The organism is Sporomusa sphaeroides DSM 2875 (assembly GCF_001941975.2).
In the GTDB taxonomy this organism is placed as follows: Bacteria; Bacillota; Negativicutes; order Sporomusales; family Sporomusaceae; genus Sporomusa; species Sporomusa sphaeroides.
In genome coordinates this window covers 2,572,501-2,630,171 of record NZ_CP146991.1, presented here as the reverse complement: position 1 = coordinate 2,630,171, position 57,671 = coordinate 2,572,501, and the positions used below count along the sequence as shown (strand labels likewise).

General features: G+C 47.1%; 44 protein-coding genes (1 of these 44 running past the window's edge). 29 read left to right on the top strand and 15 right to left on the bottom strand.

Annotated features, from left to right (window positions below):
* Positions 1–1,274: the 5' portion of a helix-turn-helix domain-containing protein gene (locus tag SPSPH_RS12420; RefSeq protein WP_075756860.1), read on the bottom strand. The gene continues 706 nt to the left of window position 1, outside the view; only the first 1,274 of its 1,980 coding nucleotides appear in the window; its start codon is at positions 1,272–1,274; the stop codon falls past the left edge of the window.
* Between the two features lie 220 nt (positions 1,275–1,494).
* On the opposite strand from SPSPH_RS12420, the gene SPSPH_RS12415 reads away from it, so the two are divergent.
* From SPSPH_RS12415 to SPSPH_RS12400, 4 genes are all read left to right on the top strand, one after another.
* Positions 1,495–2,055 carry an NADPH-dependent FMN reductase gene (locus SPSPH_RS12415; RefSeq protein WP_075756861.1) on the top strand — a complete coding sequence of 187 codons (561 nt, stop codon included), beginning with the start codon at positions 1,495–1,497 and terminating at the stop codon, positions 2,053–2,055.
* A 104-nt stretch (positions 2,056–2,159) separates the two neighbouring features.
* On the top strand, positions 2,160–2,696 hold the full coding sequence (locus SPSPH_RS12410) for a hydrolase (RefSeq protein WP_075756862.1): 537 nt from the start codon (positions 2,160–2,162) through the stop codon (positions 2,694–2,696).
* Positions 2,697–2,709: 13 nt separating this feature from the next.
* Positions 2,710–2,988, top strand: coding sequence for a hypothetical protein (locus SPSPH_RS12405; protein ID WP_075756863.1), 279 nt, complete (start codon positions 2,710–2,712; stop codon positions 2,986–2,988).
* Between the two features lie 95 nt (positions 2,989–3,083).
* Positions 3,084–3,770, top strand: coding sequence for a phosphoribosylaminoimidazolesuccinocarboxamide synthase (locus SPSPH_RS12400; protein ID WP_075756864.1), 687 nt, complete (start codon positions 3,084–3,086; stop codon positions 3,768–3,770).
* Between the two features lie 14 nt (positions 3,771–3,784).
* Here the strand turns inward: SPSPH_RS12400 and SPSPH_RS12395 are convergent, their stop codons facing one another.
* From SPSPH_RS12395 to SPSPH_RS12385, 3 genes are all read right to left on the bottom strand, one after another.
* Entirely contained in the window at positions 3,785–4,633 is an 849-nt protein-coding gene (locus SPSPH_RS12395) for a MurR/RpiR family transcriptional regulator (RefSeq protein WP_075756931.1), read from the bottom strand.
* Positions 4,634–4,696: 63 nt separating this feature from the next.
* The gene (locus SPSPH_RS12390; RefSeq protein ID WP_075756865.1) at positions 4,697–5,071 is read right to left on the bottom strand and encodes a RidA family protein; all 375 of its coding nucleotides are present in this window, start codon (positions 5,069–5,071) and stop codon (positions 4,697–4,699) included.
* Positions 5,072–5,213: 142 nt separating this feature from the next.
* Positions 5,214–6,155: a threonine ammonia-lyase gene (locus SPSPH_RS12385; protein ID WP_075756866.1), complete on the bottom strand. Its 942-nt coding sequence runs from the start codon at positions 6,153–6,155 to the stop codon at positions 5,214–5,216.
* A 277-nt stretch (positions 6,156–6,432) separates the two neighbouring features.
* Here SPSPH_RS12385 and SPSPH_RS12380 point away from each other — a divergent pair, with 277 nt between their 5' ends.
* The 7 genes from SPSPH_RS12380 to SPSPH_RS12350 all read left to right on the top strand — a co-directional run bounded on the left by SPSPH_RS12380 (position 6,433) and on the right by SPSPH_RS12350 (position 23,668).
* Entirely contained in the window at positions 6,433–7,293 is an 861-nt protein-coding gene (locus SPSPH_RS12380) for an EamA family transporter (RefSeq protein ID WP_075756867.1), read from the top strand.
* A gap of 128 nt (positions 7,294–7,421) precedes the next feature.
* Complete coding sequence (locus SPSPH_RS12375; protein ID WP_075756868.1) at positions 7,422–7,997, top strand: TetR/AcrR family transcriptional regulator; 576 nt, start codon at positions 7,422–7,424, stop codon at positions 7,995–7,997.
* 25 nt (positions 7,998–8,022) lie between these two features.
* Complete coding sequence (locus tag SPSPH_RS12370; protein ID WP_075756869.1) at positions 8,023–9,090, top strand: efflux RND transporter periplasmic adaptor subunit; 1,068 nt, start codon at positions 8,023–8,025, stop codon at positions 9,088–9,090.
* Complete coding sequence (locus SPSPH_RS12365; protein WP_075756870.1) at positions 9,087–12,152, top strand: efflux RND transporter permease subunit; 3,066 nt, start codon at positions 9,087–9,089, stop codon at positions 12,150–12,152. The genes SPSPH_RS12370 and SPSPH_RS12365 overlap by 4 nt, the downstream gene beginning before the upstream one ends.
* Positions 12,153–12,364: 212 nt before the next feature.
* Positions 12,365–13,996: a ShlB/FhaC/HecB family hemolysin secretion/activation protein gene (locus SPSPH_RS12360; RefSeq protein ID WP_075756871.1), complete on the top strand. Its 1,632-nt coding sequence runs from the start codon at positions 12,365–12,367 to the stop codon at positions 13,994–13,996.
* Positions 13,997–14,035: 39 nt separating this feature from the next.
* Entirely contained in the window at positions 14,036–23,377 is a 9,342-nt protein-coding gene (locus SPSPH_RS12355) for a filamentous hemagglutinin N-terminal domain-containing protein (RefSeq protein ID WP_181382924.1), read from the top strand.
* Positions 23,378–23,392: 15 nt separating this feature from the next.
* On the top strand, positions 23,393–23,668 hold the full coding sequence (locus tag SPSPH_RS12350) for a hypothetical protein (RefSeq protein WP_075756874.1): 276 nt from the start codon (positions 23,393–23,395) through the stop codon (positions 23,666–23,668).
* Positions 23,669–23,927: 259 nt separating this feature from the next.
* On the opposite strand, the gene SPSPH_RS12345 is transcribed toward SPSPH_RS12350, so the two are convergent.
* Positions 23,928–25,037: an efflux RND transporter periplasmic adaptor subunit gene (locus SPSPH_RS12345; protein ID WP_075756875.1), complete on the bottom strand. Its 1,110-nt coding sequence runs from the start codon at positions 25,035–25,037 to the stop codon at positions 23,928–23,930.
* Between the two features lie 222 nt (positions 25,038–25,259).
* Here SPSPH_RS12345 and SPSPH_RS23535 point away from each other — a divergent pair, with 222 nt between their 5' ends.
* The 5 genes from SPSPH_RS23535 (at position 25,260) to hydG (ending at position 28,782) form a co-directional block, all read left to right on the top strand.
* The gene (locus SPSPH_RS23535) at positions 25,260–25,901 is read left to right on the top strand and encodes a M23 family metallopeptidase (RefSeq protein ID WP_075756876.1); all 642 of its coding nucleotides are present in this window, start codon (positions 25,260–25,262) and stop codon (positions 25,899–25,901) included.
* Between the two features lie 32 nt (positions 25,902–25,933).
* Positions 25,934–26,284 carry an arsenate reductase family protein gene (locus tag SPSPH_RS12335; RefSeq protein ID WP_075756877.1) on the top strand — a complete coding sequence of 117 codons (351 nt, stop codon included), beginning with the start codon at positions 25,934–25,936 and terminating at the stop codon, positions 26,282–26,284.
* 67 nt (positions 26,285–26,351) lie between these two features.
* Entirely contained in the window at positions 26,352–26,615 is a 264-nt protein-coding gene (locus SPSPH_RS12330; RefSeq protein WP_075756878.1) for a hypothetical protein, read from the top strand.
* Between the two features lie 367 nt (positions 26,616–26,982).
* Complete coding sequence (locus SPSPH_RS12325; protein ID WP_075756879.1) at positions 26,983–27,246, top strand: TM1266 family iron-only hydrogenase system putative regulator; 264 nt, start codon at positions 26,983–26,985, stop codon at positions 27,244–27,246.
* Between the two features lie 117 nt (positions 27,247–27,363).
* Positions 27,364–28,782 (top strand): [FeFe] hydrogenase H-cluster radical SAM maturase HydG, encoded by a 1,419-nt coding sequence (gene hydG / locus SPSPH_RS12320; RefSeq protein ID WP_075756880.1) that lies wholly within the window; start codon positions 27,364–27,366, stop codon positions 28,780–28,782.
* A 46-nt stretch (positions 28,783–28,828) separates the two neighbouring features.
* On the opposite strand, the gene SPSPH_RS12315 is transcribed toward hydG, so the two are convergent.
* A complete protein-coding gene (locus tag SPSPH_RS12315) occupies positions 28,829–29,428 on the bottom strand; it encodes a TetR/AcrR family transcriptional regulator (protein WP_075756881.1) in 600 nt (199 codons plus the stop codon).
* Between the two features lie 31 nt (positions 29,429–29,459).
* Between SPSPH_RS12315 and SPSPH_RS12310 the strand changes: the two genes are divergently transcribed.
* A complete protein-coding gene (locus tag SPSPH_RS12310) occupies positions 29,460–29,888 on the top strand; it encodes a putative ABC transporter permease (RefSeq protein ID WP_233139127.1) in 429 nt (142 codons plus the stop codon).
* 16 nt (positions 29,889–29,904) lie between these two features.
* Here SPSPH_RS12310 and SPSPH_RS12305 read toward each other — a convergent pair whose 3' ends face one another.
* Positions 29,905–34,122, bottom strand: a complete 4,218-nt coding sequence (locus SPSPH_RS12305) for a 2-hydroxyacyl-CoA dehydratase (RefSeq protein ID WP_075756882.1) — start codon at positions 34,120–34,122, stop codon at positions 29,905–29,907.
* 282 nt (positions 34,123–34,404) lie between these two features.
* Between SPSPH_RS12305 and SPSPH_RS12300 the strand changes: the two genes are divergently transcribed.
* The 4 genes from SPSPH_RS12300 to SPSPH_RS12285 all read left to right on the top strand — a co-directional run bounded on the left by SPSPH_RS12300 (position 34,405) and on the right by SPSPH_RS12285 (position 38,589).
* Positions 34,405–35,883: a methyl-accepting chemotaxis protein gene (locus SPSPH_RS12300; RefSeq protein ID WP_075756883.1), complete on the top strand. Its 1,479-nt coding sequence runs from the start codon at positions 34,405–34,407 to the stop codon at positions 35,881–35,883.
* 30 nt (positions 35,884–35,913) lie between these two features.
* Positions 35,914–36,351, top strand: coding sequence for a large-conductance mechanosensitive channel protein MscL (gene mscL / locus SPSPH_RS12295; protein ID WP_075756884.1), 438 nt, complete (start codon positions 35,914–35,916; stop codon positions 36,349–36,351).
* 311 nt (positions 36,352–36,662) lie between these two features.
* Positions 36,663–38,210 carry a hypothetical protein gene (locus SPSPH_RS12290; RefSeq protein WP_075756885.1) on the top strand — a complete coding sequence of 516 codons (1,548 nt, stop codon included), beginning with the start codon at positions 36,663–36,665 and terminating at the stop codon, positions 38,208–38,210.
* Between the two features lie 19 nt (positions 38,211–38,229).
* Entirely contained in the window at positions 38,230–38,589 is a 360-nt protein-coding gene (locus tag SPSPH_RS12285) for a zinc ribbon domain-containing protein (RefSeq protein ID WP_075756886.1), read from the top strand.
* Positions 38,590–38,679: 90 nt separating this feature from the next.
* Here the strand turns inward: SPSPH_RS12285 and nadE are convergent, their stop codons facing one another.
* On the bottom strand, positions 38,680–40,566 hold the full coding sequence (gene nadE, locus SPSPH_RS12280) for an NAD(+) synthase (RefSeq protein WP_075756887.1): 1,887 nt from the start codon (positions 40,564–40,566) through the stop codon (positions 38,680–38,682).
* A 221-nt stretch (positions 40,567–40,787) separates the two neighbouring features.
* Positions 40,788–41,864, bottom strand: coding sequence for an HD-GYP domain-containing protein (locus SPSPH_RS12275; protein WP_075756888.1), 1,077 nt, complete (start codon positions 41,862–41,864; stop codon positions 40,788–40,790).
* Positions 41,865–42,030: 166 nt separating this feature from the next.
* Here SPSPH_RS12275 and SPSPH_RS12270 point away from each other — a divergent pair, with 166 nt between their 5' ends.
* The 6 genes from SPSPH_RS12270 (at position 42,031) to pckA (ending at position 48,076) form a co-directional block, all read left to right on the top strand.
* Positions 42,031–42,288 (top strand): hypothetical protein, encoded by a 258-nt coding sequence (locus tag SPSPH_RS12270; protein WP_075756889.1) that lies wholly within the window; start codon positions 42,031–42,033, stop codon positions 42,286–42,288.
* 136 nt (positions 42,289–42,424) lie between these two features.
* Positions 42,425–43,495: a DUF362 domain-containing protein gene (locus tag SPSPH_RS12265; RefSeq protein ID WP_075756890.1), complete on the top strand. Its 1,071-nt coding sequence runs from the start codon at positions 42,425–42,427 to the stop codon at positions 43,493–43,495.
* Between the two features lie 59 nt (positions 43,496–43,554).
* Positions 43,555–44,028 (top strand): Cys-tRNA(Pro) deacylase, encoded by a 474-nt coding sequence (ybaK, locus tag SPSPH_RS12260; RefSeq protein ID WP_075756891.1) that lies wholly within the window; start codon positions 43,555–43,557, stop codon positions 44,026–44,028.
* A 34-nt stretch (positions 44,029–44,062) separates the two neighbouring features.
* Positions 44,063–44,725, top strand: coding sequence for a B3/B4 domain-containing protein (locus SPSPH_RS12255; RefSeq protein ID WP_075756892.1), 663 nt, complete (start codon positions 44,063–44,065; stop codon positions 44,723–44,725).
* Between the two features lie 53 nt (positions 44,726–44,778).
* A complete protein-coding gene (thrC, locus tag SPSPH_RS12250) occupies positions 44,779–46,281 on the top strand; it encodes a threonine synthase (RefSeq protein WP_075756893.1) in 1,503 nt (500 codons plus the stop codon).
* A 259-nt stretch (positions 46,282–46,540) separates the two neighbouring features.
* A complete protein-coding gene (pckA, locus tag SPSPH_RS12245; RefSeq protein WP_075756894.1) occupies positions 46,541–48,076 on the top strand; it encodes a phosphoenolpyruvate carboxykinase (ATP) in 1,536 nt (511 codons plus the stop codon).
* A 51-nt stretch (positions 48,077–48,127) separates the two neighbouring features.
* Here pckA and ligD (SPSPH_RS12240) read toward each other — a convergent pair whose 3' ends face one another.
* From ligD (SPSPH_RS12240) to SPSPH_RS12215, 6 genes are all read right to left on the bottom strand, one after another.
* Positions 48,128–49,051, bottom strand: a complete 924-nt coding sequence (gene ligD, locus SPSPH_RS12240; RefSeq protein ID WP_075756895.1) for a non-homologous end-joining DNA ligase — start codon at positions 49,049–49,051, stop codon at positions 48,128–48,130.
* Entirely contained in the window at positions 49,041–49,904 is an 864-nt protein-coding gene (locus SPSPH_RS12235) for a Ku protein (protein WP_075756896.1), read from the bottom strand. The genes ligD (SPSPH_RS12240) and SPSPH_RS12235 overlap by 11 nt, the downstream gene beginning before the upstream one ends.
* A gap of 17 nt (positions 49,905–49,921) precedes the next feature.
* Positions 49,922–50,908 (bottom strand): non-homologous end-joining DNA ligase, encoded by a 987-nt coding sequence (ligD, locus tag SPSPH_RS12230; protein WP_075756897.1) that lies wholly within the window; start codon positions 50,906–50,908, stop codon positions 49,922–49,924.
* A gap of 217 nt (positions 50,909–51,125) precedes the next feature.
* Positions 51,126–51,422 carry a zinc-ribbon domain containing protein gene (locus tag SPSPH_RS12225; RefSeq protein WP_075756899.1) on the bottom strand — a complete coding sequence of 99 codons (297 nt, stop codon included), beginning with the start codon at positions 51,420–51,422 and terminating at the stop codon, positions 51,126–51,128.
* A gap of 131 nt (positions 51,423–51,553) precedes the next feature.
* On the bottom strand, positions 51,554–53,365 hold the full coding sequence (pepF, locus tag SPSPH_RS12220) for an oligoendopeptidase F (RefSeq protein WP_075756900.1): 1,812 nt from the start codon (positions 53,363–53,365) through the stop codon (positions 51,554–51,556).
* 175 nt (positions 53,366–53,540) lie between these two features.
* Positions 53,541–54,323: an N-acetylmuramoyl-L-alanine amidase family protein gene (locus SPSPH_RS12215; RefSeq protein WP_075756901.1), complete on the bottom strand. Its 783-nt coding sequence runs from the start codon at positions 54,321–54,323 to the stop codon at positions 53,541–53,543.
* 207 nt (positions 54,324–54,530) lie between these two features.
* On the opposite strand from SPSPH_RS12215, the gene SPSPH_RS12210 reads away from it, so the two are divergent.
* A complete protein-coding gene (locus tag SPSPH_RS12210; protein ID WP_233139129.1) occupies positions 54,531–56,312 on the top strand; it encodes a B12-binding domain-containing radical SAM protein in 1,782 nt (593 codons plus the stop codon).
* Entirely contained in the window at positions 56,293–57,252 is a 960-nt protein-coding gene (locus SPSPH_RS12205; RefSeq protein WP_075756902.1) for a TIGR01212 family radical SAM protein, read from the top strand. Before SPSPH_RS12210 ends, SPSPH_RS12205 begins: the two co-directional genes overlap by 20 nt.
* Positions 57,253–57,671 lie beyond the last annotated feature (419 nt).

The following is a 57,671-nucleotide window of genomic DNA, read 5'->3' as shown; positions in this document are numbered from 1 at the left end:
TAATGGATAAAGTCATCAATGATATATTGTTCAACTTCTTCTGTATTGATTATCGGGATGAGGTCTAATGTTTTCAAGAAATCCAAGATGGTTTCCACCCGGGTCCAGTTGATAAATTTATGGTTTGTATCTCTGAAAATATCCATATCTTCAGAGAAAAGGCCATTCACCAGACCGTGGCTAAACTTGATTTCTCTTTGAATTTCTTCGAGAATCCGTCTATTTTCTTCTTCTAAAAGCAAATAACTGTCTCCAAGGTCGATTAAATCCGGTTGTTTATATTCATCAATGCATTCCCTGTCAAGATCGATATCAATTTTAATGATCCGATTATCATAATTATATCTATCATAGTCTTCCAGATAATGAGTAAGATAGGGGATTGCCGCATTGCTGTCAAAGTAGGTAAGCTGAGCCATATTTTCCAGCTCTTTGTCGCTAACCTTATACTTTTTGCGATATTGCATAGGTGTGCAGTTATAATGAATTTTAAAATGCTTGTTATAATATCTGACATGAGAAAAGCCTACATCTTCGGATATTTCAGAGATATTTTTATCAGTACTCAACAATAGTTTTGTCGATTCCTCTACTCTAATTTGATTTAAGTACTCATTAAAGCCATAGCCTAATGTATTTTTTATTTTATAGGATAAATACTGTGAGCTAAGATATTCTTTATGTGCAAGCTCCTGTAAGCTGACTTTGTTCATATAGTTATTGCTCAGGTATTTAACGATCCGGTGATAGCGCTCCAACTGCTCATCATCATCTTCCAAACCTTCTCCCTCATAGAAAAGATAATGAAAATGATTTAGCAGATGGTACATCATTTTCAGGAGATATTCTTCTATCTTATCTTCATAGTCGTCGATTTTAGCTACGGCTTCATACAACAATATGGAAATGTATTTTCTTAGTTCATAGTATTTTTCCTCTTCCTGAGCATTTTCTTCGGCGGCGGAATTCGTATAAAAGAATACTTCTCTGGCATCTGTATAATATTTTTCGAAGAAACCGGGATCGATACTGAGGATCAAAACTATATTAGCCGGGTCCTGCGAGCGAATACTGTAGACTTCATTTGCGTTTATTATCTCCAGTTCTTTTTCCTCTAAGGGGAAGGTTTCATTGTCGATGCTTACCTCAATGGTGCCTTTTAAGACAAATACGATTTGAATGCAATCTTTCCAGTGTATTGGGTATTCTATAATAGTAGCCAGGGCAATGTTTATTGGTAGATCTTTGATATATTCAACATGTTCTTTTCTCATATCTTTCCTCCGGGCAGAGACAATGCGAGATTGTCCCGGAAATACTGTTTGTACCTTCGCGAGCTACTATCTCTATTATAGTCAGCATTTCTGGAAATATAAAGATAATATTGTTCATTGGCTTTAGCAGGATTTTTTGTATTTATATGGTATGTATATCTAGTAAGAACATTTCGCAAATATCCAGATATCACGAATATAATTAAAGGAGGCCAATACTATGTCGAAGAAAAAAATCGGAGTTTTGGTAGGGAGTCTTCGTAAAGAATCGTTTAGCCGGAAGCTTGCCAGGGCGTTGATGGCGCTGGCTCCTGCAGCCTGGGAGCCGGAGGAGATTGAAATAGGTCAGCTTCCCCTGTATAACCAGGATTTTGATGATGAAGGAACTCCGCCTGCTGCCTGGACAGCTTTTCGCCAGCACATGCAGAATTTTGATGCCGTGCTTTTCGTAACGCCGGAGTACAACCGTTCAGTTCCCGCAGTCCTGAAGAATGCTCTGGATGTCGGGTCGCGCCCGTATGGTCAGAGCATATGGGATGGAAAACCCGGCGCGGTAATAAGCGTATCACCGGGAGCATTAAGTGGTTTTGGCGCAAACCATCATCTAAGGCAGTCGCTGGTTTTTTTGAATGTCCCGACCATGCAGCAGCCTGAGGCTTATATTGGCAATGCAGCCGAGCTCTTTGATGACAGCGGTGCTCTTACGAATGAGAATACTCGCCAGTTTTTGAAAAAAATTATGGAAACTTTTGCAAACTGGGTTGAGAAGAATTCTATTTAATTTACGTTCGCCTGGACTTTGTTTAAAGTTTAGGCGAATTTTGTTTAGCACGTGTTTGTATATGGGAATAAACAAATATTTATTGAAACAGGAGGAAGCCGGTTATGCGTATTACAAAAGAAGATTCCCTGGTGCTGCTGATTGATGTCCAGGAGAAGCTATATCCTCATATGAACAACAAAGAAAAGTTAAGTCAAAAAACAATTACTTTGCTTAAAGGAATAACCGCCCTGGGAATACCACTGACAGCAGCAAGGCAATATCCGCAGGGCTTGGGAGATATTATTGAAGAGCTTCGGCCTTACGGCAGCGAATGCTATGATAAAGTTACTTTTAGCTGCTGCGGTAACGATAACCTTATTGCCAGGCTGCGCGAGTCCGGCTGCAAATATGTTATTATAGCAGGGATTGAAGCACATATTTGTGTCCTGCAGACAGTCATTGATCTAAAAGCGTTAGGTTATCTACCGGTAGTGGTAACCGATGCAATTAGTTCCCGTGAACAGCAGGACTATGAAATTGCCTTGCGGCGGATGGAATATAAAGGTGCGATTCTTACAACAGTAGAGTCAATCTTGTTTGAGCTTTGTCGTGAAGCGGGAAATGAAGTATTTAAAACGATTTCACGGCTGGTAAAATAGGGGGCAATATTGCATGAGTAGAGAAAAAATGTTGAACAGAGAGTTAATTGTTCCTAAGATTAAGGAATTTTGTGCGGAATTTTACCGCGAATTTACGGTTTCCGATTTGATCCATAAAGGCGGACACCGTCATCGAGTAGAAATAGAAGCCGATGGTTCGAAGTTTTTCGTCGATTTCCATTTCCGGGCAAACGGGAGCACTTCCATTGATATATCCAGCGGGCACCACCTTGATAAAAAACAGCAAATTAAGACTGCCATACTCAGTGATTCCACTTGTCTGATAGTGTAGAAAAAATTGTTAGTAAAAGGACTTTTGTACATAAATATGCTATAATAACTAACAGATTAATTGCAAAAATATAAAAGTGGAAGAGGATGTTGTTGATGAAGCTTGTTTATTCAGGAAAAACAAAAGATGTATTTGCCTTAGAAGATGGCAACTATTTGCTTAAATTTAAGGATGATGTCACCGGCACTGACGGTGTATTTGACCCTGGTGCCAATACCGTGGGCTTAACCCTGGAGGGAGCCGGCAGGGCAGGGCTTAGACTAACCAAGTTCTTTTTTGAAGCGTTAGGCCAAAAAGGAATACCAACACACTATATTGATGCCAACCCTGAAGCGGCGACAATGACAGTGAAGCCGGCGACTGTTTTTGGCAAAGGCCTGGAAGTTATCTGCCGTTATCGGGCGGTGGGAAGTTTTCTGCGCCGCTATGGCATGTATGCCGCCGAAGGTCAGTCGCTGGATGCTTTTGTTGAAGTCACATTAAAAGATGATGACCGGGAAGACCCGCCGATTACTAAAGATGCCCTGGCGATGCTGGGCCTGCTTTCGGCGGAGGAATACGAAGTGCTCAAGGCGTTAACCCAGCAAATCGGTAATATCGTTAAAGAAGAACTGGCAAAAAAGAATATCGAGTTATATGATATTAAGTTTGAATTTGGCCGGATCGGCGCAGATAAGCAGATTGCGTTGATTGATGAGATATCGGGCGGCAATATGCGCGCCTTTAAGGACGGCAAATATATTGAGCCCCTGGTTTTGGAAAAATTGATGCTGGAAGGCTAACCCCGGCGAAGATGCTAATACAGGCCGGTTTTGGCCATATATTTGTCCAGAGTTTTTAGCCGTTCCCGTCCTTGCTGCCCGGAGATTTTACTGATCAGACTGATCAGTATTTCCATAGACAGAACCATGCCGGCAATGGAATTGGCAAAACTTACTGATTCAATATCATTGACAATCACCTTTACCGCCCCGGCTGTTATCGGGGCGGTAATTTTGTCAGTCAATACCACGATATGGCAATGGGCTTCCTGTGCTATTTCCAGAACGATGGCTGCATTTTGGGAATACCGTGGCAGGCTGAACAGAATTAAAATATCCTTTTCCCCCATATCAATGGCTTCATCTTCAAAACCGTCTTTATGATTGACTCGCCTGACATTGGGCAGTACATGGGAAAGTATTGTTGCAAAATAATCGGCCAGTCCTGCTGTGTTCCGGAAACCTGCAATATATTTTTTTTCTGCGTTTACAATCATTTCGGCTGTTTCCTGGTATTTCCCATCAGTGTTATTGGCAAAATCCAATTCGGCTTTTCGTATAAAGTTCTGACGGACAAGTGACGGAATCTCTGTTAATGCAATAGCATCGGCTTTTTGTTTTTTTTCATAAGGCACATGCGATAGGCTGGCGAGGTTTCCATTGGACAGAGCCTCTGCCTGAATGGCTTTCCGGAATTCCGTGAAACTGGAAAAACCCAGAGTCCGGGATAGCCTGATGACCGAAGTGTCGCCTACACCAAGCTCTCTGGCCAGGGCAGTTGATGTCATAAAGCAGGCTTTGTCTTTGTTGCGAAGTACGAATTCATAAATGATTTTCTCATTTTTGGTTAGCTTGACAGCATAGCCTCTTTCTTCAAGCGTCATAAGCAGCTCCTTTTTCAAAAAAGCAGGCATACCATTGTATACCTGCTTTTATTCTGTGCGGCGTTATTTATTAATTTCCGCAATGGCTTCTATTTCAATAAGACAGCCGTGGTTCAGTTCTTTTATGGGAACAGTAACTCTGGCAGGCTTATGGTCGCCGAAAAATTCCTTATAGGCATCATTGACTTCACCCCATTGGCTGGCAGCGGTTATATAAACCCGGCACATAACGACAGCTTCTTTGGTAACGCCGGCAGCTTTCAATACGGCTTCCATTTTCTTTAACGCCATAATGGTTTCGGCTCTGATGCCGCCTGCGGCTGGTTTTCCTGTTGCCGGGTCTGCGGAAGTCTGGCCTGATACATACAGGGTGCCATTGCTAATGATACCGGGAGTATAATGCCCGGCCGGTATAGTATCGGTAAATATCTGTTTCATAAGTCATATCCTCCTTTGTCCGATGACTAACCCGCTCTAAGACTCCTGCTTCTGCAAGCGGGAGTTAAGAGCGGCTAAGTCCCTGGATAATTCCGACTAAGATTCAGATGGGGTTAAAACCTCATCTGAATCAAGTCTCCATTTATAATTTAGCCAGTTGACTGAGGCTGACATTACCACCGGAAACCAGGAAGCATACCTTATCCTCTTTGGCTATCCGGAGGCTTCCCTGCAGGGCGGCGGCAATTCCGATGGCGGAAGAAGGTTCGGCCAGTATTTTTCCTTCCAGGAGCAGTGTTTTTACGCCACAGGCCAGATATTCTTCCTTCACGCCGACAACGTCGTCTACATATTTTTGAAAAATGGGGAAGTTTTTTTCGCCAGGCTGCAAGGTTAGCAGCGCATCGGCCAGCGATGCTTTTTCTTCTACCAGTACTCTTTCGCCGGCCTTGCGGCTTTTTTCATAGCGGGAGAGAACGGCCGGTTCCGCCCCAATGACTCTCACGTGGGGATTAATGGCTTTTACAGCAGTTGCAATACCGCCGATGAGTCCGCCGCCGCCAATGGGAACCACAACACAGTCCACATCCGGCAGTTGTGCCATGATTTCCAGTCCGGCAGTGCCTTGCCCGGTGATGATGTCATAATCATCGTAAGGGTGAATGATGGTATACCCATACTGATCGCTTAATTTTTTCGCAATGATATGCCTTTCAGCCAGTTTGCACTGTACAATTTCCGCATCCAGGGCGCGGATTCCGTCAACTTTGATTTGGGGAGCAGTATCCGGCAAAACAATGGTGGCTTTAATCCCCAACAGCTTGGCGGCAAAAGCGACTCCTTTACCGTGATTGCCGGAAGAAGCGGCAACAACTCCATTTTGCAGCTGTTCTGCCGGTAAGGAAAGCATTTTATTTAACGCGCCACGAATTTTAAAGGAGTTGGTTTTTTGCATGCATTCCGCTTTTACATACACCTGGCAGCCTAACAGTTCATCCAGTTCTGCCAGGCGAATGAGCGGTGTTTCGAAAATATAAGGTGCAAGCTTTTGTTTGGCCTGTTGGACGGCTGCTAATGTAACCATAATTGGACACCTCCGCTTAAATATAAATATTCATATTTAAAATTATAATAAATATTTATATTTATTATAATTTGTTCCCGGAGTGGTGTCAATCAAGGAGGGAGATTCTATTATGGCAGCATTTGGCTGAACAGATGGGCGTACTCTGAACTTGTGCAGGGAAAGGATTGCTCAGCCGATGTAAGACTTTTTTCTGTTTCTCTAAATTTAGGTAAGAAGGCAATATTCTCAGATACGGCGAAGTACAGAATAAAGTTGGTCGGGAGGGGAGAACAAGGTGAGTAGTTTTGCATTGCTCTTGGTTATAATAGCCGCATTTTGCCATGCGGGGTGGAATCTCCTGGCCAAAAAAGCGTGCGGCGGTACTGCCTTTATCTGGATTTTTGCCACTCTGTCAACCGTATTATATTTTCCGTTGGCGTTATGGGTGATGGTAGTGGAAAAACCGCTTATTGGTACCTATCAAATTGCATTGATTCTGGGCAGCGCCGTGCTGCACTCGGTATATTTCATTTTACTGGACAAAGGTTACCGCTTTGGTGATCTTTCAGTTATCTATCCTCTTGCCAGAGGGACCGGGCCATTGCTTTCGGTAATAACAGCAATCTTCCTTTTGGGGGAACAGCCTACGGTGATAGCTTTAACCGGCGCTGTATTCATCGGCATCGGAATTCTCATTATTACAGGCAACCCTTTTGGCAAGAAAGAAAAAAGCGCCCGCCAATCCATTCTCTATGCCTTGTTTTGTGGTGCCGCAATTGCCGGCTACACCGTCGTAGACAAAGTTGCCGTCAGTGCTTATTTGATTCCGCCGCTGCTGATGGATTGGTCCACCAATGTCGGGCGGGTCATTTTGCTGACACCCTATTCTCTGAAAAACTGGGATAAGGTTAAAGAACAATGGTCAGCGCATAAAAAAGAAGCCATCGGGGTAGCTATACTATCGCCGTTGGCCTATATTCTTGTGTTAACGGCCATGGTATTCAGTCCTGTCAGTTATATTGCGCCGGCCAGGGAAGTCAGTATCTTGATTGGCGCTATTCTTGGGGCAAAACTTCTGTCAGAAAGCGATTTCAAAATCAGATTGGCCGGGGCGGGCGTTATGCTGCTCGGGCTTGTTGCCTTAGCTGTTGGATAACGCTTGTTCCACCGGCTGAACGAAGCTGCCAAACTGGCTATTGATTTTTGGAAACTAAAACACTATAATAGTTTATAGGTGGAAAAGATAATAACATGCGGTTAGTAATATATACGAGGAGGAATACAGTGAATGACATAAAGAACCTTATCCTTGATAAGGCCAGGGAACGAATGGAACGCTTTGGTTTTAAGAAGACGACTATGGATGAAATCAGTAAAGACTGCCGAATTTCCAAGAAAACAATTTATGAACATTTTACAGACAAAGAGGACATGTTCCAATGTTTGCTCTCACGTGAATGGCATAAAACGATAGAGCTGCTATTTGCGCAAATAGACGGGGTGCCTGACCCGCTTGAACGGCTGGTGCTGTTAATCCGCCAGTCAATAGCGTACTTTAACCAAGAGAACTTTATCACCAAAATATTAAAAGATGACGAGCTGTATTGGGCTTTTGTCAACAGAAAATATCATGAAATGATTGATGAAGAGATTATTTCACTGATTGCCCGGATTATTCGCGAAGGCAAGCAGCAGGGGAAGTTTCGTGATGTTGATGAAACGATTGTGGCTTATGCCGGATTTAAGTTATTCCAAGCTTTCAGCTATGCCCGTACAGGGCCGCTTCGCCAGGAGCAGAATGAGCAGAAGTATACTGAGGAGCTTATTGATTTTATTGTCAATGGGCTTGTAAAGAAGTGAATCCAGGGTAGGGGGAGGATTTTCCATGAAAAAGTCCATGGTTAACTGTGGCGTGATTTTGCTTTTGCTTGTATCGGTCAGTCTTACGGGATGCTCTAAAACGGAGCCTGTCAAGGAAGAAATGCCGCGTGTTCGCTCACAGGTAGTGAACTTGGCTGCTTCCGGGCAAGAAGCCGCTTATTCCGGCGAAGTGCGGGGAAGATATGAGACACAGCTTGCATTCCAGGTCAGCGGGAAAATTTTAAAACGCAGTGTAGAACTTGGCAGTGTAGTTAATTCAGGGGATGTTCTAATGGAAATCGACGCCAAAGACATCACTCAAACGGTAACTATTACTTCAGCCCAGGTCGCTTCGGCCCAATCCCAGCTGAGTTTAGCCGAGGCCAACCTCGCGCGTTATCGGAAGTTATATGAAGAAGGGGCGGTCAGCCATATGCAGCTGGATCAATTCCAGAATGCATATGAGGTGGCCTTAGCTAATGCCCGCCAGGCAACCGCCCAGTATACTCAGGGAGCTAATCAACTGGGCTACAGCACTTTGCTGGCCGAAAGCGCCGGTGTCATTTCCGGCATACATGCCGAAGCCGGGCAAGTAGTGAGTGCCGGTCAGCCGGTTATTACCCTAGTGACAGATGGTGAACGGGAAATTGAAATCCATGTACCGGAAAATCGTATTGATGAAATGCGTAATGCCCGGCAAGTCCGGGTCAGCTTTTGGGCACTGCCGGGTGTTACTGTAGAGGGAACTGTCAGAGAGGTTTCCCCGGTGGCAGACAAGGTGGCCAGAACCTATAAAGTCAGAATCAGCTTAATCAATCCGCCGCCGGATATTCAGTTAGGGATGACTGCCAGTGTAGCGGTGGCAGATTCCAGCGGTCAGCAGGCGGTGTATATTCCGCTGACGGCCATCTATCAGACTGGTGATACACCAAATGTATGGGTGATTAACGACGGGATCGTAAGTTTGCGTCCGGTGAAAGCCGGTGTTTTTGGTGATGGCAGGATTCAGATTCTCGAAGGCCTGCAGCAAGGAGATGTGATTGTTACTGCCGGAGTCCAAAAACTGCGGGAAGGACAAAAGGTGCGGCAATGAGCAATTTTAATCTGACAGAGTGGTCGCTTAAACATAAACAACTCGTGTATTTTTTCGTTTTCCTGGTTTTTGTGGCAGGCATATTTTCCTATCAGAACTTAGGCAGAATGGAAGACCCTGATTTTGTCATCCGGCAGATGGTGGTGTCGGTCGCCTGGCCGGGAGCCAGTGCCAGAGAGGTAGAAGAACAGGTAACCGATAAAATCGAGAAAAAGATCCAGGATACTCCTGGTTTAGATTATATTAAAAGCTATTCAAAACCAGGGCAAGCCGTTATTTATATAAATCTAAACGAAGCGATGCCGGCAAAAGACATCCGGCCAACCTGGCTTGAAGTACGCAATATGGTTAATGATATCAAAGGCACATTGCCGCAAGGCGTAATCGGTCCTGCATTCAATGACCGGTTTGATGATGTATTTGGCAATATTTATGCTCTCACAGGAGCTGAATACAGTTACGAGGAACTGCGGGAAGAAGCCGAGCAAATTCGCAGGACTTTGCTGGCTGTAAATGATGTAAAGAAGGTTGAACTTGTCGGCGTACAAGCAGAAAAGATTTATGTTGAAATGGAAAGCAGCAAGCTTGCGGGGCTCGGGATCGACCCCGGTATTATCATTGCTGCGGTAAAAGAGCAGAGTGCGATGACGGCTTCCGGCATGCTGGAAACATCCTCAGACAATGTATATGTGCGGGTATCGGGGCTGTTTGAGAACATTGAAGCTCTCCGGAATATGCCGATCAGGGTAAATGAACGGACATTCCGGTTAGGTGATATCGCCAGGGTTGAACGCAGCTATGCTGACCCCATGGAACCGAAAATGTATTTTAACGGGCAGCCGGCAATCGGTATTGCGCTTTCTATGGCCGATGGGGGAAATATCCTTGAGCTGGGAGAGGAATTGACGAAAACTGCTGCGGTGATTAGAGCAGAATTGCCTCTTGGCATGGAATTAAGCCAGGTATCTAATCAGCCCCAGGTGGTTAAAGACTCTATCAATGAATTTGTGAAAACCCTGTGCGAAGCTATCATCATTGTGTTGGCAGTCAGCTTCTTCAGTCTTGGTGTTCAATCAGGCATTGTAGTGGCTCTGTGTATTCCCCTGGTTATTGCCGGAATCTTTGTTTTCATGGAGAGTATGGGCATCGCTCTGCACAAAGTATCGCTGGGCGCGCTGATTATGGCCTTGGGATTATTGGTTGATGATGCGATTATTGCCATTGAGATGATGACGGTGAAACTGGAGGAAGGCTGGGGACGCTTTGAGGCGGCCTGCTATGCGTATACGGCCACTGCCTTTCCGATGCTTACAGGCACGCTGATTACTTGTGCAGGCTTTATCCCGATCGGTTTTTCCAAAGGCATGGCAGCCGAGTTTACCAGCAGTCTTTTTCCGGTTATCACCATCGCTCTTTTGCTTTCCTGGATTGTATCGGTTATGGTTGCACCCTTGCTGGGTTATCGGTTAATTAAACCCAAACATGCGGCAACGCCAGGCCACAATATCCATGACACCAAGTTTTACCGGATGTTCCGGCAAATACTTGTATGGTGCCTCAGTCATAAAAAAGCAGTGCTCAGCACAACGGCAGCCTGCTTTATCGGTTCTATCTTTTTATTAGGGTTTGTCAGACAGGAGTTTTTTCCACCCTCGATCCGGCCTGAACTGCTGGTGGAAATGACATTACCGGAAGGTTCATCCTTAGCCGCAACTGAACAGGAGGCCCAAAAGTTTGCCGACAGTCTGACCGGTGATCCTGATATCGAGAGCTACAGCTATTATGTCGGCAAGGGATCGCCGCGATTTATTCTTACCATCGAACCCCGGCTGCCGGCCAATAACTTTGCCCAGTTTATCATTGTAGCCAAAGATGTGGAAGCCCGTAAAACCTTGAATCATAAACTGGAGCAGCTATTTGACGAGCAATTCGAAAATGTACGGGGGAATATCAAGCTAATTCAGACTGGTCCGCCTTCGGCGTATCCTGTCATGCTGCGGGTTACCGGCTATGACCATGAAGAGGTGCGGGAGCTCGCCAATCAGGTAAGGGATACTATGGCGGCAGATCCCAGCCTGAAAAATATCAATTTTGACTGGAATGAAAAAAGTAAGGTCATGCGTTTGACTGTTGACCAGGATAAGGCCAGAATGCTGGGAATTAACAGTCACGGACTGGCGCAGGATTTACAGACCCAATTATCTGGCGCCACCATTGCCGAGTTTTATGAGCAAGATCGAACAGTTGGCATTGTATTTCGCATTGACGCCCAGAACCGCAAAACTTTGGCCAGTATTAAAGATTTGCCGATACACATTGGCAACGGCAAATTTGTACCATTAGAGCAAATTGCCAATATCAGCTATGATGCGGAAGACGGGTTAATCTGGCGCTATGACCTTAAGCCGACAATTACCGTACAAGCCGATGTAGTTGCCGGTATAACCGGCAATGACGCTACCAAAGAAATCTATGAAAGCCTAAAGCCGGTACGTGAGAGCCTTCCGCCCGGATATAGCATTGACATTGGGGGAGCGTCTGAAAATAGTAAAACCTCTGTCGGATTTTTGCTTAAAACCGTTCCGGTAATGATCCTGGTTATTATGGTATTGCTTATGCTTCAACTGCAAAAAGTATCTTTGATGGTGCTTACTCTGCTTACCGCACCTCTCGGCATCATCGGGGTCAGTGTGGCCATGCTGCTGACCATGCGGCCGATGGGGTTTGTGGCTGAGCTTGGAATCTTAGCGCTTAGCGGGATGATCATCCGCAACTCGGTTATTTTGATCGATCAGATTGAACAGCACCGCAAAGCAGGCGAGACACCGTGGGACGCCATCATTAATTCAACCATCGTGAGATTTCGTCCTATCCTGCTTACGGCAGCGGCAGCGATACTCGGAATGCTTCCCTTGGTTCCAAGTACTTTTTGGGGACCAATGGCAGTGGCGATTAGCGGTGGCTTGCTTGGCGCAACTATTATGACGCTGCTTGTTTTGCCGACAATGTATGCGGTATGGTTTAAAGTGAAACCGGAGACGGAAGAGACCTACACTGATTGATATATTACCATTTCATTTACGATTTACATGGGGAAAAGGGACCTGGCTTAAAGCCAGGTTCTTTTTCTATTTCCGTTGCTTATCTCTGAGGGATATTTGAGTGATGGAAATTCCATCCATAGAGATAATGTAAAAGCAGTATTATTTTTGTATAATTCTATCATTACCATGACATAGTTTGTCATATTTCGAGGGAGGGATGGAGATTAATCATGAGTCGAAGCCATAGATATGGGAAAAAAACAAGAAAAATAGCGATTATTGCGGTTGCCCTGCTGATGGGGACAGGCTTATTTATGCCTGCCGGTCATGCTGCCGGGCAAGGGGGAGATAGCCCGACAGTTGTCGTCAGCCAGTACCGCTTCAGCGGCGGGCAGGAGCTGGCAACTGACAGTGATTTGGCAGCCTTATTGGACGATAGCATTGGCAAACCGGCTACTATCAAGGATTTGGAACAGCAAGCCGATAGCATTACTCGTTATTTGCGTTCCAAGGGCTACTTTGTGGCCTTTGCCTACATTCCGGCCCAGGATTTTGCCAACGGCCAGATCAATATCGCGATTGAACCTGGCCGGTATGATCAGGTTATTATCAATAATGCAACAAAGATCCATGACAATGCCATCAAGCGGGAACTGGGCAAAGTAGCCAGCGGCGCCATTGTGGAAAAAAAGAGCCTTGAACGGGCGGTATGGCTGATCGGTGATCTGGCAGGTGCGGAAGCCAAGACTTCCTTGCAGGCCGGGTCTCAGCCGGGGACCACCACCCTGACCATCAACGTAAAGCCGGAAGGCAAGGAAACCTGGGGTTATGTGGGGGTGGACAATGGCGGCTACCGCTATACCGGTCGAACTCAGTATACGGCGCTGGTCAACCGGGCCAATCCCTTCAAAGAAGGCGACCTGTTGACTGTCAGCGGCCTGTATACCGGCAACGGCCAGAAAAACGGCAGCATCTCCTATACCACTCCGGCGCTTGATCAGGGCAGCCGGTTTGGCATCAGTTATGCCAGATCAAATTATCTCTTAGGCGGGCCCTTTACCGTCTTGGGGATCACCGGCACAGCCGACACACTCAGCCTGTCGTATCAGAAAAACCTTCAACGTTCCCGCAATGCCAACTGGTATGGCCAAATTCGCTTTGACTCCAAGGACCTGAAAGATGAAGTGGAACTGCTTAACTACAAAAGCCGCAAGCACGCCAACAACTGGGTCATTGGTATCAACGGCGATACGTTGGACACCTGGCAGGGCGGCGGCAGCAATACTTATTCCTTTACCTACACCAAAGGCGATCTTGACCTGCGCGATGCAGACAGCCGGCTTGCTGACGCCGACGCGGTTACCGGCCTGCACACTAACGGTTCATTCGGCAAGTACAACCTCAATCTTACACGTTTGCAGCATATTCGCGAACGCCTGGCTCTCTACCTGACCTATAGCTATCAATGGGCGGACGAGAACCTGGATCCGTCAGAAAAAATGTATCTGGGCGGTCCCTACGGAGTCCGCGCTTACCCTGTTGGCGAAGCATCCGGGGATGAGGGCTGGATGGGAATGGCCGAATTGCGTTGGAACCTGCCGGCCAAAGAAGGGGCAAAAGACACCTGGCAGCTCATCACTTTCGTAGATGCCGGTTCAGTTTCGCAGAATAAATATCCTCTGGCTATCAGTACCGAATCCAACCGCCGGTCACTTTCCGGTATGGGTGTGGGGGTTAACTGGAGCCGGGAAAACAATTGGGCGGCCCGCCTGCATTATTCGTGGAAGCTTGGTTCCGAAGAAGCGCAATCTGATGACGATAAGTCGGGGCGCTTTTGGTTTCAGTTATATAAATTCTTCTAATCGAAACTGCCGGATACTATGAAAAGGAGGTCAACAACTATGCGTATTTCACGAAAACAACGCCGCGCCCGGCTGCGCCGAATGCAAGCGCAAAACAGTCTGAAAAATATTTTGAAAAAATGTACCCAACTAGCGGCTGCGGCAGTTTTCCTATGGAATGGATTGGCTCCTATGCCGGTGCGAGCAATGCCGGCAGACGGTCAGGTAACAGCCGGTTCGGCCATTATCAATCAGGCTGGTTCGGTCATGACCATTCAACAGCAGACTGCCCTGGCAGCCATCAACTGGCAGTCCTTCGGCATTGCCCCCCATGAAGCCGTACGGTTCTTCCAACCGGGAGCCAATTCGATAGCCCTCAACCGCGTTATCGGCAACAATCCATCCGCCATATTCGGCAAACTGTCGGCCAACGGCAAAGTATTTCTGGTTAACCAGAACGGCGTCTATTTCGCCCCCGGCGCGCAAGTCAACGTCGGCGGTCTGGTGGCCACAACGCTTAGCATCACCGATGCCGATTTCATGGCCGGCCGTTATGCTTTCGCCAATCAAGGCAGTTCAGGCAGTGTCATTAATCAGGGGCAGATTGTTGCCGAAAATCAGGGCTTGGTTGCTCTTCTGGCGCCGGAAGTGAAAAATGAAGGCATCATTGTGGCCAAAAAAGGCAGTGTCATCTTAGGCGCCGGGAATCAAGCCACCCTCGACTTTAACGGTGACGGCAAGGTGCAACTTGCCCTTGGCGAAGGCGCGCTCAAGGCCGTAGCTGACAACAAAGGACTTATCGAAGCCGACGGCGGCCTTGTCCTGATGACGGCCAAAGCCGGACAGGACCTGACTTCCGCCGTTGTTAACCAGAATGGTATCATCCGTGCCAGGAGCCTGGACGGTGCAGCCGGCAGCGTAACCCTACACGCCGTTGACGGCACGGTGCATAATTCCGGCATCATTGACGCCTCTGCCGTGACCGGCAAGGGCGGCAATATTGATATCTTTGGCAAGGATATTACGCTGGCTGAAGGCACGCAGCTTGACGTCACCGGCAGTACCGGCGGCGGTTACATCCGCGTCGGCGGCGACTGGCAGGGGACGGGCGACGCGCCTCATGCCCGGACTGTCACAGTACATAACGGAGCAGCCATTGCGGCTGACGCCATTGATAACGGCAAGGGCGGCACGGTAGCTGTCTGGTCGGACGGTACTACCCGCTTTAACGGCGCGGTCAGCGCCAGAGGCGGTGCAAACGGCGGCGACGGCGGCAAGGTTGAGACCTCCGGCCATGTGCTGGCGGTGGGAAATACCGCCAGTGTGAACGCTTCAGCGTCCAATGGCCAGGGCGGCGAATGGCTGCTTGATCCGATTAATGTGATCATCAGCGACAGCGGCAGCGGCCTGAGCGGTCCGGCTGTCAGCGCAGCTGCGGTCAGCGGCGCGTTAAATACAGGCACCGGTGTGACAATCACTACCACAACAACCGGCGGCGAAACCGAAGACGGCAATATTACGGTGAGCAGTAATATTATCAAGACTGTCGGCGGTGACGCAACGCTGACTTTAAAAGCACATAATAATATCACTGTTGATGCCGGCATCACTTCTAGCAGCGGCAAGCTAAACCTGGATCTGCATGCCGATTTCGACAACACAGCCGGCGGCGCGATCAAGCTAAACAGCGGCAAGCAGATTATGACCAACGGCGGCACGGTACTGCTCCATGGCGGCACCGGCATAACCGGCTATGCTAAAAACACGACAAATAATGCTATACCCGGCGTGGATATTCAGGGCAGCATCACCACTGGTGGCGGCAGTATTACCCTGTATGGCTTAACTAACTCCAATACCACCGATGCGGTGGGTGTGTCGCTGACTGGTGAGTTAAACAGCGGCGGCGGCGCTATCAGCATTTACGGCAAGAAAGACAACGTAGCGAGCGGCGGCGTTGGTGTCAAGCTGAGCGGTACCATTGATGCCGGAGCGGGGCTGCTGACAGTTAGCGGTGAAAATACACAAACCAACGGCAACGGCACGGCGATTGCACTGCAGAGTGGCGCTGCTATAGTGGCAGCAAATGCCACGCTGATTGGCAATGCTATGACATTTGACAGCGCAGCGCGGGTAACAGGCAGTGCAGGCGGTACGCTGACGCTGCAAACCAAAGATGCTAGCCGTAATATCTTTGTCGGTACGTCTGGCAGTAGTGGCCTGGATTTAACAGGAAATCTGTTCTCCGGCAATGCCAGTTCAGTATTTAAAAGCTATGACAAAACCGTAATTGGTCATAATTCCGGTACTGGCACTATCACTGTCAACAACGCCACCTTCGGCAATGACGTGACACTGCAAGCAACTGGCACAAACGGCAAGATAAACATTGCCGGTGTGCTCAACGCCGGAACCAATACGGTAACGCTGAAAACTGGCGCTGACAGCGGTGGCACGGGCGTCATCACGGCAGGCGAACTGAACCTGCTGGGCAATAATGCTGTGTTTAGCTTAAGCGGCGCCAATGCGGTCGGTATTTTGGCAGGCACTGTGAAAAGCGTAGCCTTTACCAATGCCGGTAGCTTTATCGTAGGTGAGGCAGGAGGCGCCAACGGTCTGTCGATTGCCGGCGACAGCACACTGAAATCGACTGCCGGCGGTGTTACCATCAGCAAGAATATTACCAGCCGCAGCGGAACGAATACACTGACTGTTGATGCCGCTAACACCGGCAGCGGCAATATCGCAGTTGATTCCGGTGCAACCATCGGTGCGGCCGCCGGCAAGCTGAATGTAACTTTTAACGCCGGGAAGGATATTGTCCTGGATAACGGCATTGTTGACAGTAAGGGAGGCAAGGTCGCGCTGACGGCACAGACCGGCAAGCTTGAACTGGCTAATACTACCGCTAAGGTTATGGCCGGTGCCGGGGATATTCACTTCCGGTCAAACACTTGGGGAGCGATGAACGGTGCGGTATCCGGTATAGGGAAATTAATTATTGATACCTCAACGGCAAACGGCACGATTGGTGTGGGCACCGGCACCGGCGATTTACAGATAACACAAGCAAGTTTTAATCGGTTTACTCCCGGCTTCAGTGAAATCATCATCGGCCGGACGGACGGCTCAGGTACAGTTAATGTCGGCCAGCTTGCCGTACAGGACAAACTGACCGTTCAAGCCGGCGGTGCAACCGGCCGGATTACCTTTGCCACAGGCGCTGACTTGCGGACAAATAACAAGGAATTGAAGCTGGATGCCGGCACGATTGACTTTACCAATACGGCCATTGTCGAAGCAGGCAGCGGCGACCTGATTTTGAGTGCGGATGCCATTACCAACTGGACCAATGCCAAGTTTGACGCTGTAACCGGCGGACAATTGTTCATTGCTCCGAAAACACTCGGACGGGGACTGCAAATCGGCGGTACGGCTGATGCCGGCAAGCTGTCGGTAGATAATGATGGGATGACAAAAATTGCCGCCGGCCAGTTCACCAATGTCACCATTGGCCATGAGAATGGCACCGGTGCGGTATCGGTTGACAGCTTTACGGTACCGGCCACTAACCTGACGGTGCGCAGTCCCGGCGGCGTGGCAACCATTAATAATGGGGCCACTATCACCGGGACGACCGGTAAGACCCTGACCTTCAAGGTTAAATCGCTGACTCAGGATGATTTATCAGCATTGTCTGTAGACAACCTGCTGCTGGATGGCAATGGCAGCGGCGCGTTTAACCTATCCTCCGCCACCAATGCCATCGGCACCGTTGCGGCTAAGGTGGGCAGCCTGAAGCTGTATAATGGGACAGACTTGAGCATCGGCACAGTGGGCGGTGTTGACGGTATTACCGCCACCGGCAAGGTAGAATTGGCAACAGACCGCATGACGGTGAACAAGAACGTACGGACTGGCGGTGAGTTTCACCTCTACAGCCTGACTCCCACCAAGACCATTCAGGTGGGCGGCGTGGATAACAACTCTGACCTCTACCTGCAATCGGACTATTTCAATCCTGGCGGTGTACTGGGCGGCGATTATAGTAAAATCATCCTGGGACGCCTGACAGAAAAACTTGATACAGTCGATCATAGCAGCAATATCAATATTCATAATACTACTTTCTCATCCAATCTGGACATCAGGACGACGGCCAATGCCAACCTGTCCGGCACGGTTAAGATAGGCTCGGCTTCCCCCTATAAAGACCTGTCCATCACCGCCGATCAGGCCACCTTGCCCAACGGTTCCAACATATACGTTCGTAACCTTCATCTTGACCTGAAGAGTGGTCTGGGCGGTCTGGCAGGAAAAGTGAACGGTACCGGCGATCTGACCATCAAGGTGCCTGACACTAAAGACATCTATATCAGCGATACCTATGACACTGCCGGCGGCGGCTATAAGATCACCTATACGGCAATTAATAATGTGCTCACCGGCTTCAGGGAATTTGCGGTTACCGGCAAGCAGGATGTGTATTTTGACGAGGGCAGCATCAATAAATCGGTAAAAGTGGCTTCCGGGGCAGGCAGTTACGGTGTGACGGTACAAGGCAATGTAGGTATTAGCGGCGACGGTACAGAGGTGGATATCAGCGGCGGCAACTTTACCATGAACAGCGGCAAGAGTCTGACAGTGAGCGGCAGTGGCGCAATAGTCAATATTACGGCCGGTAATACAGTCACTTTGAATGACAGTGCGAGCATCGCGATCAATGGCAGCAATGCAAACGTCACAGTCAGCGGCAATGAATTGGCGCTGGGAGCAAATGCTAAAATTGATCTCGGCAGCGATGTGGAAAGCAAGTTTACTCTTGCGGCAAATAAGCTGACCGAAACGTCAGACAGCATAGCCAACATCACTGGCAAGGGCACTCTGAATCTGGGGCCGCGCGATGCGGCGGTAACTCTTGACGTGAATAATAACGGCAGCGGCACTGGCCTGGTCATTACTCAGGCACAGCTTAACGGCGGCTTATTCGGCAATGAGTTTAAAGACTTGACTTTAGGCAATGCAAGCGGCACTGGCCTTGTTACCATTGACGGCGTCAGCGTCGATAACAGTGTCACCGTTCAAAACGGCGCTACCGGTGAGATCAAAATCGGCAGTGGTGGTCTGAACGTAAACGGCTCGAATAAAGTCACACTGAAAGCTAATAAAATCAACAATTCCTCTGGCACAGGTGTCATTGACGCCGGCAGCGGTACAATTAATCTGTATACCAATGACCTGAGCAGTCTGACAGGTTCCAAGACCGTCAAAGGCTCCGGTACACTGGGTATCGCCACCTATAATGGTGGTAAGGTTATTTCCCTGGGCAATGTACAGCATGGGACAGGAAGCTTGTGGCTGACAAATAATTTATTAACCAATACCTTTGATACCACCTTCGATCATTACCGTATCGGCAATACCAATCAAGGTAGTATCTATGTAAATAATTTTGATCTTGGTTCTTTCAGACAAAATACTACCCTGATTGCCCAAAATATTATCTTTGAAGGCAATGCCAATTTGGATGGCAAAACACTGGCGTTGAATGCCAGCAACTCAGCCAGTCAGACAGACGGAATCATTACTGCCGGCAGCCTGGCCTTGCAAGGCGGAACTTATAACCTGACCGCCTCTGCTAACAAAATCGGCACACTGGCTGCCAACGCGCAGCAGGTCAAGGTAAGAGCCGAATCGCTGACAATTGGTGAAATAGCGACTCCCGCCAACGGTACGGTAAGCGGCATTACTGCCAGCGGCAGCGGCGATGCGGTGGTGCTGGAGACTACTGAGGCGGCTGGGCTGACAGTAAACAAGGACATTAAAGCGACGCACGCGACAAATGGCAATATCACGCTGACAGCAGACAAGATGACTTTGGGCGGCGGCATCGTACAAGGTAAGGGTACCCTGAATGTGCAGCAGTATAATTCCGCCGCCACGCTGGGTATTGGCACCGGCGCAGGCACGCTGCAGCTAGGCGCAGGCTTGTTTAACGACCAGATTTTCAAGGACGGCTTTGAGCACGTTTACCTGGGACGTGAGGACGGTACCGGCGCGGTAGAAATCGGCGGCAGTCTGACCTTTGTTGACCCGACCACCATCCGCTCACCGGGAACTGGCGGCAGCATTACCGTAAAGGAAAACGCTTCCATTACGGCCGGCAATAACAACCTGGAATTCCGGACAGTCACGCTGACGACCGAAACCAACAGTACCATTGATACCGGCAGCGGTACACTGACGCTGACGGTGGATAATCTTGAGCTGGCAGGTAATGACAATCAAGCACAGGCTCCGATTTCCGGTACCGGTGATCTGATCCTGCAGACTCTGACTAAGGAACGGGACTTGTATCTTGGTGAAACAAAAGAAGGAGATGGACTGTTCCTGAAGTCGGGATATTTTGACGGCACTACAGCCAAGCGGGTATTTAGGGATCGCGGCGACGGAAAAATCATTATTGGCCGGCCTGACGGCACAGGCACATTGTATCAAATTGGCACAACCGGTTTTACCGATACGGTTATCATCCGTCAGGCAAGTGAAACGACCAGTACAGGCAAAGTAAATGTCCGGGGGAAGATTAATACCAACGACAATGACTTTACCGTTGAGAGCAAATGGGTTGACATTGATGCCAAAATCAATGCCGGTACAGGTGATGTGTCCCTGACGGCTGACAAGCTGACGATTGCCAAGGGCAGCAAGATCAAGAGCAGCGGCGATCTCACCATTAAAACCTATTCGGAAGAGACGAATATCAACTTGGGCAGCGGTGGCGGTACAGCGGATTTGAACCTGGACAGCGGGTGGTTTGATGGCAAAGACCGCGTTTTTGAGGACGGTTTTAAGAACATTAATATTGGCCGGGACGATGGCACCGGTACGATCACCGTAAATGACAATTTTAAAGTAACTGATAATCTTACTATCAAAAACGGTAGCGGCACGGTGACTGTGACCACAGGTAAAAACCTCGACCTGTCCGGCAATAATCTGACTGTGACCACCAAAGAGGGCGCGATTACTGTTCCCGGCACAGTAACAAATGTCGAGACCCTGACAGCCACTTCCACAACCAATACCATCAGCTTTAGCAGCAAAGGCAACACCATCGACAAGCTGGGCAATATCACTGCCGGCAAGGGCATTGACATTAAAGACAGCGGCGGACTGACAATTAGCGGTACGGTAGACGGCAATACCACCGGCGCTTCCGGACAGAATATCACAGTTTGGACAAAAGACGGTAATCTGGTGCTGGGTGAAAACGGCAAGGTGGTTTCCTATGGTGATACGCCGGTCTATCTGACGGCTGAAGGCGGTCATTTTACCAACAATAATACCAGGACAAACTCCAAGGATATGATTGATCCTGGTAGCAGCCGCTGGGTTATTTCCACCGAAGATTCCCTCGGCGATAACTATGGCAAGCTGACCGGTGATTTCCGCCGCTATGGCACAGATTATGATCAAGTTACTACCCTCCCTGGCACGTATGTCGGCAACGGCACTACGCACAAGTACCAGCCTGTAGCCAAAATTTATGGCGAAAAGATGTATGGCAGCGGCAATGCGGAGTTCTTTAACGGCGGTCAGTTCAAGGTGGAAATCGCCGGCTGGGTCGATCGTAAAGCCTTGGATGATGCTTTCCTCGGTGACTGGAACACAGACCAAAAGGAATCCACCAAGTACAACTGGGGCTCTGGTGTCGGCAGTGGCACAAAACCCGGTGTCAACTACCGGGACGGCGTTAAGGGTACAGCTTATGGCACCGGCAATGGCGACGCGGCGCTGCAAGTGGTTTATAACGGTCTCAATCCGCTGAACTATAAGGTTGAAACGGAATTCTATGTCATGCCGAAGGAAGTGACTGTTACCGCCAAGGATTACAGCAAAATTTATGATGGGCAGCACTATACAGGCAGCAACGGTTTTACCGGCGGCAATGGCTGGGATTACAGCGGCTTTATCAGTGGTGAGAATGTAAGCAATGTCGGTCTCAGCGGCACCGTCAAATTCGGCGGCGGCAGTGCGGACAACGCGAAAAATGCCGGTGAGTATATCATCGGCATTGACGAGGCCAACAGCAATCTCGCGGCCAACAACTACAGCTTTAAGTATGTGGACGGCATACTGGAGATCACCAAAAAGGAAGTGACCGTCAAGGCCGGTGACCAAACCAAGGTATATGACGGTAAGACCTATAGCGGCGGCGCAGGCGACATGAGCTATGACGGTTTTGTCGCCGGCGAGGACAAAGGTGTGATTAAAAAAGGCAGCGTATGGGATACAGGCGGCGCCAACAAGGCTGTTGGCAACTACACCTTGAATATTGACGGTGATTTTGAGGCTGACAACTATACCTTCACGTATGAGAACGGCATGCTGACCATTACCCCCAAGGAAGTGACGGTCACCGCCAACGACCATAAGAAGACATATGACGGGAGTGCCTATGTAAGTGGTACGCACGAGGCGCGCTACAGCGGCTTTGTCGCCGGCGAGGGTGATGCAAGCGGCGCGGCCAGCGGCATCATTACCTCAGGCAGCGTGAAGTACGGTGGTACTGCCGACGGTGCTATCAATGTCGGCGACTATATAATCGATATCGACGGCGATTTTAAGGCCGACAACTACACCTTCAAGTATGTGGACGGCACGCTGACCATTACGCGGGCAGGCTTAAGTCCGGAGGAAATAGCACAGCGAGAAGCGCAAACCACCACTCAGCCCAAGCCAGGCAATCCGTCGGGGATCACTCCCGGTCTGCCCGGTAGCGGCACCCCGTTCCCAGCGCTGCCGGAATGGCCGGATATGACGCCGCCTGTTAATACCGGCAGTATTCCCGGATTGCCGTCGGGTGTTACCGGTGATGTGACCATTCAGACCGGCGGGTCGTCCAGCAATCATATTTTTGCAACCGAAAATGGCGGTTTTGCTCTCAGGCTGGATAGGCCAGCCGGTGAAGAAAGAGATATTGCCGGTGAACGGCGGACATCGGGCGCTGTACCGGTGCTGTACGCTAACAGCGGTGAGCAGAAACTGGACGGCATCTACACCATTAACTACAATCCTGATAAACTCTCCATTCTGCCTTCAGCCCAGAGTGTGACTATTCCCAGGCTGGATGAAGTGGCACCAGATGTGAACAAAGGATTTAGTATGGTTTATAAGACGGAAGCAACAGGCTCCTTTGAAGTGGCTTTCGGCAACGGTATAGTCACTGTGCATCCCCTTGATCAGCAGGCATTGACAACCATAAACGGGGACAACAGGGAACCGGGCAAAGCCGTACTTGCTACAGGAATTCTGACAGCAGTAGAGGATCTGGGTGTTATGCCTGATCAAATTAGAGCAATTTACATCTTTATGGAAATCAATTCCCAGAATAAATAGGCGGAGGTAATAATTATGAAAAGTGATTTATTTGCAGATGGTATTGGTGCGGTTCACATTACCGGCAATCTGGTGCGGTTTGACTTGATGTCGCTGCAGCCGGGAGACGGGCAGGAAAGGCAGGAATTTACGCAGCGCCTGGTAATGCCGCTTGAAGGCTTTGTAAACGCTTTTAATTTGCAAGAGCAAGTAATCCGGCAACTGACCAAGAATGGTCTTTTAGTGGACGGCAGGGTTTTTCCCAACACATCGGTTCCGGTTATGAAGGAAGAAGCGCAGGGTGATATATAAATTTTTTCCCGGAAAGTAGCTTTCGTCTGGGGCAGGGCAATACTACAGGATAAGCCGCGCGAAAAGGCAAGACAGACTTGAAGTAAGCTGCGAAAGGCAGATAAGACCTCCTATGGTAGGATAAAACCTAGCATAGGAGGTCTTTATGTTTTGGAATTCATATTCGCCAGGTACACCGAGGCGATAGGCATATTGGTAATGATATTGAAGAAAAACGCTAATTGTTAATGGCTGTGAAGAACCGTTACACCTGGTATCACTATTGGTGCTGGATTACTGTAATGGTATCGCCATCTCTTAAGCTGTCCAGGCTGCTTGTTATGATCAGGCTTTCTGCAGGCAGACCGGAGGTAATTTCCGTGAAATCGTCCATGGTTTTGCCTACACTTATTTGTTGAAGCACAGCCTTACCATTGACCGCCAGGTATATATAGGTTTGCCCCTGGCTGTCCTGAAGGATTGACGCTGTGGGAACTGCGGGGACGACGGCTGTTTCACCGGTGTTTATATGAATAGTGGCGGGCATACCGGCCTTCAGCGATTCGGCAGGTTTACTTGCGAGTTTGATATGAGCAAGGAAAACAGGATTTTGCTTAGCCTCCACTTGGGGGTAAATGCTGGCAACCTGACCAACGATAGTTTGCTGCACTGCTTCTACGATAACCGGTGTGCCTAACTGGACAAGATACAGGTCTTTTTGTTCCAGCTGAACGACAGCGCCTAATTCCTGACCGCTGCCTAAGGAAAGCAGCAGTTGACCGGCCTGCACCTCCTTAGCGGGAGCGGCGGCCAAGCCGGTTACTATGCCGTCGATGGGCGCGGTAATTGTAGCCGGGCCGGTTATGCTGCCAGCAGACTGGGTTCCGGCGGCGGCAAGGCGTTCTTTGGCTTCTTGTAGCTTGGCGGTGATACTCTCCATTTGCCGCCGGGGAATAGCCCCAATTTCGTACAGTTTTTGGTAGCGGTCATATTCTTTTAAGGCATTATCATAATTGGTTTGCAGCTGTTGTGACGGTACTGCGACCTGTTGTGTGACTGCCGAAGGAGAGGGTTGGAGCTTAAGCAGTGGCTGACCGGCTTTGATTGCCTGGCCTTCTGTTACATATATTTCACTGGGGTGGCCGGAGAATGCGGCATGAATCGGGACAGAGGCTGCGCTTTCCAGGGATCCTGTCCGGGTGACTTGTATTGGCTTATTTATAGTGCCTAACGGTATGGCCGTGAGGTTAACCGGCGCTTGCGGGCTTATCTGCCGGGGCCAAAGTCCGGTTGGCAGTTGTTTGGAACTGACGGCCAGCAGCAGTGCTGCTGCACAGACAAGTAACATTAATGCAAGGAGCAGGCGAGAATTCCTGGTGAGCTTTTTCATAGCAGTCACCTCCCATAATAATACGGTAACTGCTACTATGTTCGCACTTTTCATTTTTGCCGTCAAGTAGTAACGCAAAAAATGAAAAAATCAACATTAAAAGAAAGCCAAAAAGACGAATTTCCGTTATAATGTATAGTATAGGATTTTTTCGTGATAGCAGTTAGCGGTTTTGTCCAACTATTATGGCTGCTATATTTACTTTAAGGAAGGAACATTGTAATGCATACTCCGCAGGAAACTCATACTAAGAATAACACAGAGCGCAGGCCAATACCTGTTTCTGTTAGATGGATTATTTCATTATTAGGGGTACTTATTCTCCTGGGAATGGGGGCAGTTTTTGCCCACAATCACCAGCCACTTAGTGTAGGCAGTAGTGCAGCAGCAGAGTTAGTCCCTTTTCAGCCCGGCGGGTCGGGACAGGTGCTCATTCCGGGCAGTTTGGAACACGGCGGTGATAAGGTTGCGGCTAAGCCGTCCATCTGGCCGGTTAGTGGCGAAGTTACTTCCGGTTTTGGCTGGCGTAATTCACCTTTGGACAGTGGCAGTGAATTGCATGCGGGAATTGATATTGCCAACAGTATGGATACCCCGGTTGTAGCTACTGCCGATGGCACGGTTGTGCGAAGTGAATGGGCCGGAGGCTACGGCAATCTGGTGCAAATTGATCATGGCAATGGCATTACCACTATTTATGGGCACAATTCCCGCATTATAGCAAGCTCCAGTCAACATGTGAGAAAAGGCCAGGTCATTGCCTATGTAGGCAGCACCGGGAAAAGTACCGGACCGCATGTTCATTATGAAATCAGAGTCAATGGCATGGCTGTTGACCCTATTGGCTTTATGGTTCAATACTAATAGATAGCACTTAATTAGCAAGGAGAATTGACATGACTATTTTTGTATGTTACCCGAAATGCACTACCTGCCAGAAGGCAAAACAGTGGCTGGATGATAATGGCGTCAGCTATGAGCAGCGGCATATTAAGGAAGAAAATCCGACGGCAGCTGAGTTGCAGGAATGGCAGGCGAAAAGCAAGCTGCCGCTGAAAAAATTCTTTAATACCAGCGGCTTATTGTATAAATCCCTGAGTTTGAAGGACAAGCTGCCAACCATGTCTGAGGCAGAGCAGTTTGCGCTCCTGGCCACTGACGGGATGCTGGTTAAACGCCCCATATTGATTACTGCCGATAAGGTCTTGGTTGGGTTTAAGGAAAGCGAGTGGGAGACGCTTAGATAGGTATTGTGGCTGTGCGCTCAATTTAACATGACAAGAGCATTGTTGTACCGGGCAAGGAGGTCTAGTGTTGACTCAACTACAAAAATCAGCGGCTTTTTTGCTTATGATTGGTTTAGAAAAGAGTAGAAAGGTATTGAATTTGATGGATAGTGATGAGATCAAAACTATTTCTGCTGAATTCGCTAAACTAACAGAGCTTTCACCCCATATACAAGAGCGGGTTCGGTATGACTTTGTGCAATTAGGCTATGAACCTGAGATGGGTCCGGCGGAAACGCTGTATGTCCTCCGGCAATTATTTAATGGCAGCAAAATTAGAAAAGTAATTTAAGCCAAGTACCGCAACTCTGATGCTGAATAATAATCCAGAGACACTTGTGTGGCATCTGGTGAGGTTTGGGATTGTTTAAAATTCAGCATTGTATTTTGTCAGAAAATATGCTACAATTTATTTAATATTTGGGTAAGTTGTCTGAGATTGAGTAATTTTCACCTTTCTTGCGGCAAACCCTAGGTGTCTGGAGTAGAACAAAGTTATCGTGCTGAATCCATGAGGGTACGTCCCGAATGAGAAGGCGAGAGAATAGCGGCGATAGATTGAGGAGCATATTTTTGTGATGCTCTCCTTAATTATTGACTTTCTATCCTTGTGCCTTCGGGTACAAGGATTTTTGCATTAAGAAGAAAGGAGCTATTTTATGGAAACGAGAATTGCGTTAGTTGGCATAGTGGTTGAAAACAAGGATTCTGCCAAAAGAATAAACGATATTCTTCACGAATATGGCGCCTATATTGTAGGCCGAATGGGAATTCCCTATCCCAAGCGTAATGTTTCCGTGATCAGCATTGTAATGGATGCTCCCAGTGATACCATCAGTGCACTTTCCGGCAAATTAGGAATGATTCCCCATGTCAATATTAAAACGGTGTATTCGAAACTAGCTTCTAACACAGATAAATAGCAAGCACTAATTTTGTTAAGAGTGTTACTTCTACCGGACGACTTTGCAGCGGTTTTCATCGGGGTAGGCAGGGGATTTTTTCAGATAGAAAAAAATGCGTAAAAAGGAGTCTTGACTATGTATAATTGCAAATCAAAAATTGCCACCGAATTTATTGACGATCAGGAGATTTTGGATACGCTTGATTATGCGCAGAAAAACAAAAGCAATCGAGAACTAATTGCGAGCATTCTGGAACGGGCCAGGGACTGTAAGGGGCTGACCCACCGGGAAGCAGCGGTGCTGCTGGAGTGTGACCTAGAGGAACAAAACGAAAAAATGATGTCTTTGGCAAAAGAAATCAAGCAAAAACTTTATGGAAACCGTATTGTTATGTTTGCGCCTTTATATCTTTCTAATTACTGTATTAACGGGTGTGTTTACTGCCCTTATCATTATAAAAACAAGAATATTTCCCGCAAAAAGCTTTCGCAGGAGGATATTGTACGTGAAGTAATTGCTTTGCAGGACATGGGGCATAAGCGCCTGGCTTTGGAAACCGGTGAGGATCCTGTTAACAATCCTATTGAGTATGTATTGGAAAGCATTAAAACTATCTATAGCATAAAACATAAGAATGGAGCCATTCGCCGGGTGAATGTCAATATTGCCGCAACCACGGTGGAAAACTACCGCAAGTTAAAGGATGCAGGCATTGGCACTTATATTTTATTTCAAGAAACCTATAACCAAAAGGCATATGAAGAACTGCATCCAACCGGCCCCAAGAGTGACTATGCTTATCACACCGAAGCTATGGACCGTGCTATGGAAGCCGGCATAGATGACGTCGGCATTGGAGTTTTGTTTGGCCTAAATATGTACCGGTATGATTTTGTCGGCCTGTTAATGCATGCCGAGCATTTGGAAGCGGCTATGGGAGTTGGCCCGCATACCGTCAGCGTTCCCCGGATTCGCCCGGCAGATGATATTGATCCCGAAGATTTCAGCAACGCCATATCAGATGATATATTCGCGAAAATAGTAACCGTGCTCCGGATTGCCGTTCCCTATACGGGCATGATTGTTTCTACCCGCGAATCGCAGAAAACCCGTGAGCGTGTGCTGGAATTGGGAGTATCCCAAATTAGCGGCGGTTCCAGCACCAGTGTCGGCGGCTATGTTGAACCCGAAGCGGAAGATGATAATTCGGCACAGTTTGATGTTAATGACCGGCGCACTCTGGATGAAATTGTAAATTGGTTGCTAAGTCTGGGCTATATTCCGAGTTTTTGTACTGCCTGCTATCGCGAAGGGCGCACCGGAGACCGGTTTATGAGCCTGGTGAAATCAGGGCAGATTGCTAACTGTTGTCAGCCCAATGCCCTGATGACGCTGAAGGAATATTTAGAGGATTATGCTTCGGCAGACACCAAGGCAAAGGGCGAAGAGGTAATTGCCAAGGAAATTCCCCGTATTACCAATGAAAAGGTTCGCGCAATTGCTGTAGAGCATTTGTCCGAACTTACCGATGGCAAACGTGATTTTCGTTTCTAAATGAAAAGACCTGGCTCTGGTTCCCTTGCGGATCAGAGTCAGGTCTTTATGCATGCAATAGAGATTTTAGCACCCAGTCGAGATACCGGTGACGGCACTCACGGTCATAGTAATCAAAATGAGCAAGGCTTTGCAGCTTATCGCCGACTAATACCGGCAGCTCCAGGCAGCTAAACATCTGAAAAATTTTCATGGTTAAGTCAATCTCGTCCTGGTTTTGGGTGATTTCCCGTACCGCTGCCTTTACTTTATTTAGCCCGGTTTGCTTCATAATTTCAATATATTCGCAGGAGGATACGGATTCATGCAAGGTCTGCTCAATAAAATTGCGAAAAACATCCGGGTATTCCAGACTATAATCGGCATAGCTTCTAAGAAAATTTCTAATTCTATCCTCAGGTGGGACGGCTAAATTATCCAGATGGTCAAAAGACTGCATGAGCGCATCTGTAAAAGTTTTCAGTGCCTCGTTTACCGCATTGTCTTTAGAACCAAAATAGTAGTTTATGGCAGCTACATTCACTTCAGCCAGGGTGGCAATCTTCCGGCTGGTTACATGGTGGGCCCCTTTGGCGCCGATAATCCCCAGCGTAGCGTCCAAAATCTTTTTTTTGATAGCCAGTTTATTTTCCGAATGGGTGGTCATTGCTCCAACTCCTTGCACCGGGAATAATAATTTGCCGCAGGTTTACACTATACCTATGCTGCACTTTATCATTTATGGACTACTAGGCTGGTGTCTGGAAATTATCTGGACAGGCGTAGGTTCGCTGCTGGACGGAGATGTTTGTTTGACAGCCAGAACCTACTTATGGATGTTTCCCATATATGGCTTAGTCATAGTATTTGAGCCATTGCATGACATAATCCGGTACTGGCCGGCATGGCGGCGCGGGACTGTCTGGATGCTGCTGTATTTCGCCGTTGAATATCTTACCGGCTGGCTGCTAAGTGTTGTGCTGGGTACTGTACCTTGGGATTATTCCCTGGCTGCGCTCAATATCCATGGGTTGATCCGTCTGGATTATGCCCCTGCATGGTTTGCTGCCGGCCTATTATTTGAAAAAGTTCATGATAGGCTGGATCATGTCCGGATATATCAATAGTTTACCCAATAGCTGACTAAAGTTTTTCTTTGGCTACGGCCAGCATTAATTTTATGCGGTTTATCTGGTTAACCTCGCTGGCCCCGGGATCATAGTCGATGGCAACAATATTAGCGTTAGGATAATTGCGGCGTAACTCTCTGATCATACCTTTGCCGGTAATATGATTGGGCAGGCAGGCAAATGGCTGCAAGCACACAATATTATCCACGCCGCAGTGAATGAGTTCGACCATTTCGCCGGTCAGCAGCCAGCCTTCACCGGTGAAATTGCCAAGAGATATATGTTTTTCTGCCAGTCTGGCTATATTCTCAATCGTATACGGTGCTGTAAAGCGTTTGCTTGTTGTCAGCGCTTTGCGGAGGTGGCGGCGGTAAAACTCAATAACCCTTCTGAACAAGCTGCCCTTGACCTTATCCGCTAAGGTACCTGCTAACAGGTTATAGTTTACCGTACTGTCATAAGCGCAGTAGAGAAAGAAATCCAGCATATCAGGCACCACAGCTTCCGCGCCCTCGCTTTCCAATAACTCAACAAGGTGATTGTTGGCTGTTGGGTGGTATTTTACCAATATCTCGCCAACCAGACCGACCCGCGGTTTTTGCAGCTGTTCATCAATTTCCAGATTGTCAAAATCACGGACAATCCCGAAGATGTTGTTTTTAAACTGGTATCTTCCGCCTGTCAGTATATCCTGCCGGCATTTGGCGGCCCAGTAATCATACAGTGCCTGGGTCGAACCAGGCTGCTTTTCGTACGGTCTTACCCGGTACAGCACCCGCATCAGGAGGTCGCCGTAAATAATACCGATGATTAAATTCTCAAACAGCGATAATGTCATGGAAAACCCCGGTTGGTTTTCTCCGCCGAGTGCAAGTACAGGTATTTGAGGCATACCGGCATCTTTAAGGGCTTTACGGGCCAGTGCCACATAATTGGTCGCGCGGCAGCCGCCACCGGTTTGCGATAACATAACTGATGTGTTATTAAGATCATACAGCCCGGATTTTAATGCCTTCAATAGTTGTCCGATTACAATTATTGTCGGATAACAGGCATCATTATGGACAAACTTTAACCCCTCGTCAATTGCAGTTTGGTCAGGGGTGGGGGCTACTACCAGCCGATACCCGGCTTTGCGGAATCCTGCTTCTAAAAACTGAAAATGAATGGGAGACATTTGCGGTGCCAATATGGTATGGCATTTTTTCATTTCGGGGGTAAAATCAGGCCGGCATTGATGGGTGGCGGCAAGTTCAGCGGTTTGTTTGCCAATAGCTTCCCTGCCTCTGTCGTTGAGAGCGGCTAAGAGTGAGCGCACTCTGATTCTGGCGGCGCCCAGGTTGTTGACTTCATCCAGCTTAATGGCCGTATAGACTCGGTTATGGGCCTCAAGGATTTCTTTTACCTGGTCAATTACAACGGCATCAAGCCCGCAGCCGAAAGAGTTGATCTGGATTAATTCAACAGCAGGCTGTGTACTAACAAAACTTGCTGCCGCATAAAGGCGGGAGTGGTATGTCCACTGATCAACAACCCGCAGCGGCCGGTTTATTGTACCCAAATGCCGTACTGCATCCTCTGACAATACGCCCAAACCATAGGATTGAATGAGTTCAGGCAAACCGTGATTAATCTCCGGATCAATATGATAAGGCCTGCCTGCCAAAACAATTCCGTTAATATTCCGGTCAGCCATAAAGGCCAGCGCTTCCTGCGTTTTACGCTTGACATCGGCTTTATAGCAATCCAGCTCGCTGTAAGCTGCATCGACAGCAGCACTAAGCTCTTGCTTGGTAACAGCCTCTGCCGCCAGTTCCTGCATTAGCCGGCTGATCAAGCGTTCACGGTGATTAAGCGGCAGGAAGGGATGAAGAAAGAGAATACCTTTTTCCCGCAGGATATCCATATTGGCCTTAATATTTTCCGGATAGGAGGTAACGATGGGGCAGTTATAGCAGTTGTCGGCAGCAGGATCTTCTTGTGTGGTGTAGGGAATGCAGGGATAAAATATCTTTTTTACCCCTTTGGAAACCAAATCACTGATATGTCCGTGCACAAGCTTGGCCGGGTAACAAATGGAATCCGAGGGGATGGTTTCCATACCCAGTTCATAGAGTTGGCGTGAAGATCGGCCGGATAAAATGACCCGGTAGCCGAGTTTAGTGAACAGGGTATGCCAGAAAGGATAATCCTCATACATGTTAAGCACCCGGGGAATGCCAATAACCCCGCGGCTGGCCACAGACTCAGGCAAAGGCTTGTATTGAAACAGCCGTTGATATTTATAGGCATACAGATTTGGCAGTGTATCAGTCACTGTGGTTTTACCCACACCACGTTCGCAGCGGTTGCCGGCATGATACTGCCGGCCGTTGGAAAATTGCTGTGTGGTAATCAGGCAGTGGTTACCGCATAATTGGCAGCGATGATTGGTGGTGTTAGCAGTAAAACTGTTGAGGTCAGCCGCTCTCAGGAGGGAAGATCCGGCTCCGGCGCAGCGTTCTCTGGCAATCAGCGCCGCCCCGAAAGCACCCATAAGGCCGGCAATATCCGGACGGATAATTTCCCTCCCCAGCATTTGTTCTAATGCCCGCAGCACGGCATCATTGTAAAAGGTGCCACCCTGAACCACGATTTTGGTGCCCAATTCATCAGTGTTTTTTAAGCGGATTACCTTAAATAAGGCATTTTTGATTATCGAAATGGAAATGCCGGCGGCAATATCACTGACTTCGGCGCCTTCCTTCTGCGCTTGTTTAACCTTTGAATTCATGAACACCGTGCACCGGCTGCCCAGATCGACCGGATGCTGCGCTTTCAGAGCAAGCTGAGAAAAATCGCCAACCGTCATACCCATTGCCTGGGCAAAGTTTTCAATAAAGGAGCCGCAGCCGGCAGAACAAGCTTCATTGAGCATAATGGAGTCAATTATGCCATCCCGCACGAAAAAGCTTTTCATATCCTGGCCGCCGATATCCAGGACAAAAGTAACATCAGGTGAGAAATATTGGGCAGCCTTAAGATGGGCCACTGTTTCGACTTCACCGATGTCCACCTGTAAAGCGGCCTTGATAAATTGCTCGCCATAACCGGTAACGGCTCCGCAGGCAATCCGGGTATGCGAATTTAGCTGTTGATACATGGCTTTAAGCGCCGCAATTACTGTTTCCAGGGGATTGCCGCGGTTGCTGGTATAATAGGAATACAATAAGCTGCCATCCTCGCCAATTAGTGCCAGCTTAGTTGTCGTTGAACCGGCATCAATTCCTAAATAGGTGTTGCCGCTGTAATTCTCCAGGTTGCCGCGTTTAGCCGTATGCTGCGCATGACGGGCGGCAAAGTGCCGGTATTCTTTTTCGTCAGTAAAGAGCGGGTTCAGTGCTTGTTCGCTTTTAAGCTGAAGGTCAAATAATTTGCTGGATTTTTTTTGCAAAAGCTCATACGCGACCGGCTCTTGCTGTGGGGTAAGAGCTGCTCCAATGGCGACAAAGTATGGTGAACTTTCGGGCGCCAGCACTTGCTCGGTGTTAAGCCCTAAGGTTTCCGTGAACCGCCGCCGCAGTTCAGATAAAAAGTGCAAAGGACCGCCGAGAAAGGCTACCTTGCCACTGATTGGCCGGCCTTGTGACAAACTGCTGATGGTCTGATTGACAACCGCCTGCAATACAGAAGCGGCAATATCTTCTTTAGAAACACCTTCATTCATTAGCGCCTGCACATCGGTTTTGGCAAACACGCCGCAGCGGGAAGCAATGGGATAAATGATGCTGTATTTCTTGGCAAGCTCATTTAAGCCCTGGGGGTCGGTATGTAAGAGGGCCGCCATATGGTCAATAAACGCACCCGTACCGCCGGCGCAAACACCGTTCATGCGCTGCTCCACGGTTTGATCAAAATAAGTAATTTTAGCGTCTTCGCCCCCAAGTTCAATTGCAGTGCTGGTAGTAGGGATAATATGTTTGATGGCATTGGTGGAGGCGATTACCTCCTGGACAAACGGCAGTCCCAGCAGCTGGGAGATCCCCATGCCTGCTGATCCTGTAAACATAATGGATAGTAATTTTTGTTGAAGGATTGTATGGGCTTTAGCTGCTACCGACTGAAACGCAGTTGTTATATCGGAAAAATGCCGCACATATTTTTGAAACACAATATGATCTTGTTCATCAAGAATAACCATTTTTAACGTTGTCGAACCAATGTCAATACCAACACGCAATGTTTTATTCATTTGGGATCTCTCCTATTACTGCAATAAATTCAAACATTGTTTAACTTTATTATAGGTTTTACTTCCCAAAATGACAATTATTTTTTATTATTCTTTTTTGGATGGTGTATTTTGATTATTTCTGCCGAATTTTGTATAAGTTAGCAGGATTTTTTTATTTTGCTGGGAATACATAGTAAAATATTGGCTCACAAGTTTCCGGTTGAAGAAGGGATTCGCAGACAGGATATAGATGTAAATCTTGATTGATAAGAAAAGGTTGATATTTGGGAGGTAATCTGTATGAATTTTTTTAAGAAAGCAGCACCCTGCGATGAAGCGCTTTGTATTATAAAAAATGTGGAAGACCGGCTTAATGGCAGAACTGTTGAGCAACTGGTAGTTGATTATCCTATTCACAAGACTATGCTTAAACATTTTGACAGGCTGTTGGCAAATGAAGAAAAAATGTCGGTAAGCTCTAAAAAAATGTTGGGCAGCATATCCTCTTTAAGTGATTTTGATGTAAAAATGACACACTCTGCCAATAAACTGATTGCCTTTGCCCAAAATATGTCGGCCTTGAGTGAATCCAACCTTTCTATCGTAGAAGAAATCACGGCAAGTATGAATGAGGTAAATGAAACAATAAGTCATACTTCAGCCACCATGCATCAATTATCAGAATCCTCCAATGAACTGATTCGGAAGAATGATGAAAGCATGGGACAGTTGCAGGAAGTGAATACCCTCAAAGAAAATGTTGTAAAAGATACTACGACAATGGGTGAACAAATCGCTCATTTGGTGGAGATGGCTGATAAAGTAAGTGAAATCGTTAATGGCGTGGAAGCCATAGCTGAACAAACTAATTTGCTGGCTCTTAATGCTTCTATCGAAGCTGCCCGGGCAGGCGAATTTGGCAGAGGCTTTGCCGTTGTGGCTAATGAAATCAGGAAACTGGCAGACAGTACCAAAATGAATTTGGACGACATGAGGGTTTTTGTCAATAACATCCACCAGGCAGCCAGCGGCACCAAAGAAAGCCTGAATCATACCCTGGCGTCTACCGGCAATATGAATGAAAAGCTGGACATGATATCTGATACCATCAAAGACAATGTGTTTATGTTAAAAGACACTATTAAAGATGTGGACAAAATTTCAGAGTCCATGCTGGATATTAGAGAAGCGGCCAAACAAGTAAATCAGGCAATGAATCTATCTACTCAGGATGCGGAAAAGCTGCATGAGATGACGCAAATTATTCACGGCGATGCGATGGAAAGCGCTGACAATGCCAAACAGATAACCAAAATTGACGAGGACCTTAGTGAGATTGTACGAATTATGATAACCTCGTTAAATGGGGGAATGCATGCAATCAGCAATGAGGAACTGACCAGGAATCTGTTAAAGGCCAAAGAAGCTCATGGTAATTGGATGAAGAATTTGCAACGAATCGTTGAGGAAATGAAAACTTACCCGATTCAAACCGATTCGAGGAGATGTGCCTTTGGTCATTTTTATCATGCCATGCATATAACTCACCCGGACATAGTTAAGGAGTGGTCAGCTATTGACAGTGTCCATCATGAACTGCATAGTATGGGGATAAAGGTAGTGGATGCCGTTAATGCCAAGAATGCAAATCAGGCTAATACATTTTATGCACAAGCCAAAAAAATGTCTGAGGAGATATTTGCCCATATAGATAATACCATTAAGGCTATTGAAAAAAATTCTAAATTAGGGATAGAAGTATTAAAAGCTGGTAAGTAGTAAATAGCATGGTTGAAAGGGGGGGCCGGGATGCTTAAGGAATTTGTTAAGTTTGCCATGCGGGGGAATGTTTTGGATTTGGCGGTAGGCATTATTATTGGTGCTGCATTCGGGAAGATAGTATCTTCGTTTGTTAATGATATTTTAATGCCGGTCGTTGGCCTGCTGTTGGGAAAAGTGGATTTTTCCAATCTGTTTATCAACCTGTCAGGCACCAGTTATCCTACTATTGCAGCAGCGAAAGCTGCCGGAGCGGCAACCTTAAACTATGGTCTGTTTATCAATACAATCGTAGATTTTACGATAGTCGCTTTTGCTATTTTCCTGCTCATAACCCAGGTAAACAAGCTGTCTGCCAAACCTCCGGAAACACCGGGACCGGGAACGAAAGAGTGCCCGCATTGTTTTTCCAATGTGCATAGCAAGGCAACGCGCTGCCCATATTGCACCTCGATATTTGATAATTAACGGCAAAGCCTGTGAGTTCTTACCTGGTAAGGCTTACAGGCTTTTGATCAGAGTCCCCTAAATAGTGGTTGGGGGATTTTTTATCCTAACAGAAAGTATAACTTTCTTAAGAGCAGGATAAGGGCAACATCGACTTCCGCCGTCGCCGAGGGCTCGGGGCAAGCCGTGTTTTCTTTATCTTTATAGTATAATGTAGATAGCACTTTCGTGATTGGTAAAAAAAGACAATACTGAACTGCAACACTGGTTTAGAGGGGGGAAACGTGTTATAATAAGGTTCGTTAATGTGCTTAAAGGAGTTATTATGTACAATGACCAATATAAAAAATGTTTATGATGAAGTCCGTGTCTTTTTTGATGAAGAGCAGGAATGGGATTCGGCGATAAAACGCGAATGGATTGAAGGTTTTTTGCGTCAAAAAGCCTGGCAGGGAGCTAATGATGAAGAGCTTACAGATACCTGGCACAATCTTCAACTGTTCGTATCATATATATCATATTCGGGTGACACGTCTCTTGATGAACTTTCAGCAGCCGAATATAGTCTGGCAGTTGAATGGATTATCGTACAGATGGAAGGTTTTAAACCTAATCTTAAGACAGTAAAGCATTTTTTTGATGTGCTGCAGGAGTTTTACAGTTATCTGGCTGCGAAAAAGACGATCAGTGACACCCATGAGCTTAAGAAGGCTGCAGCGTTTATGACCAGCGGCAAACGGCTTCGTTTTATGGAAGACGAGGATGAGCAAGGAGAGTTGTCGCTCAAATCACCGCTGACTATACCTAAAGATATTGGCAGGATTGTTGGCGAAGCGGTAGAACGCCTGATGCTTAAGTTTAGCGCCTACTTTCAGCAAGAAAATTTTGTTGAAGACTTTGAGCGCGCTCTTGCTTTATACCTGGGACCGCTGGGACAAATGCCGGAAGACGAAAATGATGATGAGTTTTGGCTGGGATTTTGGGACTATTTTTTATTTGACTATCATTTGCTGGCAAATGACCGGACACCACTCATCCAATTTCATATAGATTACAGTGATAAGCTGGCCGGTGAAGAACAGAAAATACTGCGAGAGCTTCTGGGAGCAAAATTTACTGTATTTTATGTGGAAACCATAATAAATCAGGATTGGGTGGAGTGCGTTAATCTCTTAACCGATGAAAAGTTCCGCCTGCCTAACCCTAATTTTGACTATAAGCTGGTGAAAAAACTGCTGTTTTACGGACATGTCTTTCTGCAGCAAGAGGATCAGGATTTGATTATGATCAATTTCATTACCAGTGTTGAGATAAGCAGTAACTTGCGGCGGCGGGTTAAGGAGGAAATTACCCGCCAGAAAGCTATGCTGGAATTGCAGCAACCGGGAGCTACCTGGGATGATTTTGTCAGGAGGCATGCCAATGCTGTGCGGCACACCATTGATTTACTGGCTACCTGGGCCAGAGTCAATGTCACCTCCTATGCGCAGGTCGAACGCAGCTTTCCGCAACCGGCAGCCGGGGATAAAGCTGTGAATACCACGGTGTCGGAATTAATTGTAAACTCGATGCCGAAATTTGGCTATTCGCGGCATGATGCGGTTTTAGTACAAAAAATGTGGCAGGACTTTTCCGGTATTACTGCCGTGACTGTCCGTAAACCGGCTGCCTGGGCCGCTGCCGCTATACAGGCATTTTCTCAGATTAATAATGCCGAGGCCGAGCTGCCGGCAGAAACACTGGCTGATGAAATGGCGGTAGCCAAATCCAGCATTAGTGCTAACCGGAGTAAAATAATCGAGGTATTAAAGCTGGAGAAGTATGATCCAAGATACTTAAGTGAAGAAGGTATAGTTTCCCTGCTCTATGATTTGCAATAAGTATCAGGAGGGGTAGAGCATGCAATGTCCAAACTGTGGCGAACAAATACAAAGCGGAACAGGCAAATGTCCGCACTGCGGCCATGAAGCGGCGGTTACCGTGTTAAGCCGTCAGGAACGTGATAATTTCGACGGAATTACTATTGAAGAAGAAAATGGCGGTAACCGCAACCGGTATGAAAGTTATGAGTCCGGCAACCGGTCGCGGGTGAAACATATTAATATTTCGTTTGGTTCTTCCGGCTGGGCCGGTAAGTTAATGGTAGCTGCCGCCTTGGTAATACTGGTGTTTTTTTTCCTGCCTGTATTGCTGTTTATTTTGCTGGCAGTCGGTGCGGTGCTTATCGGCGCTTGGTTGTTTCAGTTATTAAGAAGATAAGAAAACGCGGACAGTGCATATTCCCATGTGCTGTCCGCGTTTTTTTGCGTCTGTATGTAACCTGTATTAAGGTGGTTGTGTTCCGGAAGTTTACTGAGATAGCAGCAACTGCTTAATTCTTAGATATTCCTGCGTAAAATAGACGTTGTTTTGTGCTTCACGATGATCAAAGCCATAGGCACGGCGGCTAACGGCCAAGACGGGTGGTGCCTGAATACGCTTGGCCACTGCCATGCCGGTGTAGTGACGCCACCAACGTTCCAGGTCGTCAATGAAAGGGCGGGGACCGGAGAATAACTGCTGGATCAGGCCGGTTTGACAGCCTAGTTTTTGTTCCAGCACGTCTGTACCCTGACTGTACCAGTCTAAAATGTCTGCCGGTGTGACTCTGTTCCAGTATTCCGTAAAGGCACGAAATAAATAATCATGATAGCTATAAATAATGGGATCGCCTTTACCTTCATCCACAGACTGCTCGAAGGACAGTTCGGCACTTGGTACTAAATCAATGGCTGCCTGGGGAATGACTTCCCGCCCATAAATGGTGGCGTTAAGATAATGTGCCAGTTGATAGACCTGATGTTTCCATAAGTCAGCCAGCGCTGCCAAAAATCCGGCTTGGTCGCCATAGAGAGTGGAGTAGCCGACAGTAAGCTCACTTTTGTTGGCGTTACAGGTAAAGCCACCGCCGAAAGCCGCCGACGTTCCTGCCAGCAGGCGGGAAGAACGGTCACGGGCCTGAATATTTTCCAGTACAAAAGAAGATACGTTCAACTGGTGCTCAGTACCATTAGCCAGGTTGATGATGGGTGTACCGCTGATTTGGGCAGCCGTATGTTCGACCGATTGTTCAATTGGCATTACCGCATACAGGCAGCCAAGATTTTTGGCCAACTGGCTGGCCAAATCTTTCGTTGTTTGGGAATTGAACCTGCTGGGCATGTTGAGCAGCAGGATATTTTCCGGGGGCAAAATGCTTGCATATAATGCAGCGCTAACGGCCGAGTCAATACCGCCGGAAACGCCGATGACCACCTTGTTCATCCCAATGGACTGGAGGAAGTTTTTGACACCATAACTGACAGCCTGATACAGGCTGGCAATGTCGGAATCGTCAGGTACGTTGACCGGAGGAAGATTTTGGCCGCCCGCTTCAGTGACAAGCTCAATATAGTCAAGTGTTTCGGCAAAAGGCCGGCAGCAGGTGACAATTTGCCCGGTGCTGTTATATACTGTGCTGAATCCATCGAAGGTATATACCGTTTTACCGTTATTCTGAAGACCTGTATTATTAACATAGACAAGCGGGGTATTGGCTTCCCGGGCTTGCCGGGAAAATACCCGGTTGCGTTTATTGTTTTTGCCCAGTGTAAACGGTGAACAGGAGATGTTGATGATTACATCAAGCGGTCCGTTGGCGGTGAGAACCGCAATCGGGTCAACGCTGTAATCATCAGACCAGCCGTCTTCGCAAATGATGCAGCCCAGGGTATAGTCTTTGCCTTTAATTGACAATTTGACAGGTTTTATTAGGTTTTCCACAGGCTCTCTGCGTTCCAGCGACAGGCTGCTCAGGCTGAAAAAATGCCGTGTGTCGTCAAACTCGCGGTAGTTTGGCTGCAGTGTCTTGATGCGTATGTCGACAAGACGACTGTCTTGGGCAATAAAACAGGCATTGTGTTTTCGCACCCGGCCATCATCGCCGTGTTTGCCCCAATCTACGGCAACATTGCCGAAGATAACACAGATATCTTTGGCAGCCGCAATTATCTTACGGCCAAAAGCTTCACAATCACGCAGGTAAGCCTGTTGTTCCCAGGTGTCACCCAGCAGGTAACCCGGGATAGCCATTTCGGGGAAGATGATAATATCAGCCTGGTGGTTGCTGGCGTTGGCAATCATGGATAACATCTTGTCAGTATTTAAATCCGGCCGGCCTGGAATAACGTCCATTTGGCCTATTGCAATTTTGAGCAAAAACTCTTCACCTCAAATCGTACAAATGACATGCAGTGTTCTTTTCGCTGTCAGGGGGTTCTTGTCCTTCTGAATTTTATTATAAGAGTGCATTTATTAGGGTAATCATATCGGCGGGATATTATGATGAAAAAAGCGGGCGTCATACTAAGGGAAGAGGCGGACAATAGAAAGAAACCGCCTGACAGGCGGTTTAGGCAAAAGCGCAAGCCGTATATTCTTCATCGAATTATATAGTGAATGCTGATATTTTCTTCTTCTCTTAAATCCAGCACAGTTCCATCATCTAACCGGACCATTGACCGTGCCGGCTGTTCTTTATTGATGAATACCACCCGGCCTTGACGGTTGTCTGTGAGGGATACCCGGTTGCCTGACAAAAAGTTGGTCATATTATCCAGAAAAGTAATACAAATTTTGGGGTCAAGCCGGTGGAGTTCGTTGCGCAGTGTTTGCAGACTAACATATGGGCTTAACTCAGCCTGGGGATTTTCCCGGTTAATTGTCATTCCTTCGTCATATAAATCAGCGACGGCTACAATTTTGGCATACGGATGGATGTAATAGTCGGTAATGCCTCCGGGGTATCCGCTGCCGTCGCGGCGCTCGTGATGCTGAAAAACAGCAGCGGTGATGCTTTGCGATATGTTGGGAATTTTGCTTACAAGGTCATAGCCATAAGCAACATGCTGTCTATAGTGTTCATAATCGTCAGGTGATAGTTTGCCGGGCATATGTAAGAGTTCGGGCGGTAAAAGCGATTTACCCACATCATGCAGCAAGCCTGCAAGTGAAATGGCGTTAACCGATTCCGGCGGATACTTGAGCCAGATGGCGATAAGGGCTGAGATGGCACTTACATTGACACTGTGATACATAGTGTAATCATCGCAGGGAGGCAGGTTATACAGCCTGTCGATCACATTACCGGCGCCGGCAATATCGGACGCTATATCCGTAGCGGCGGCAGTAAGGGCATCAAGGGGGATTTCCTGGCTTGAGCGAATATCTTCAAAAGCCTTTTGTACCACAGGTACTGATTGATTATACGTATTGATAAATTTTTGAAGTTTAGGGTCAGTAATCGGGTTGGCGGTTGCCACTTCAGAATAGACAAACACCTTCGGAATTTTCCAATTCCCCAGTTTTTGAATGTTGTGCTGGCTAAGGATGTTGTTTTGGTTAAACAATATTTTACCGTCACTGGAGTAGATATCCCGGGCCAATTCCATTCCGGGAACGAGGAATTCAATAGATTGCTCAATGATCTTGCGATTTTCGTCAACTGCTTCGCTCATAGACACCTCGCAATATGAAAAATGGGCATACATATGCTAAAGGCTATTTTTCCACACAATTTTGGAAAATCCTCTAAATTTTTCTGTTTACCGCTAATTATTAAGGAGGAATTTTGTCGTTTGCGGTTAAAATAGTAAATATATTATAATTCGGGAGGTGTTTGTAATGTCCAATTGTGCTACAATCATGGCCATTATTCAAGGTAATCGTCTGGAAACGGCTGTAAAAGTTCAGGATGTTCTTACAAAATACGGCTGTTATATCCGGGTACGATTAGGCCTTCACGATGCAGCCGTCAACGCCTGTACTAACAGCGGTATTATTCTGCTGCAGTTATGCGGGGAGGATGTACCGGTAAATCAGATGGAACAGGAACTGAAGCAGATACCTGAAGTAAAAGTAAAATACATGCTGCTGGATTAACTAAATACGGGCGCGGTTACCGCGTCCGTGTTACTTTATCCTACGTGTTTACTTGATTGACAAATTGAGGAAAGAATACTATACTGTGAAAAAAATGTGTAAACTATAGAAAATACAACTCGTGGAGGGAATCGATTTGGCGGCCAATGTTTATTTTATTCCAGTCACTGACGCGCTGCCTGTTGCCGAACAGGCTAAAGCTATGGCTAAAATTTTTGCAGCTTCCGGCGCCGCACAAGTGGTTGGGCCTAATGATTTTGTCGCAATAAAAGTGCATGTCGGTGAAAAGAAAAATACAACCCATATTAAGCCGGCAGTGATCAGGGAATTGGTTGAGCAGGCTAAAGTTCTAGGTGGACAGCCTTTCCTAACGGAAACGTCCACTTTATATAAAGGGGAACGTGAGAATGCCGTAAAGCATATCTTGCATGCCCACAGCCATGGTTTTGGCATCGAAAATGTCGGTGCACCCTTTATTATGTCAGACGGGTTGGCCGGTAACACCGAATCTGAAGTGGAAATCAACGGCGAACTTCATAAAACGGTCAAAGTGGCCAGGGAAGTGCTAAGCGCAGACTCCATGCTGGTTGTTTCCCATCCGACCGGACATCCTGCCGCCGGTTTGGGGGCGTGTATTAAAAATATCGGTATGGGGCTTGCCAGCCGCATGGGAAAGATGCGTCAGCATTCGGCCATGTTGCCGGAAGTGAATAATAAGTCCTGTCAATACTGCCAAAAGTGTATTAAGTGGTGTCCTCAGGATGCGATAATTGAACAAGAGGGCAAAGCTTTCATTATTGCCGAAAAATGCATAGGATGTGGGGAATGTTTGGCTGTTTGCCGGTTTGATGCCGTAAAATACGACTGGAATGCTGAGTCGGGCTATATGCAGCGGAGTATGGCTGAACATGCTTATGGGTGTGTTATCGGCAAACCGGGCAAATGTTTCTATTTTAATGTGCTTATTGATATGACCAAGGATTGCGATTGTTTCAATACCAATCAGCATAAGTTGATTCCCGATATTGGTATTTTAGCGTCAAATGATCCGGTGGCCATTGATAAGGCTACACTTGATCTGACCGCTAGGGCTCATGGACAAACGCTGGCAGAGTTATCTTATGCCCACCATGATGCCATGATTCAGATTAATCATGCCGCTAAAATTGGCATGGGCTCATTAGAATACCAGCTGATTACGATTTAAGCAAGACAGACTTGCTTTATGACTGCTGTAATTGTACCTGTGGAGGATACCGATAACCGATGAAAACAAATGCCGCCAGAATATTAGATGGCTTGAAAATTGCCTATGAACTGCATGAATATGCGGTTGATGAACATGATTTAAGTGCCGGGCATGTTGCCGACAAAGTGAACATGCCGCATAATCAGGTGTTTAAAACCCTGGTAGCCAAAGGGGACAAAAACGGTGTTCTTATGGCCTGTATCCCCGGTGATGCTGAACTGGATCTTAAAGCCTTAGCGGCGGCCAGTGGTAATAAGAAGGTAGAAATGGTGGCGCTAAAAGAGGTGCAGCCACTTACCGGATATGTTAGAGGTGGCGTTTCCCCCTTGGGACCCAAAAAGCGCTATCCTGTATTTTTGGATGAAAGTGCAGCAAAATGGCCGGTAATCGCTGTTAGTGCCGGTATACGGGGCTGCCAGATTACCCTGGCTCCTGATGACTTGGTAAAGGCAGTGAATGCCCGCTTATGCCTGATTGCCCGCGGCGAGTGAACTGATGATCTGAATCCGGGAGGAATTTTTTATCATGCAAATTAGTATTCATGAAAATATCCGTCAAGTTATTCCCAATTGCCGCTTGGGGTATTTGACAATCAGCGACGTTATTGTCCGGGGAACGCCGCCGGCTTTAAGTCAGGAGTTTGCCCAATTACAGCAAGAAGTGGCCAAGGTGTATAACCTGGAGGATTTGCCGAAGCTTCCCCGGGTTTTGGCAGTGCGTAACATGTATAAAAAACTTGATTTTGATCCGTCCCGCTACCGGCCGGCTTCGGAGGCGTTGGTACGCCGGGTATTACAAAAAAAAGATTTGTACTATGTAAATAGTGCGGTGGATGTCAATAATTATTGCTCTATTAAATATTTACTGCCTTTCGGCTTATATGATCTGGATCAAATAGCAGGTAATGTTGTATACCGGCGGGAACAGGAAGGCAGCTACATCAATATTGCCGGCAACATGGTGTCAACCGATAATAAACCATTTTTGACAGACGATAAGGGTGTATTTGGCAATCCTACATCTGATTCACGGCGGACGGCGGTTACGCTGACAACCCGTAATATTTTGGCAGTCATTTATGCCGATGAAAGTGTCAACACTGCTGAATTGAGCGGCATACTTGACTTTGCCGGCAATATGTTTGTTTGTTATAATTGTGGTAAAGTAACAGGAAAATATATTATATAACGAACGACTGACTGAATGTATCATTCTTTTCTTATTGGAAGGAGAAACCTTATATGTATGTTAGCACACGTGGTTCCGCCGACAAGCTGACGGCAGCGGCGGCTATCGCCCAGGGAATAGCTCCGGACGGAGGCCTGTTTGTTCCGGAAGCCATTCCGTCAGTCGACAAGGCGGCTTTAACCGGCTTACTTCCGCTCAGTTATCAGGAACGGGCGGCGGCGATTCTGGCATTATTTTTACCTGATTATACCCAGGCGGAACTAAACAGCTGTATAGCCGGTGCCTATGGCGGCGCTAAGTTTACCAGTCCCGCCGTAGCCCCTGTAACCAGGGTAACTGATGACATGTTTGCCTTAGAGTTATGGCATGGACCGACAAGCGCTTTTAAAGATATGGCGTTGCAGCTTTTACCCAGGCTGCTGTCTTGTGCACTCAACAAGATTGATGAACAGGCTGAGCTTGTTATTTTGGTTGCGACTTCCGGTGATACCGGCAAGGCTGCTCTTGAAGGCTTCAAGGATGTTGAGCAGACACGCGTTATGGTGTTTTACCCGGAGGATGGCGTGAGCCAGATTCAACGGTTGCAAATGATTACTCAGGAAGGGTCCAACCTTACCGTATTTGCGGTAAAAGGCAATTTTGACGATGCCCAGACCGGGGTTAAGCATATTTTTAATGATAGTGCTTTTAATTCAACGCTTGCCCAGCGCGGTTTTAAGCTGTCGTCGGCAAACTCCATCAACTGGGGCAGGCTTGTACCGCAAATTGTGTATTATTTTAGTGCTTATGCCGACTTGGTGCAAGGCAAGCACCTTACTCTTGGCAGTCCGGTCAACTTTGTTGTCCCGACAGGCAACTTTGGCAATATTCTTGCCGGGTATTATGCAAAATGTATGGGGTTGCCTGTTAATAAACTGATTTGCGCATCAAACAGTAATAATGTATTGACTGATTTCCTCACAACCGGTGTTTATAACCGTAACCGCCAGTTTTACAAAACACATTCGCCCTCGATGGATATTCTTATTTCAAGCAATCTGGAACGCCTGCTGTACCACATGGGCAATAATGATCCGGCACAAGTCGCTCATTGGATGCATGAGCTTAGCACTAAGGGTGAATACCGTGTCAGTCCCGAACAATTACAGGCTATCCAAGCGATTTTTCCTTCAGGCTGGGTAGATGATGCTGAAACGGCAGCTACAATTGGCCGGATACACAAAGACTACGGTTATTCGCTTGATCCTCATACCGCAGTAGCCTGGAAGGTTGCCGAAGACTATCGCCGCAAGTCTGGCGATACCACGCCGCAGGTTATTGTTTCGACCGCCAGTCCGTTTAAATTCAACGAGACGGTGCTTGCAGCCCTCACTGAAAACGACGGCGTAAAAGCCAAATCAGAATTTGCGGCCCTAAACCAATTGTCTGAGCTGACCGGCCTGCCAATACCACCGGCGCTGGCCGAACTGGAATCCAAACCTGTCCGGCATACGGCCGTGTGCGGCAAGCATGCTATGCCTGACGTAGTAAAAGCGACATTACATATAACAGAATAAACCTGCCACCTTACAACTGCCAGACTACCAGCTTATTTGTACTGCTGCCTACAGTAATATAAAGCAAGCCGGGAACCGGTAGTTGTTTTTTCTATGTATTATATACTATTAACGTAATTAGTAAATACTATATCAAAAAGATATACATTTTTTAGTGAAATAGTACTTTTGTATACAATATACTTTTGATATAATAATTTGTGTTACAATATAAGGATAACGTAGCAAATAAGGCTTGATTTAGAAGGGGGATATCAGCATGTGCGGGAAGGTATATTACAATCTGAGTCCGGTGCAGCTAGTCGAAACAGCTATTAAACTCGGCGAGGGAGAATTGACTGCCAGTGGTGCCCTGCGAGTTACGACAGGTACGTATACCGGACGTTCGCCTAATGACAAATTTGTAGTTGATTCACCTGCTATTCATAGTAAGATTGCCTGGAACAACAATAAGTCCTTTTCACCGGAAAAATTTACGCAAGTTTATAACCGGATGCTTGCCTATATGCAAAACCGGGAACTGTTTATTTTCACCGGTTTTGCCGGGGCTGACCCTGAGAATCGGATCACTGTTCAGTTTATTAATGAATTTGCCTGGCAGAATTTATTTGTACAGCAGCTTTTTATCCGTCCCGAACTGCAAGGACCGGAGCTTATCCCTGATTATAAAGTCATTTGCCTTCCCGGTTTCACAGCCGACCCGGCCATTGACGGCACTCGTTCAGAAGCCTTTATTATTCTCAATTTGGAACAACGCCTGGTGCTTATCGGCGGTACTCACTATGCCGGCGAAATGAAAAAGTCGATATTTACCGTTATGAATTATATCTTGCCTGAGCGGGACATTTTATCCATGCATTGTTCGGCCAATGCCGGAAAAAATGGAGATACGGCGCTGTTTTTTGGCCTGAGCGGCACAGGCAAGACGACGCTGTCAGCCGATCCGGACCGCAATCTGATTGGCGATGACGAGCATGGCTGGAGTGATACCGGGATTTTTAATATTGAAGGCGGTTGTTATGCCAAGTGCATTGGCCTTAAGTATGAGACCGAGCCGCAGATTTGGGATGCCATCCGGTTTGGTTCTGTACTGGAAAACGTAGTTATTGATCCAGCGACCCGGGTGCCGGATTTTGCCGACGGTTCTATTACGGAAAACACGCGAGTTGCGTATCCTGTGGAGTATATACCCAATGCCCTGATACCCGGGGTAGGCGGTCACCCCAAAACCATTATATTTTTAACGGCTGACGCTTTCGGCGTACTGCCTCCTATTGCCAAGCTGAGTACCGAACAAGCTATGTATCATTTCTTATCCGGCTATACCAGTAAACTGGCAGGTACGGAACGCGGTATTACTGAACCCCAGGCTACTTTTTCCGCTTGCTTCGGCGCGCCGTTTTTACCGCTGTCTCCGCTTAGGTATGCCGAACTCTTAGGGGAAAAACTTAAGCGGCATAACACTGCCGTATTCCTAATTAATACAGGTTGGTCAGGCGGCCCCTATGGTGTAGGCCAGCGGATGAAGCTTTCTTACACCCGGGCCATGGTAACGGCAGCCCTTGAAGGCCGGCTGGACCATGTCCCCTATAAACTTGATGAGATATTCACTGTTTATGTTCCGGAAAGCTGCCCGGGTGTGCCGGCTGAAATCCTTATGCCGCGCAATACATGGTCTGATAAGGCGGCATACGACTGCAAGGCACAGGAGTTAGCCCGTTTATTTGTCCAAAACTTTACTAGTTTTAAACAAGCTATGCCACCGGAAATTATTGCTGCCGGGCCTAAAGCTTAATAAGTAAACCAAAAAGTTTGCCGTTTTACAATGAACGGCAAACTTTTTTTGCTACTGTATGGCCGGCAGCTTTTGCTTTAGGGTGAGCACTGGCGAGAATAAATCCCCCAGCAGACTGGCTCTTTCCAGTACTTGCTCTGCTTCAAAGGTTAACAAATCCGGATTTTTATGTTCTACGGCACCGGCAACTTCCTGCCAGGTTACCGGCGTAGAAACAGAGGGGCGGTCTTTAGCCCGGAGTGAGTAGACACAGACGGTTGTTTTATGTTCGTCGTTTTGGCTCCAATCAATAAAGACTTTACCTGTGCGCAATTGTTTCTTCATGTTTGCGACCACCTTGTCAGGATACTTTTCCTGAAAGCGGGTGGCAAGTATCCGGGCAAACTTTTTAGTGCTGTCATAGTTAACCGGAGTATTTAGCGGCACATATACCTGCAGGCCTTTGGAGCCGGAAGTTTTGGGAAAACTCTGTAGTTGGTGCTTATCAAAATAATCCTTTAACAGCAGGCCGATTTGGGCGCAGTCGAAAATGGTGGCAGGCGGACCGGGATCAAGATCGAATACCAGCAGCGAAGGCTGATGTATCGCCGGTGCCAGGGATAGTGACGTATGCAGCTCCAGTGCTGCCAGATTGGCAGCCCACACTAAGGTGGGTAAATCAGCGGCATTGCAAAAATTGACGTGCCGGTTATTGCTGCCGCTCCATACCGGTATGGTTTTGATCCAGCCGGGACGCGGGGAGGGGCATTCCTTCTGGTAGAAAAACTTACCTTGTGCCCCATGGGGATAGCGTTTCATGGTCAGCGGCCGGTTGGTAAGATGCGGCAGGAGCAGGGGGGCAATGCGAATATAATAGTCAAGCATTTGGCCTTTGGTGAAACCTGTCGCCTGATAAAATATTTTATCAAGATTGCCGACCTTCAATTTGCGTCCGGCCACCTCAATGCCGGTTTTAGGCTTATTGTCACTGGGCACTGGCTTTTTTCCTCCCGGTTGCGGACGGTGATTTTCGGGATTTACCCGGAGTGGTTTCCTTATTTGTACCGGTTTGGCCTTTTATGGCCGAGATGCTGGCCTCAAGAGCAGCCATGAGGTCAATGACTTTGCCGCCTTCTTTTACTTCAGGCTGGTTGCTTACTATTTGCCCTTCGGCTTTTTTCTCCAGCATGTCGAGAACCTGCTGATGGTACTGGTCGTGATATTTTTCCGGTTCAAACCGGGTTGACAGTGACTCGATCAATTGTTCCGCCATGTCCAATTCCTTTTTGTTCGGTTCAGGCACATCTGTGGGCAGGTCTTCCAGTTGGTCGGTGGAGATTACCTCATCGGCAAAGTGCATGGTGGATAATGCCAAAGCTTTACCGGCAGGGCGGATAGCGGTGAGATACTCCTTATTGCGCATGACTACCCTCGCAATCGCTACTTTGCCTGTGTGCTGCATGGAGGTCAGCAGTAAAGAGTAGGCTTTGTCTGCTCCCTTATCGGGCGCGAGGTAATAGCAGCTGTCATAGTATAGCGGGTCGATTTCGTTAAGTTTGACAAAATCTTCAATAGCAATGGTGCGGGCATTTTTTGGCTGGATGGCTTGCAGCTCTTCGCTGGTGACAACCACATACTTATCAGGGGCGATTTCGTAGCCTTTGACGATGTTTGCAGCAGGTACTTCAGCGCCGTCAGACGGGCAGACCTTTTTTAGCCGAATACGGCAGCCGTCAGATTGGCGTAATTGATTGAAGTGAATGGATTTCTTTTTTACAGCGCTATACAATTTGACAGGGATATTAACGAGCCCAAAACTGATTGCGCCAGTCCACATAGGGCGGGGCATAAGCATCACCTCCGTAATTAGTCTTCGCGAATTACCTGACGCGGGTCTTTATCATTTCGTAACCCTTTAAAGGAGGGGTGTCTGAGAGTATGGTTGGGAGTCCATTCGGTAAACTCAAATTCTCCGACCAATAGGGGTTCGACAAAACGGGCATTTTTAATTGGCAGTTCCTGAGAAAAAGGATTGGTTTCACGGCGCAGCGGCTTTAGCATTTTTGCTATTGCCAGAAGCGACGCCTGGGTAAAGCCGGTGCCTGCTTTACCGGTATAAAGGAGCTGCTGGGATACATTACGGGCTTCAGCCTCCGCCGGAATCATATCATAACAGCCGGTAAGCAGAGCGCCGATTTTGCCGTGGCGATTTCCCTGCCCCGGTACCCAGCCGCCAATGATTAATTCCTGACGGCGGTGATTTTTGATCTTGAGCCAGGTACCGGTACGTTGACCGGGATGATACGGACTATCAAGGCGTTTGGCAACAATGCCTTCCAGTCCCAGCTTGCGGCTGGCTGTTAAAACACTTTCTCCTTCGCCGATATGATAGCCGGGAGTTTGCCAGTAAGGACCATCAAGAGCAAGGCTGGCGAGAATATTTCTTCTTTCGGTATATGGTTTTGCTAACAGCAGATTATTGTCAATTGATAAGATGTCAAATATTATATAGTAAACAGGAAGATTTTCCATCATTTCAGCAATCATCCTGTCATCTGATAATCCCATACGATGCTGTAACCGTGAAAAGGAAGGGAGTCCCGCAGGGTCGAAGGCGACAATTTCACCGTCAAGAATTAATTCCCGGTACCTGCTGTCTACGGCTTTACTCAATGCAGCAAGTTCGGGATATTGACTTGTTATATCTTTGAGATTGCGGCTCATTAGCTTGCATTGCTTTTCTTCCAGATAGCAGATGCTTCTGATGCCGTCCCATTTGATTTCAAAGCCGTATTCGGCTTGGTTTGCAGGCAATGGACCGGCTTTAGCCAGCATGGGTTTGATTATCGGCATGATGTCCTCGTGAACGCTGATTTGCTGTTAGTTTTTACAGAGGAAGGTAAATATATTACAACCGTCAATTTTGCTGAGGCGAGGGCGGCCGTTATGCATAAGCGGAGGTTAAGCGCCGGCGGCGCGGTGTTGTATGACGGCCGCCCGCGCCGGGTCTTGTGCCGGCAAACAAAAAACAGGCCGGGTGTATCCGGCCTGTTACATAAGCAATAATTAATTATCTGTTGGATTGGAAGCACTCGCGGCAATATACAGGTTTTCCGGCGGTAGGACGGAAAGGAACCTGGGTTTCAATGCCACAGGCGCTGCAGGTAGCGTCAAACATTTCGCGTTGCGGACGGGCGTTGCCACCCATGCGGCCGCCGTTTTGACGTTTTCTGGCTGCACGGCAATCCGGGCAGCGGGAAGGATCATTTTGGAAACCTTTCTCAGCGTAAAAGGCTTGTTCTGATGCGGTGAAACAAAAAGCAGTACCGCATTCTTTACAGGAAAGGTCTTTGTCTTGGAAATCCATGTTTAACCAACCTCCGTTAATGTGTTTGACGCAAACAATTGCTGGTCGGTTGGTCAAGACATAAAGTTGCTAGCCATCGAGAGCAATTATGTTTTGTCATACCATCAATATAACCTGTAGGTATATAATTGTCAAGACTTGGATATTAATTTTTCCAGTTCATCCAGCATAGTTGAGAACTTGTTAAGTGTGAGCTCAACCGGTTGCGGAGTTGACATATCGACTCCTGCTTGTTTCAGGATGCTGAGCGGATAATCGGAGCCGCCGCTCTTAAGAAATTCAATATAGCGCTGCTTGTCGCCAGTACCACCGTTAGCCATCTTTTCCGCCAACGTAGTGGCCGCAGCATAGCCGGTGACATATTGGTACACATAGAAATTCCAGTAGAAATGAGGGATTCTGGCCCATTCAACATCTATTTCACTATCCACTACCATGCCGGGACCATAGTACTTGGTGTTAAGCGTATGCCACAGTGCATCAAGTAAATCGGCTGTAAGTGTTTCACCCTCTTCGGCTTTATCATAGATGCTTTTCTCAAATTCGGCAAACATGGTTTGACGATAAACGGTAGCCCGTACCATTTCAAGGTATTGATTAATTAAATAGAGTTTCTTTTGTTTGTCGGTTGTTGCTTTTAAGAGGAAATCATTTAACAGGATTTCGTTGGTGGTAGAAGCCACTTCTGCTGTAAAGATGGTATATTGGGAGGTGGCATAAGGCTGAGCGGCCTGGCTGTAATAGCTGTGAATGGCGTGCCCCATTTCATGTGCCAGGGTGCTGACATCTTCCAGACGGTCGTTATAGTTTAAGAGGACAAAGGGGTGGACCCCATAGACACCCCAGCAGTAAGCTCCGGTTTGTTTGCCTTTATTTTCATAAACATCAATCCAGCCGGAGGTTAAACCTTTGTTGAGGATATCGGCATACTCAGTACCGAGTGGTGCGAGGCCTTCGCGTACCAGTTTTAATCCTTCGGCATAAGGGATGTTGAATTTTACTGCTTGTGCTAAAGGCGTATACAGGTCATACATATGGATTTCGTCAAGTTGCAAAGCTTTTTTCTTGAGTGCAATATAGCGGTGCAGTGGCGCCAAATTGTTATTGACTGTAGCCAGCAGGTTGTCATAGACATTCACCGGAATATTGCTTTCCGATAAGGCGGACTCCAGGGTCGAATTATACTTGCGGGTACGGGAATAAAAGATGTTTTTCTTAACATTCCCTGCCAATGTAGCGGCAAACGTATTACGGAAGGTATTATAAGAACCGAACAGGCCGCTAAAGGCTTCCTGGCGAACGCGCCGGTCAGCCGACATGATCAGTGAACGGTAACGCCCTTCGCTAAGTGTTATTTTTTGTCCGTCTTCCCCGGTAATGTCCGGAAATTTCATATCAGCATGGGCCAGCATATTAAAAATATTTTCTGAAGCCTGAGTGGCTTCGGCTGACCGGGATAAAATTTCTTCTTCGGCAGGGGATAAGACATGCTGCTTTTGACGAATCAGGTTGTCAAAATAAAAACTGTATTCAGCCAGTGATTGCTCACGCCGGAAAGCAGCTAGCATGTCATCAGATATCGCAAGAATTTCGGGTTCGATAAAAGCAGTGGCGGCACTTGTTTCTGCCAGAAGCCCTTCAGTTTTGCCGACAAGGGCCTGGTATTTGGCATTGGCTGAGTTTTCATCCCGGTGTAAACGGGCATAAGCGAACAATTTGCCGGCCAGAATATTGATTTCATCCCGCAGCTTTAGGCAGGCTGCAAGCTTTGCCGGTGTTTGGGATAGAGTTCCTTTATATTCGGTAATGCCGGGCAGGGCGTTTTTAACCTTATCAAAATCGGCTTGCCAAAGCTGTTCATTGGCATAGATATTTTCTACCTGCCACTTATACTCAGCCTGTATCTGTTCACGGGATGGCAGTGATGTGGACGTTTGCGGCATAAGAGCACTTCCTCTCGATTCATATTCGGTAACGTATAATATATATATATTAGGGCTATTATGTGGCATTTCCTGGTTTAGCATGCTCTCAACGAAATATTTTTTGTCCCCATCGGCTTCCGCCTTCGCCAAAGGCTCGGCGCAAGCCGTGTTTTCTTTATTTTTTTCATCTGTGTTATACTTTATAGTATTTTAAAATACCGTCACAGATACTCTCGGCGGCATTTTCGCGCCCATCCACGCTGGATAACAACATTTCTTCAACCGGATTGGAAATAAAAGCTACCTCCACAAGGATTGACGGCATGTTTGTGTAACGCAAGACGTAGAAGCTGGCAAAACGTGCGCCACGGTTTTTCGTACCGAGATTTTCAACTAAACTGCGTTGCACCAGATTGGCCAGTTTTATCGAATCCTTGCCACCGTAATGGAAAGTGGTAGTGCCTGCGGCGGTAGTGCTGGTAAAGGAGTCATTATGGATACTAACAAACATATCGGCTTCTGCCTGCCGGGCAGCTTCAACTCTTGCCCCCAGTTCCTCCTTGGATGTTGCGTCAGTGTAGGTTACATCGGTATCAGTATCTCTTGTCATGACGATGGTAGCGCCGTTTTTTTCCAGTTTTTCTTTAAGCAGTAAGGCGATAGCCAGGGTATTGTCTTTTTCCCGGGTACCTGTTGGGCCTACAGCCCCGGGATCGCTGCCGCCGTGACCGGGATCAAGGCAAATTACCTTACCGGCAAGGCGGGCGTTCTCATCTTCCGTTCTTTCATCGGCCGGATTGTCAAGTGGCAGAGGCGGCATAGAGGAGTCTTTGGAATTGATAAGAACCAATTCGCGTTGCGCATCATAACGAATTCCCCATTTGAGCATTTGGGCCATATTACGCAGGGTTATTAATAAATCACGGTTGACACGGGCGTTGCCAGGCAAATAGCGCCCATCAATCATTATTCGCATAGTTTCACCATCCTCACGTTTACCTTTAAGCAGGAACCATATTGTTGCGAGTCCGGAGACGAAGCGATAATATAGTGAATCGCTTAGTTCTGAGCGGTAGCGAAGAACATCCTTATTCTATCTTATGCAAAGCCGGTTTTGGTGGTGTCTTGGCCCAGACAGGGATTTGACAAGGAGCAGGGAAACTACTATACTTGCAGGGAGATTATGGAACGGAGAAATGCCATGAAGGTTTTGTTATCAACATTAAATGCAAAATACATCCATTCATCTTTAGCACTGAGATATTTGACTGCTTTTTGTAAGCAGTCCGGACAGGATATAACTGTTCGTGAATATACCGTAAATAATGGGTTGCTCACAGTGCTGAGCGATATGTACGCTTGTCAGGCTGATATTATTGGCCTGGCTTGTTATATTTGGAATATTGAGGCCAGTTTGGAGTTGGCAAATTTAATTAAAAAAGTACAGCCTAATGCTGTTATTGTGCTGGGTGGTCCGGAGGTCACTTATCAACCGGAAGATATTTTGCACAGCAATGAGGCCATTGACTACATTGTTCTTGGTGAAGGCGAACAAACGCTGACTGCTTTGTTAAAAGCGCTGGCTCAAGGTGAGCCTGCTCAGAATATTCCCGGGGTGGCTTGCCGGAGCACTCTGATGGCAGCCAACTGTCAGCCACAGGTAGTCGGCAATCTTGATGACATTCCTTTTCCCTATCATCATGAAGATATGGTGCTGCTAAAAGATAAAATTCTGTACTATGAAAGTTCACGCGGCTGTCCGTTTTCTTGTCAATATTGCCTGTCAAGCGCCACTTCCGGGGTGCGATTTTTGAGTCAGGAGCGGATAATCAGTGACCTTTCCTTTTTTATTGAGCATGATGTTAAACAGGTTAAGTTTGTTGATCGCACATTTAATGCCCGCAAAGAGCATTATTTTCCAATAATGAAGTTTCTGGCAGCACAAACTTGCCGGACTAATTTTCATTTTGAGATTGCAGCCGATATTTGGGACCAAGAGGTATTGGAGTTTTTGCGCGATATTCCACCCGGCAGGTTCCAGTTTGAAATCGGCATTCAATCAACCAATGAACAGACGTTGGCGGTAATAAAGCGACATAACAACTGGTCACAGATTGTTGACAATGTCAGTCAGGTCAGAGACTATGGCAATATTCATCTGCATCTTGACTTAATTGTCGGGCTGCCGCATGAGACTATAAGCGAATTTGCCAAATCCTTCAATGATGTTTACCAACTGCAGCCGGCAATGCTGCAGATCGGCTTTCTTAAATTGCTTAAGGGTTCTGGTATTAGGCGTACTGCGGTCGACCATGGGTATGTTTACATGGATAGAGCACCCTACGAAGTATTGGCAAACAAATATCTGGATTATAGCCAGATCAGAAAACTTAAGATTTTAGAAGAAGTCTTTGAACAGGTGTACAATACCGGACGTTTCCGGTATAGTCTGCCCTGGCTTATTGCACTTAGCGGCAAAGGGGCTTTCGATTTTTACGATAGATTAGCTTGTCGGTGGGAACAGCAGGGGTATCATCTTGTTGCGCACAGTGCCAAGACTATATATAAGCACATGGCTGATTTTTGTGCAGAGGTTTATCCGCAGGTGCAGCATGAATACCGTGAGTTTTTGAAATTTGACGCGCTAATGCAGGAACAGGGGACAGTCCGTCCGGAATTTTTACCTTGGAACCAGATAAATCAGGCAGCGGCTGATAAATGGGCGGAGGCTAAGACCGCCTTTTGGCGCGATACCGAATGTGTCCGCCGCTATTTACCAGATTATGAGTTTACGACATGGCGGGATATTAAAAAGCAATACCATATTGAAGTATTTACTGTGGATATTCCTGCTTATTTACGGGGGAATGAAGACTTGACCTGGCGGGAAACAGCGGTGCTGTTCTCTTATCAGAATGCGAAACCATCTTATCAGGTGATTAATTATGACGACTTCTGGAGTTAGATACAACGCCTATTCCGAACACCTGCGTGAGCGGTATGGCGAGAAGGTATACAAACTACCGGTTAGCTTGCCGGTAACCTGCCCTAACCGGGACGGTCAATGCGGCCATAATGGCTGTGTGTTTTGCGGCGAAATTGGCGCAGGCTATGAAAATTTGCCGGCTTCGTTGACTGTTAGTGATCAGTTAGCAGCCAACAAGGCGCATATTGCACCCAAATATAAAGCTAAGAAATTTATTCCTTACTTTCAAAATTTCAGCAACACCTATTTGCCTGTTGAACAGTTAAAACATCATGTCATCGAAGCCTGCAAGGAAGATATTGTGGCCATCGCGTTAGCCACCAGACCTGATTGTATTAATGATAATTATCTGGAGATGCTGGCTGCTATAAAAGACGAATATGGTGTTGATATATGTATTGAACTGGGGCTGCAGACGGTCAACTATCATACCTTAGAGAAGATTAACCGTGGCCACACGCTGGCAGAATTTATTGATGCCACCCGGAGAATTAAACACTGGTCGATGGATGTATGTACACATCTTATCGTAAACCTTCCCTGGGATGGCATGACAGATGTGATAGAAAGTGCGAAAATCGTTTCGGCACTGGAAGTTGATCAGGTCAAACTGCATGCTCTTTATATTGTAAAGAATACAGTAATGGCCGACTGGTATCAGAAAGGTGAGATTACGCTCATTAGTAAAGAAGAATATGTGGAGAGGGTGGTCACCTTTCTGGAATATCTTCACCCCGATATTGTTATTCAACGTCTAATTGGCCGTGCGCCTGAGACCAACACATTATTTACCAACTGGCAGACAGGCTGGTGGAAGATACGGGAAGCGATCGAAGGTCAATTGGTGGAGCGAGATACGTGGCAAGGCAAAAAATGCAGCTATTTAAACGGTTCGGCAGTAAAAAAGTTTGTCAGATGATCTAAAGCGCACATATATAGTCTCTAATACTTCAACCCTAAAAATTGTAAACATAATTCTGAGAAAACTTACTCTTCTGTGTTTTAATAAAGCTATTTACAAAGATAACTAGAGTTGTTAATATTATACTGCATTTAAAAATTAAGGGAGAGTGTAGTAGTAATAATGAAAAAGCTTCAATTGTTAGAGCAGATAGATAAACTTTCGTCTCTGCTTCAAAGTAATGATCTGAAAGAACTTAACTTCACTGCAGGTACAATTAATGAAATGTATCAAAAACTGGATAACTTAACAAACGAATATATTAAATGCTATTGCTAAACATCGTTTATACGATGTTTCTTTTTTTGCCTGGCAGAAAGCATGGCTTTCCGGATTCTTCTTCGATATTGCAACCTAATAGTCTGCCAAGTCTAAAG

What these genes read in the sequence shown, in the direction of transcription:
- SPSPH_RS12415 (WP_075756861.1), top strand. Translation starts at nt 1,495, where the DNA reads ATGTCGAAGAAAAAAATCGGAGTTTTGGTAGGGAGTCTTCGTAAAGAA.
- SPSPH_RS12410 (WP_075756862.1), top strand. Translation starts at nt 2,160, where the DNA reads ATGCGTATTACAAAAGAAGATTCCCTGGTGCTGCTGATTGATGTCCAG.
- SPSPH_RS12405 (WP_075756863.1), top strand. Translation starts at nt 2,710, where the DNA reads ATGAGTAGAGAAAAAATGTTGAACAGAGAGTTAATTGTTCCTAAGATT.
- SPSPH_RS12400 (WP_075756864.1), top strand. Translation starts at nt 3,084, where the DNA reads ATGAAGCTTGTTTATTCAGGAAAAACAAAAGATGTATTTGCCTTAGAA.
- SPSPH_RS12395 (WP_075756931.1), bottom strand. Translation starts at nt 4,633, where the DNA reads ATGACGCTTGAAGAAAGAGGCTATGCTGTCAAGCTAACCAAAAATGAG.
- SPSPH_RS12390 (WP_075756865.1), bottom strand. Translation starts at nt 5,071, where the DNA reads ATGAAACAGATATTTACCGATACTATACCGGCCGGGCATTATACTCCC.
- SPSPH_RS12385 (WP_075756866.1), bottom strand. Translation starts at nt 6,155, where the DNA reads ATGGTTACATTAGCAGCCGTCCAACAGGCCAAACAAAAGCTTGCACCT.
- SPSPH_RS12370 (WP_075756869.1), top strand. Translation starts at nt 8,023, where the DNA reads ATGAAAAAGTCCATGGTTAACTGTGGCGTGATTTTGCTTTTGCTTGTA.
- SPSPH_RS12365 (WP_075756870.1), top strand. Translation starts at nt 9,087, where the DNA reads ATGAGCAATTTTAATCTGACAGAGTGGTCGCTTAAACATAAACAACTC.
- SPSPH_RS12360 (WP_075756871.1), top strand. Translation starts at nt 12,365, where the DNA reads ATGAGTCGAAGCCATAGATATGGGAAAAAAACAAGAAAAATAGCGATT.
- SPSPH_RS12355 (WP_181382924.1), top strand. Translation starts at nt 14,036, where the DNA reads ATGCGTATTTCACGAAAACAACGCCGCGCCCGGCTGCGCCGAATGCAA.
- SPSPH_RS12350 (WP_075756874.1), top strand. Translation starts at nt 23,393, where the DNA reads ATGAAAAGTGATTTATTTGCAGATGGTATTGGTGCGGTTCACATTACC.
- SPSPH_RS12345 (WP_075756875.1), bottom strand. Translation starts at nt 25,037, where the DNA reads ATGAAAAAGCTCACCAGGAATTCTCGCCTGCTCCTTGCATTAATGTTA.
- SPSPH_RS23535 (WP_075756876.1), top strand. Translation starts at nt 25,260, where the DNA reads ATGCATACTCCGCAGGAAACTCATACTAAGAATAACACAGAGCGCAGG.
- SPSPH_RS12335 (WP_075756877.1), top strand. Translation starts at nt 25,934, where the DNA reads ATGACTATTTTTGTATGTTACCCGAAATGCACTACCTGCCAGAAGGCA.
- SPSPH_RS12325 (WP_075756879.1), top strand. Translation starts at nt 26,983, where the DNA reads ATGGAAACGAGAATTGCGTTAGTTGGCATAGTGGTTGAAAACAAGGAT.
- hydG (WP_075756880.1), top strand. Translation starts at nt 27,364, where the DNA reads ATGTATAATTGCAAATCAAAAATTGCCACCGAATTTATTGACGATCAG.
- SPSPH_RS12315 (WP_075756881.1), bottom strand. Translation starts at nt 29,428, where the DNA reads ATGACCACCCATTCGGAAAATAAACTGGCTATCAAAAAAAAGATTTTG.
- SPSPH_RS12305 (WP_075756882.1), bottom strand. Translation starts at nt 34,122, where the DNA reads ATGAATAAAACATTGCGTGTTGGTATTGACATTGGTTCGACAACGTTA.
- SPSPH_RS12300 (WP_075756883.1), top strand. Translation starts at nt 34,405, where the DNA reads ATGAATTTTTTTAAGAAAGCAGCACCCTGCGATGAAGCGCTTTGTATT.
- mscL (WP_075756884.1), top strand. Translation starts at nt 35,914, where the DNA reads ATGCTTAAGGAATTTGTTAAGTTTGCCATGCGGGGGAATGTTTTGGAT.
- SPSPH_RS12290 (WP_075756885.1), top strand. Translation starts at nt 36,663, where the DNA reads ATGACCAATATAAAAAATGTTTATGATGAAGTCCGTGTCTTTTTTGAT.
- SPSPH_RS12285 (WP_075756886.1), top strand. Translation starts at nt 38,230, where the DNA reads ATGCAATGTCCAAACTGTGGCGAACAAATACAAAGCGGAACAGGCAAA.
- SPSPH_RS12275 (WP_075756888.1), bottom strand. Translation starts at nt 41,864, where the DNA reads ATGAGCGAAGCAGTTGACGAAAATCGCAAGATCATTGAGCAATCTATT.
- SPSPH_RS12270 (WP_075756889.1), top strand. Translation starts at nt 42,031, where the DNA reads ATGTCCAATTGTGCTACAATCATGGCCATTATTCAAGGTAATCGTCTG.
- ybaK (WP_075756891.1), top strand. Translation starts at nt 43,555, where the DNA reads ATGAAAACAAATGCCGCCAGAATATTAGATGGCTTGAAAATTGCCTAT.
- SPSPH_RS12255 (WP_075756892.1), top strand. Translation starts at nt 44,063, where the DNA reads ATGCAAATTAGTATTCATGAAAATATCCGTCAAGTTATTCCCAATTGC.
- thrC (WP_075756893.1), top strand. Translation starts at nt 44,779, where the DNA reads ATGTATGTTAGCACACGTGGTTCCGCCGACAAGCTGACGGCAGCGGCG.
- pckA (WP_075756894.1), top strand. Translation starts at nt 46,541, where the DNA reads ATGTGCGGGAAGGTATATTACAATCTGAGTCCGGTGCAGCTAGTCGAA.
- SPSPH_RS12235 (WP_075756896.1), bottom strand. Translation starts at nt 49,904, where the DNA reads ATGCCCCGCCCTATGTGGACTGGCGCAATCAGTTTTGGGCTCGTTAAT.
- ligD (WP_075756897.1), bottom strand. Translation starts at nt 50,908, where the DNA reads ATGCCGATAATCAAACCCATGCTGGCTAAAGCCGGTCCATTGCCTGCA.
- SPSPH_RS12225 (WP_075756899.1), bottom strand. Translation starts at nt 51,422, where the DNA reads ATGGATTTCCAAGACAAAGACCTTTCCTGTAAAGAATGCGGTACTGCT.
- pepF (WP_075756900.1), bottom strand. Translation starts at nt 53,365, where the DNA reads ATGCCGCAAACGTCCACATCACTGCCATCCCGTGAACAGATACAGGCT.
- SPSPH_RS12215 (WP_075756901.1), bottom strand. Translation starts at nt 54,323, where the DNA reads ATGCGAATAATGATTGATGGGCGCTATTTGCCTGGCAACGCCCGTGTC.
- SPSPH_RS12210 (WP_233139129.1), top strand. Translation starts at nt 54,531, where the DNA reads ATGGAACGGAGAAATGCCATGAAGGTTTTGTTATCAACATTAAATGCA.
- SPSPH_RS12205 (WP_075756902.1), top strand. Translation starts at nt 56,293, where the DNA reads ATGACGACTTCTGGAGTTAGATACAACGCCTATTCCGAACACCTGCGT.